The organism is Lutibacter citreus, assembly GCF_003260195.1.
GTDB classification, from domain to species: domain Bacteria; phylum Bacteroidota; class Bacteroidia; order Flavobacteriales; family Flavobacteriaceae; genus Lutibacter; species Lutibacter citreus.
The window spans coordinates 115,344-173,014 of sequence record NZ_QEIH01000007.1 but is presented as its reverse complement, the minus strand read 5'-3'; the positions used below and the strand labels follow the sequence as shown (position 1 = coordinate 173,014).

Here is a 57,671-nt window from a genome sequence, read left to right as displayed (position 1 = left end):
TTGGTAAGTTTTTAGCTAATGAAATTGCAATGCATCCGGTTCCAGTTCCAATATCTAGAATTTTAATTTCACCCAAGTTTTTAGAATCTTCAATAATAGACTGTATTAATTCTTCCGTTTCAGGTCTTGGAATTAATACGTTTTTATTCACTTTAAATTTTAGTCCAAAAAATTCAGTTTCACCTATTATATATTGTATTGGTGTAAATTTGCTTAATTCTGATAAGGCATTTTTAAGAAAATTTAAATCAACTGATTTAATTTCAAAATCAGGTTGTAATGCAACATCAATCCTAGTTAAATTTAGTTTGTATTCAATAATTATATTAAAAAATGATTGTATTTCGGTTTGAGGATATAACTCACTAAGTTCAGTAAAAAACTGAGTTTTAAATTCTTTTATTAGCATTATAAATCTTTAAGCATATATAAATTACATGAAAAATGACCAGTATTTCCCATAGGAGCGTCCAAATCTTTAAAACCAACTTTTCGGTATAGTTTTCTGGCTTCTTCCATATATGGTAAGGTTTCTAAATAACATTTTTCAAAGCCAAAATCTTTGGCTTTCTGTAGGCAAATATCCATCATTTTACTGCCTAAACCAATTCCGCGAGCTTCATTTTTAAAATACATTTTTTGAAGCTCACAAATATTACCGTCAAAATTGTCTAATTGCTTAATTCCTGCACCTCCATAAATTTCTCCATTTTTTTCAATTACATAATAAATTGTTTTGTTGAAATTATAAGCTTCAAATAATGTGTCTAAAATTTTATCGGCATAGGCAGTTCCTACTTTTGGAACATCATATTCAATTAAAATTTCACGAATAGCTGTTGCGATTTTCGGATTATCTTTTTGCTGAATTTCTCTAATGTTAAAATCTGAAAGAGTCATTTTAAAGTATTATTTTTGCGTGGTGAATATACACGAAAAATACATAAAACGTTGCATTGAACTTGCCGAAAATGGTTTAGGAACTACATATCCAAATCCTATGGTAGGTAGTGTAATTGTTGTGAATAATGCAATAATTGGAGAGGGTTGGCATAAAAAAGCAGGAGAGCCACACGCAGAAGTAAATGCAATAAATTCAGTTAAAGATAAATCACTTTTAAAACTGGCTACAATTTATGTTAGTCTAGAGCCTTGTTCTCATTTTGGAAAAACTCCCCCTTGTGCAAACTTAATTGTTAATAGCGGAATTAAAAATGTGGTCATTGGAATTGTAGATTCTAATAGTAAAGTTAGTGGGAAAGGAGTAAAGTATTTAAAAGATAATGGCTGTAAGGTTGAAGTTGGTGTTTTAGAGGATGAATGTTATAGCTTAAATAAACGTTTTTTTACGTTTCATAATAAAAAACGACCGTTTGTAATTTTAAAATGGGCTGAAACTAAAGATGGTTTTATTGATAAGTTTAGAGATGATATTGCGGAAAATACACCAAATTGGATTTCAAATGAATATTCTCAGCAGTTTGTGCATAAAATGAGAGCTGAAGAGCAGGCTATTTTAGTTGGTACAAAAACGGCTTTAAATGATAATCCTAGTTTAACTGTTAGAAGTTGGAGTGGTGAAAATCCTATTCGAGTTGTTTTAGATAGAAGTTTAAAAATACCAAGAGATTATAATTTATTAAGTGATGGAATTAAAACCATTGTTTTTTCTGAAGTAAAACATATTATAGATTCTAATGGTAACGTAATTTTTGAAAGAATTGATTTTAAAAATAATGTACCACAACAAATTTGTAAAGTATTGTTTAAATATGAAATTCAGTCGGTAATTATTGAAGGAGGAAAGCAGACTTTACAAAGCTTTATTGATACCAATTTATGGGATGAAGCTTTTGTTTTTACTGGAGATGTTTTGTTTAATAAAGGATTGAATGCACCTATAATTAAAAAATCTTCTTCAGAAATAAATAAAATAGGAAATGATCTATTAACATACTTTACAAATATTTAGTTCGGTTAAAACTATGAATTCAGAAAAAGACACTTATAATACTATTGAAATTGGCAAAGGAGATGTGCTTTTTAAAGAGAAGGGGAGTAAGTTTTTTAGTTATGTGTTTCCTGTTTTTAATGAAGATGAAGTAAAACTGCATTTAGAAGAATTAAAGAAAAAACATCATGCTGCTAGGCATTGGTGTTATGCGTATCAAATAGGAATTGATACAATAAGATATCGTGTAAATGATGATGGAGAGCCTAGTAATACAGCAGGACAGCCAATTTACGGACAGATATTATCAAAAGATATTACCAATATTTTAGTAGTTGTTGTTCGTTATTTTGGAGGAACAAAGCTTGGAGTAGGAGGTTTAATTAGTGCTTACAGAACTTCTGCAAAAATGGTTTTGGATGAAGCGAAAATTGTAGAAAAAACAATTGATGTTCATTTTGAATTAATTTTTGAATATGCGCATATGAATAAAGTGATGCGAATTGTGAAGGAAAATAACCTTCAAATTTCGCCTCAAAAAATGGAATTGAATTGTGAGTTTACAATTCCTGTTAGAAAGAAAAATTCAATAAGAATTAAAAAACTCTTTACAGATTTACGATGTTTAAAAATTAAAGAAATTTAATTTCGTTTTCATCCAATTTATCTAATAAATATTGAGGCGCTCTAGTTGGCTTCCTTGTTTCTGAATTTACAAAAACCAAAGTTGTTGAGGCTGTGGTAATTAATTCTTTTTTTTCGTTATAAACTTCATATTCAAATTGTATTCGAACTGATGGTTTTTTTGTTATAGAAGTCTTTACGGTAAGTAAATCATCATATATGGCTGGCTTTATGTAATTTATATTAAGATTAATTACAGGTAACATAATACCATCCTCTTCCATTTTTTTATAAGAGACCCCCATGGCCCTTAACCATTCAATTCTTCCCATTTCAAAGTATTGCGCATAATTGCCATGATGGACGTAACTCATTTGATCAGTTTCATTATATCTGACTCTAAATTCTATTTTATTCGAAATCATTTTGTATATTTAAAAACTGTTATTTACATAAAAAATAATTAATAATCAATAGATGTTTGATTTTTTTATAACGAAAAATATTCACATTTTTGTACACCGAAAAAGCATTAGGTATTTCTATATTTTAGAGGGTAAAATTAAATTAAAAAAAGCTATAAATCCGCAATGAATAAAACTGCATCATCAGTTTGGACTGAATGTCTCTCCTTTATACAGGACAACATTAAACAACAAGCATTTAAAACATGGTTTGAACCTATTAAACCTATTAAATTGTCGGGTGAGGCATTAACTATTCAAGTACCTAGTAAGTTTTTTTATGAGTGGCTTGAGGAGCACTATATTAAATTATTAAGAGTTGCTTTAGTAAAACAATTAGGTGAGGATGCAAAACTGATTTATGATGTTAGAATGGAAAATAATTACAGTAGTAATAATCCACATACTGTTAAATTTCCAAGTTCAAATAGAAATCCTATAAAAGCACAGGGAGTAACTGTACCAATTGATTTTGATAAGCGAGAATTAAAAAATCCTTTTATTATTCCTGGAATTCAGAAAGTTAAGATTGAATCTCAACTGAATCCAAATTATAATTTCAAAAGTTTTGTAGAAGGTGATTCTAACAGGTTGGCTCGTTCTGCAGGAATGGCAGTTGCAAATAAACCAGGAGGAACTTCTTTTAATCCATTATTAATTTATGGAGGTGTTGGTTTAGGTAAAACTCATATTGCGCATGCAATAGGTGTTGAAATAAAAGATAAATATCCAGATAAAACAGTATTGTATATTTCTTCTGAGAAATTTACACAACAATATATAGATTCCGTAAAAGGAAATACTAGAAATGATTTTATTCATTTCTATCAAATGATTGATGTTTTAATTATTGATGATGTACAATTCTTATCTGGTAAAACAGGAACTCAAGATGTGTTCTTTCATATATTTAATCATTTACATCAAAATGGAAAACAAGTAATTTTAACTTCAGATAAAGCTCCTGTTGATATGCAGGATATTGAACAACGATTACTATCTAGGTTTAAATGGGGATTGTCTGCAGAGTTGCAAGCACCAGATTATGAAACTAGAGTCTCAATTTTAGAAAATAAACTATATCGTGATGGTGTTGAAATGCCAAAAGAAATAGTTGAATATATAGCGAAACATATTAAATCTAACGTTCGTGAATTAGAAGGTGTTTTAATTTCAATGATTGCACAAGCATCCTTTAATAGAAAAGAATTTACACTTTCATTAACAAAACAAATTGTTGACAAATTTGTAAAGAATACCAAACGAGAAGTGTCTATAGAGTATATTCAAAAAATTGTTTCAAGTTATTTTGAATTAGATGTTGCCACTTTGCAATCTAAAACTCGTAAACGTCATATTGTACAGGCACGTCAACTAGCAATGTATTTTGCAAAACGTATGACTAAAGCATCACTTGCAAGTATTGGCTCTCAAATTGGGAAAAGAGATCACGCAACTGTTCTGCACGCTTGTAAAACTGTTGATAATTTAACAGAGACAGATAAGCAGTTTAGAAGATACGTTGATGATATTACTAAGAAACTTACTTTTTAATAAATAAGATGACTAAAATATTAATGGTTTGTCTCGGCAATATATGTCGTTCACCATTAGCAGAGGGGATTTTGAAATCAAAAGTAGAAGGTTTAAAAGCTTTTGTTGATTCTGCTGGTACTGGAGCATACCATATTGGAAATAAGCCAGATAAACGATCTATTGCCATTGCAAAATTAAACGGAATTGATCTTACTGATCAAAAAGCTCGAAAATTTTCTATACAAGATTTTGAATTGTTTGATTTTATCTATGTTATGGATAATTCAAATTATAAAAATATTGTCTCTTTAGCTAAAAATGAAGAAGATAAATCAAAAGTTCGATTTATTTTAAATGAAGTATTTCCTGGGGAGAATTTAGATGTACCTGACCCATATTATGGTGGAGATTCTGGATTTAAAAATGTTTATGATATGTTAGACGAGGCATGTGATATTATTGCTAAAAGAATAAATAATAATGGATAATCAAAAAGGAAAATTATATTTAATTCCAACAACTTTAGGAGACAATGAACCTTTGGAGGTTTTGCCTATTTCGGTAAAAAAAATAATTGAAGAAATTGATTGTTTTATTGTTGAGAATGAAAAAACTGCAAGAAGATTTATTAAGAGAATTACTCCAAGAAAGTCTCAACCATCTTTAACTATTTTAATGCTTGATAAATATGCAGATCAATTAGAGGTTAGAACATATTTGGATACTTGTGAAACAGGTGTTTCTGTTGGTTTGCTTTCTGAAGCTGGTGTTCCAGCTATTGCAGATCCAGGAGCGGAGATTGTTAAATTAGCCCATGAAAAAAATATTAGAGTAATACCATTAGTTGGCCCATCTTCAATTATTTTAGCAATGATGGCTTCAGGATTTAATGGTCAAAATTTCTCATTTAATGGTTATTTACCAATTGATACAGCTGAAAGAAAAAAGGCAATTAAAAGTTTAGAAAGGTTGTCAAAAGAAAAAAATCAATCTCAAATATTTATTGAAACTCCTTATAGAAACGATAAAATGTTTACGGATTTAAAGAGTACTTTAACTCCTACAGCTAAACTGTGTATTGCTTGTAATATAACTTTGGCAGATGAATATATTAGAACTTTGGAAATAAAAGATTGGAAAAATGAAAAACCAGATTTAGTTAAGAAACCAACTATATTTATTATACATAAAGAATAAAAAAAAGGCTTAAACAATTTGTTTAAGCCTTTTTTTTAGATTGTTAGCCTTTCTTTTTTATTGAGCCAGACCCAATGGAATTAGATTTTACTATTTTTGGATTTCCATAGTAGAAAACATTTCCTGATCCAGCAATTTTAGCTTGTATTTCTTTATTGGTTTTTATTTTAATATTTCCAGAGCCTGCAATTTTAGCAATTGCAATATCCGTTTTTAAACTTTCTCCATTTAAATTACCTGAACCAGCAATATTGCAACTAAATTCATTGGAATCACCTTTTAAATTAATATTACCTGAACCTGCAATATGTGTATCAATTTTTCTTGTTGAAACTTCCATATTCATATTTCCAGAACCGGCTAGATTTATTTTTAGATTGTTAGTCTCTATAGAGTCTTCAGTTTTTATATTACCTGAACCCGCAAGAGAAACTGAGTTTATATCTTTAAAAGGAATTATAATTTCAATAGTTTTACTACTTTTTAAAGAATATCCTTTTTTTGTTTTTATGCTAAGTAGATCTTTTTTTACTTCACAAGATATATATTCCATTAAATTTTCATCTGCTTTAATTGAAATTTCTCCTTCACTTCCTTTAACAAGTAAAACATCAAAATTTCCACTAATACTAATTTTATCATAATCTGATACAGATCGTATTTCCGTTGTAATAGATCCGTTTCCTTTAACTTTTTTATTCCATTGTGCGTTCAGTGAAACAAAAAATAATAGTGCTAAAAATGTTGTTGTAAATTTCATAGTTGATTTAGTTTATTAGTGAAATATTTCCGTAACTTGTTTTTAACTCAATACGGTTTCCTGAGTTTTCGGTTCCAAAATAACCTTCATAATATTTAGATGAGCTTTTTTTAATTTCTTTATAAAAAGTAAAACCATCTCCAAAATTTAGGTTTCCATAGCTTGTTGAAGCGGTTATGTTAAAAGATGTTTCATTGTTAATTCCAATTTTTACACCTGCGTATTCTGCATTTACTTTTAAGAATTTAAAATTAGATCCTAAATTACCAATACTTAATCCGCCATAATCAGCAACAAATACTCCAGATTCATTTAATTTATTTATTTTAACTGAAATATAATCAGTGTTTCCATTTGCATTTCCAACTTGGTTTATTTTTAAGCTTCCGTAGTCGCAATTAAAATCTAAATTAGATACTTTGCCAAAGGATAAATGAGAATAGTCTGCATTTAAATTTAATTTTTCAGAACGTTCAATGTGAAGAGTTGAATAATCGGCATTAATATGTCCATCTTTCATATATTCAATATTTGAATTATTAGTATAATCAATATTTATATTGTTATCTGAATTTAATAATTCACCAATGGAAATTTCTCCATAGTCTACATTAAATTTTGTAGAGCCCTCAATTTTATCAAGACGAACTCCTCCATAATCATTTGAAATTTCTAAATTATTTGTAACGGGCATATAAATTGTATAATCAATCTGCATATTTACATTGTTGCTTTTACCAAATAAACTCCAGGAATTTGATGTTTTTTCAATTTTAGTTTTGGCTGAAACAAAGTTCAAATTTGAATCGAAAATTACATTAATATGTTTCAGTTTTTCTGCAACTTTTTCTTCATCATTTCCATTGGTTGTAATACTTACATTAATTATAATTTTATTAGTGTTTGAAGTTACAATATCAATGTTTCCGTATTTATTTGAAACATTTAATGTTGCGTTTTTATTTACTGTAAATTCCTTTTTTATTACTTTGTTTTTATTGTATTTGCCTCTTTCTGTTGCATACGTAGCAAGCGGAATAAACATTGTAAGGATGATAATTTTATAAAAATATTTCATTGTTTTGTAGGTTTAATTGTTTAACATATTCAATTTGTTGCAATAGGGATTGCAATAATTCAATACGTTGTTGAAAATTTGAAATCATAGCAAAAATTATTCGTCTATCTTCTGTACTTTCTTTTAGTTCTAAAGTAAGTAGTTTGTATTCATTTTCAAGTTTATTAATTTGCTTTAAAGCATCAGAAATAAGTACCTCTGTATTATTATTTCGTGCAAGTTCAATTGTTTCTAATTCTTTTTCAATAAGAGAAACAAAATAACTTTGGGTTTCTTGCATTTCTGGAGAAATTTCGGCTAATTCCATTCCAGAGTTGTTAAAGTTAGCTCCAATCCAAATACCAAAAAACAATACAAATGATGCAGCTATAGCCATAAAAGTATATATTTTTTTTCTTCTTTTTAAAGGTTTAGTTGTTACTTTATTTAGTTTAGCTTCAAACCTATTAAAATGACCTATAGTTGGTTCTTCAATGTCAAAAGTTCCTTCTATATTTTTAAATATGTTATCTAAGTTGTCTTTCATATTGTTGAGATAAAAGTTGTCTTAATTTGTTTTTAGCTCTAGAAATTGTTGTTCTGCTATTTTCATAAGAAATATCCATAATACTAGCAATTTCTTCAGAATCGTAACCTTCTACTAAATTTAGTGTTAAAGCGACTTTATAATTATTTTTTAGTTTATTCATGTTAATTAATATTTCCTTAGAGTTAAATTTAGAATAATCAACACTTTCAATTTCTTCTTGAATTTCTCTTGTTTTTTCAAGAGATATTGTTTTTATTCTATTATTTTTCTTTAGCGCTGTTAAACTATTATTAATTACAATTCTCTTTAACCAAGCTCCAAAAGTTACATTACCACTATAAGAATCTAATTTTGTAAATGCAGATAAAAATGAGTCTTGCATTATATCTTCAGCTTCAAAACTATTATTAACTATTCTTAAAGAAGTATTATACATAGCTTTATAATATTGCTTGTATAATGCAAATTGAGCGGTTTTATCGCCTTTTTTACATTTCTCAATTAGCTGGTTACTATGTTGATTGTTCTCTTTCAAAAAATAGTTTCTACTTAAAAGACAATAGATTTTTACTACTGTTACACTTTTGTTTAAAATTACGAAAAATAAATTGCTGCAGTTAAATTCAATTTGGCATAACAATTGAAATTTAATAATTGTAAAATGTAGAAACAACGCTATAAAGTGTTGTAAATCAATAAGGTGTTTCCTTTTGTGTTTTTTAATTGAAAAAGGAAATAGTTTTTAAATGACAAAATGACCATATACATACTATGAGTGATTCAAATTTTTTAAATATAGACAATATGTCATTACAGAACATATTGGATGAAGATGCGGATTTAATACCGTTAATGACTCCTGAAGATGAAGAGGAAATAAATAATGAACAAGTTCCAGATGTTTTACCAATATTACCTTTGCGTAATACGGTACTTTTTCCAGGGGTTGTGATTCCTATTACAGCAGGGAGAGATAAATCTATTCAGCTAATAAAAGAAGCTAATAAAGGAAATAAAACTATTGGAGTTGTAGCTCAAAAAAATGAAGCTATTGAAGATCCAACAGCAAAAGATGTTTACAAGGTAGGAACTGTGGCCCGTATTTTAAGAATGCTTAAAATGCCTGATGGTAATATAACTGTTATTATTCAAGGAAAAAAACCTTTTGAGATTGATACGATGGTTCAAGAGGATCCTTATATGCAGGCAATTACTAAACCGCGTTTAGAAGATAGAAAAGAGGAGAAAGAGCCTGAATTTGAAGCTATAATTGATTCAATTAAGGAAATGGCAACTAAAATTATTAAAGCCAACCCAAGTTTACCAACTGAAGCTTCTTTTGCAATAAAAAATATTGAAAGTAAACCTTTTTTAATAAATTTTGTTTCTTCAAATATGAATTTGAAAGTTGAAGAGAAACAAGAATTATTAGAAACAGAAAATTTAAAGGAAAGAGCGCTTCTTACTTTAAAAAAGATGGATGAAGAATTTCAACGTTTAGAATTGAGAAATGTAATTCAATCTAAAACACGTTCTGATATGGATCAGCAACAACGTGAATATTATTTACATCAACAATTAAAAACAATTCAAGAAGAATTGGGAGGTGTTTCTTACGATGAAGAATTGGAAGAAATGCGTGAAAAATCTCACAAAAAGAAGTGGAGTAAAGAGGTTAAAGAAACGTTTGAAAAGGAATTAGGACGTTTACAACGTATGAACCCGCAGGTTGCTGAATATTCCGTTCAGAGAAACTATTTGGATTTATTGTTGGATTTGCCTTGGAATGAATATACAAATGATCAATTTGATTTAAAAAGAGCTCAAAAAATATTAGATCGTGATCATTTTGGCTTGGAAAAAGTTAAAGATCGTATTATAGAACATTTGGCTGTTTTAAAGCTTAAAGGTGATATGAAGTCTCCAATTATCTGTTTATATGGACCTCCAGGTGTTGGTAAAACTTCTTTAGGTAAATCTATTGCAGAATCTTTAGGTAGAAAATATATACGTATGTCTCTTGGTGGAGTTCGTGATGAAGCAGAAATACGTGGACATAGAAAAACCTATATTGGAGCAATGCCAGGTAGAATTATAAAAGACTTAAAAAAGGTTGGAACCTCTAATCCTGTTTTTGTTTTAGATGAGATTGATAAATTAGCTACATCTAGTCATAATGGTGACCCTTCTTCAGCAATGTTAGAAGTGTTAGATCCTGAGCAAAATTCAACATTTTATGATAATTACTTAGAACTAGATTACGATTTATCTAAAATATTATTTGTTGCAACAGCAAATAGTTTATCAACTATTCCTTGGGCATTAAGAGATAGAATGGAAATTATTAACGTTTCAGGATATACTGTTGAAGAGAAAGTTGAAATTGCGAAAAGACACTTGTTGCCTAAACAATTAAAAGAGCACGGGATTACAACTTCACAACTTAAAATAGGTAAAAAACAATTAGAAAAAATTGTTGTTGCTTACACAAGAGAATCTGGAGTTAGAGGTTTGGAGAAACAAATTGCTAAAATGGTTCGTTATGCGGCTAAATCTATTGCAATGGAGGAGGAGTATGATATTGATATTTCCATTGAAACAATAGAAAAAGTTTTAGGACCTTCTCATTTAGAACGTGATAAATATGAAAGTAATGATGTTGCTGGTGTAGTTACAGGTTTAGCTTGGACAAGCGTTGGAGGAGATATATTGTTTATTGAATCTATTATTTCTAAAGGTAAAGGATTAACCATTACAGGTAATTTAGGGACGGTAATGAAAGAGTCTGCAACAATTGCAATGGAATATATTAAAGCAAATGCAAGTGACTTTGGTATTCCAGCTAAAGTATTGACAGATTATAAAGTTCATATACATGTTCCCGAAGGTGCAACACCAAAAGATGGACCAAGCGCAGGGATTACAATGTTAACATCGTTAGTTTCAGTATTTACACAGCGTAAAGTAAAATCTAGGTTGGCTATGACAGGTGAAATTACTTTAAGAGGTAAAGTGTTACCAGTAGGAGGAATTAAAGAAAAAATATTAGCGGCTAAGCGTGCAAATATTAAAGAATTAATTTTATGTAAGGAAAATGAAAAGGACATTTTAGAAATTAAGGAATCTTATTTAAAAGGCTTAAAATTTCATTATGTTACTGAAATGACTGAGGTTATTGATATAGCGCTAACAAAGCAGAAAGTGAAAAATGCTAAAAAATTATAAATAAAAAAGGCAGCCATTTGGCTGCCTTTTTTATTCTACATTTCTAATATCTAGAATTTTACCGTTTTTTAATTTGCCTTTAGTTTGCAATCTATATATTTTTTCAGCTACTTGTTTAGGAGTAAATAATTCTCCATGTTCATAGAAATCTATAAAACGTTGTACTGATTTAAATTTTTCTTTAGGAGTGTTTCTAGCTTTGGCTTGCATATCAGTATCCACAACTCCAGGATAAATAGAAACTACCTTAACACCATTTTTAATTTCTTTTTGTTCTTTTGATAGAACTTTTGTCATCATATCTATTCCTGCTTTTGCGGAACAGTATAAAGTCCAACTTTCATAAGGGTTAATTGCAGCACCAGATGAAATGTTAATTATTTTCTTTTTACATTCCCATCCCTTAGATAATTTTATAAATAGAGAATTTAAAATTAACGGTGCAGTTAAATTAAGTTTAATGAGGTATTCAATAGTTTTTGGATCAATATTATCCAATGTATCTACTGGGCCTAAATCTCCGGCGTTATTAATAAGCATTAATCGTTTTGTAGAACTTCTGTCTAGATGAGAAAATATTTCATCAATAACATTTTCAATTGATTCAGTTATACTTAAATCACATTGATATTGTTCAACTGTATATAGTTTTTCAATTTTATTTCTAGCTATTGAAATAACTCTATATCCATTTTTATGAAACTCTTTGGCAAGTCCAAATCCAATACCTTTATTGCCTCCAGTAATAATTACAACTTTTTCCATTTATCTTTTAATATTCTTTTCGTATAATTTAATCCAATCATTAACGGTTATTTTATGCATAAGTTCGGCAATTAATTCAAATGGAATTTCTTCAGCTTTTTTAAAACGAATACAACTTTTTCCGATATCTAATTTTCGCTTACAATGTTTTGGATATTGGGTAATAAACCAATCTAAAATTTCTTCATTTGCATAAATCCCCATATGATACAGCGCTATAAAATTCTTTTGAGATGCTATATTAACAAAAGGTAAAGGTAAGCTAGTATCACAATGATAACCTGCAGGGTAAATACTTTTTGGAACAACATAACCAATCATTCCATAACTCATTTGTTCTTCAAATCCTTCAGGAATATTATTTAAAATAGTTTGTCTTAGTTTTTTAAAAAAGGAAATCCGATCTTCCGGAATTTGAGTAATATATGCTTTTGGGTTATTTGCTTTAATTTGCATAGTGGTTGTTTTACTATGCTAATTTAAAATTATTTATAGAACTTTTTAGATTCATTCCAAAAAACATCCATTTCTTCAAGAGACATTTCGTGAAGAGATTTATTTATTTTTTTAGATTCTTGTTCTAAATATTGAAATCGATTGATAAATTTTTTATTGGTGCGTTCAAGGGCATTTTCGGGATTTACCTTTATAAACCGAGCATAATTAATCATTGAAAATAAAACATCTCCAAACTCAGCTTCAATTTTATCTGTGTTTCCTTTTTTTATTTCTTCGTTTAATTCAGATAATTCTTCTTGTACTTTTTCCCAAACTTGTTCTGGTTTTTCCCAATCAAAGCCAACTCCAGCAACTTTATCTTGAATTCTGTTCGCTTTTACCAAAGCTGGAAGCGATTTTGGAACTCCTTCTAAAACTGATTTTCGGCCTTCTTTTAATTTTAATTTTTCCCAGTTTTGCTTAACTTCTTCTTCGTCTTTAACTTTTATATCTCCATAAATATGTGGATGACGATAAATAAGTTTTTCTGAAATTTCATTTGCAACATCAGCAATGTCAAATGAGTCTGTTTCCGAACCTATTTTTGCATAAAAAACAATATGAAGTAAAACATCACCAAGTTCTTTTTTGATTTCTTCTAAATCGTTATTAAGAATGGCGTCTCCTAATTCATAAGTTTCTTCAATTGTTAAATGACGAAGAGATTGAAAAGTTTGTTTTTTATCCCACGGACATTTTAAACGCAATTCGTCCATAATGTCTAATAACCTGCCAAAGGCTTTAAGTTGTTGTTCGCGGGAATTCATAATTTATGCTTCTTCTGTTTCTTCTTCCACTTCTTGTATAGCTGTGAAATCGAAATTTTTTGATGCTAATAAATTATACCATTGTAATATTTTTTTAATGTTTGAAGTGTAAACACGTTCTTCATCAAAATTTGGTAAAATTTCTCTAAAAAAAGAAGTTAATACTTTTCCGCTTTCTTTATGGCTAATTGATTCTTTACCATTTTCTTTTTCAGCAATAGCTTTAAATATTATACGAAGTGGAACTTCTTCCTCATAAGTATAAATAGCTATTTCATTTAAAGCACTCATATTATGTGTAACAGTAACAGGAAATTTTTTACCATCAATTAATGATTTTACAATAATTCCACCTTTGGATTGAGCTTTTATTTCAAATAACCCTGGTTTACCGTTTACAGATACAATATCTTTTAATTCCATAAATTTATCTTCGTTTTAATAAAGGGAACTTCATTCTATAATCACATTTTATTTTCCCCTTTGAAATATTTTCTAATTTCTTTTTAATTAATCTTTTCTTTAATGATGATATTTTATCGGTAAATAATATACCTTCAATATGATCATATTCGTGTTGAACAATTCGGGCTGCAATGCCATTTATTTCTTCAACATGTTTTTCAAAATTTTCATCTAAATATTCAATTGTTATTTTTTCTTCTCTAAAAACATCTTCTCTAATGTCTGGAATACTTAAACAACCTTCATTAAATGCCCATTCATCACCTTCTTCTTTAATTATTTTAGCGTTTATAAAAACTCTATCAAACTTAGATAAAAATTCTCTTTCCGCTTTTTCTAACTCTTCATCTTCACTAAAAGGTGTTGCATTTATTATAAACAATCTAATTGCTTTTCCAATTTGAGGAGCAGCCAATCCCACACCACTAGCATTAACCATTGTTTCTTTCATGTTTTCAATAAGTTCATCCAAATTAGGATAATCTTTATCAATGTCAACTCCTACTTTTCTTAAAACAGGATCACCATAGGCAATAATAGGTAAAATCATTATATTATTATTTTAGAGGGTGCAAAAGTACAAATAATATGTTGAAAGCAAAAAAAAGTATCTAAATTGAATAATTTAGGAAAGGCTATTTTTCATCCACTTATATAAATCCATATAAATAAACATTATTTTAAAAAGTTTTACCCCGTTAGGAACTCTGTCTTTAAAGTTTTTATCAACTTCTAAAACTTGATAATGGTTTTTTAAATTTAAATGTTCAAATTTATGATTTGAAAATGACAGCTTATTTTTATAAGGTAGTTTTCCAAAATCTTCAAAATTTTTCTCTTTGGCGTACCAAGCATCAGACATCATAAAAATGTAGTTGTCTTTATTGGTTTCTTCTAACATTCTGGCTGTTCTTCTTGTCCATTTTGTTTGGGCTTCTTCAACAGTTTTATAATGTGTAAAGTGAAGTTCTATATCTCCCAATAAGGCTAAGGGATATGTAATTTCTCTATTTTTATATTTACTTTCAGTAATAAATTTTATAGGGAGACTCATATAATGATCAAAATTGGATAATAATTTTATATAACAATCTCCATAAAAACCAATACTTATAAAAGGTGAATTATAAGGGCGTTTTAACCATTGATATACAGATCCTGCCCAACAATTATCACAAACAATAACAAAATTCTTATCTTTTAATAATTCAATGTCACGTTCACTATATTTTTTTTTATTGAAGACGCGGTATTTTCTTCTAATAAATACAATTAACTTTCTAAATATGTTGTTTTTCATTTCTGTTCTAAATAGGTTTGTAAAATAATGGTTGCGCTAATTTCATCGATTAAGGCTTTATTTTGTCGTTGTTTTTTCTTTAAACCACCATCAATCATGCTTTGAAAAGCCATTTTAGACGTAAAACGTTCATCAACCCTTACAATTGGAATTTTAGGAAAAGTACTTTTTAATTTTTCAATAAAAACAACAATGTATTGTTCACTTTCACTAACCGTATTATTCATTTGTTTAGGTTCACCAATAACAAATAATTCAACATTTTCATTTTTTAAATACTTTGTTAAAAATGAAAATATTTCTTTGGTGTTAACAGTTGTTAATCCAGATGCTATAATTTGAAGTTCATCTGTAACAGCTAAACCAATTCTTTTTATACCGTAATCAAAAGCTAAAATGCGTGCCAAAATTTTACATAAATTTTAAAATTGTGCAAATTTAATCAATTTCAACTACATATCGATATAAGTAATATATTTGTGAAAAAATTAGAAAAATCAGAACATGGAACAAATAAAACAACTTATTGAGAACGCTTGGGAAAATAGAGAATTACTAAAAGATGAAGTAGTTCAAAAAACTATTAGAGAGGTAGTAGGATTGCTAGATGCTGGAACTTTACGTGTTGCTGAACCAATTGATGGTGGATGGCAAGTAAACGAGTGGGTTAAAAAAGCAGTAGTTATGTATTTTCCAATACAAAAAATGGAAACTCAAGAAGTAGGGATTTTTGAATATCATGATAAAATTCCATTAAAAACAGGATATAAAGAAAAAGGAATAAGAGTTGTACCACATGCAGTTGCACGTTATGGTGCTTATATTTCTGCAGGTGTAATTTTAATGCCTAGTTATGTGAACATAGGAGCTTATATAGATGCTGGAACAATGATTGATACTTGGGCTACAGTTGGTAGTTGTGCTCAAATAGGTAAAAACGTACATTTAAGTGGAGGAGTTGGTATTGGTGGAGTTTTAGAACCGTTACAAGCAGCTCCAGTTATTATTGAAGATGATGTTTTTGTTGGGTCTAGATGTATTGTTGTTGAAGGTGTTCGTGTTGAGAAAGAAGCAGTTTTAGGTGCAGGTGTTGTATTAACAATGAGTACAAAAATTATTGATGTAACAGGAGCAGAACCAGTTATTATGAAAGGTAGAGTTCCGGCTCGTTCAGTAGTAATTCCTGGAAGTTATAAAAAACAATTTCCAGCAGGTGAATTTAACGTTCCTTGTGCTATGATTATTGGTCAGCGTAAAGAAAGTACTAATAAAAAGACTTCTTTAAATAATGCGTTAAGAGATAACGAGGTTGCTGTTTAGAAGTAATTAATTAGAAAATATTAAAAAAATCCTACTTTGTTTTTAACGAAGTAGGATTTTTTATTCAAATAAATTATACTAAAACAATATATTTGCATTTTAAAAATTTACAGTAAAATGAATGTTGAAATTAGAAATAGTTTAAACACCCTTAATAACCAGGAAGTTCTGTTATATCCAACAGACACGGTTTGGGGATTGGGTTGTGATGCAACTAATAAAAATACGGTAAATAAAATATTTGATTTAAAACAACGTGCAGAAAGTAAAAGTTTAATTATTTTGGTTTCTTCTGTAGAAATGTTACAAACTTATATTCCAACAATTCCAAAACCAGTTATTAACTTACTTAATACTGTTAAAAAACCAACAACTATTATTTATTCAAATCCTATAGGATTGGCTAAAAATGTTATTGCAGATGATAATACTGTTGCAATTAGAATACCTGAAAATGAGTTTTGTAAACAATTGATTTCTAAATTTGGAAAACCTATTGTTTCAACTTCGGCAAATATAAGTGGAGAAGAAACTCCTAAAAATTTTTCTGAAATTAGTAAAACTCTTTTGGATAGCGTAGACTATATTGTAAGTTTGCAGCGAGAACAACAAAATGTAAAATCTTCAACAATATTAAAAGTTGAAGAAAATGGAGAAATAACCATTCTTCGACCTTAATCTATGACAAATAATACTATTTATTTAGATGCCTTAAAGCATCCAGTTTTCAATTATATTAAACAAGCAGCAGCTGAATTAAACATAGATTCATATGTTATTGGAGGTTTTGTGCGTGATTTTATTTTAAAAAGAGGTAAAGCAAAAGACGTTGATGTTGTTGCTATAGGAAGCGGTATAGAATTGGCTAAAAAAGTGGCTCAATTATTACCTAACAAGCCTAAAGTTCAGGTTTTTAAAACCTATGGAACTGCTATGTTGAGATTCAATGATTTAGAAGTTGAATTTGTTGGTGCAAGAAAGGAATCTTATAATGAAGATAGCAGAAATCCAATTGTTGAAGATGGTACTTTAGAAGATGATCAAAATAGACGTGATTTTACTATTAATGCATTAGCGTTAAGTTTAAATGATAGAAATTATGGAGAATTATTAGATCCATTTGATGGTATTGGAGATTTAGAACGTAAAATTATTAAAACACCTCTAAATCCAGATATTACATATTCAGACGATCCTTTACGTATGTTACGTGCCATTCGTTTTGCAACGCAATTAGATTTTAAAATTGAAGAGAAATCTTTGAATTCAATTACAAGAAATGCAGTAAGAATTGATATTATTACAAGAGAAAGAATTGTTGTTGAAATTAATAAAATTTTAGAATCATCTAAACCTTCTGTTGGTTTTTTATTATTAAACAAAACTAATTTGTTAGAGCGTTTTTTACCGGAATTAACTGCTTTAAAAGGAGTAGAGGAGGTAGAAGGACAAAAACATAAAGATAATTTTTATCATTCGTTAGAAGTTGTGGATAATATTGCCGAAAACACTGATAATTTATGGTTACGTTGGGCGGCATTATTACATGATATTGGAAAAGCACCAACAAAAAAATTCGATAAAGTTGTGGGCTGGACATTTCACGCGCATGAATTTGTTGGTTCTAAAATGGTGTTCAAATTATTTAAAAGGTTAAAAATGCCTTTAAATGAAAAAATGAAATTTGTACAAAAAATAGTGATGTTAAGTTCTCGTCCAATTGTTTTAGCAACGGATGTTACAGATTCAGCTGTTAGAAGATTGGTTTTTGATAGTGGTGATGATATTGATAGTTTAATGACATTGTGTGAAGCTGATATCACAACAAAAAACCCTATTAAGTTTAAAAAATATCATAACAATTTTAAAGTTGTTCGTGATAAAATTAAAGAAGTTGAAGAACGCGATCACGTACGAAATTTTCAACCACCAATTTCAGGTGAGTTAATTATGGAAACTTTCAATTTAAAACCTTGCAGAGAAATTGGTCAGATTAAAGATGCAATTAAAGATGCAATTTTAGATGGTAAAATTGAAAATGATTTTGACCAAGCTTTTAATGTTATGCTAAAAAAAGCAGAAATTTTGGGATTAAAAAAAGCCTAAAGAAATTATCTTTAGGCTTTTTAAATGTTTTTTATTTCAGATGAAATTATAAAGACTGCATTGTCACTAATTTGAAGTAATCACCTTTGTTTGCTAATAATTCATCGTGTTTACCTTGCTCAACAATTTTACCTTTTCTTAAAACTACAATCTTATCTGCATTTTGAATAGTAGATAAACGGTGAGCAATTACTAAAGAAGTTCTGTTTTTAGTCATTTCTTCCAACGCTTTTTGCACCAATTGTTCACTTTCGGTATCTAATGCAGATGTGGCTTCATCTAATACCATAATTGGTGGATTTTTAAGAACGGCTCTAGCAATACTTAAACGTTGTTTTTGGCCTCCAGAAAGTGTATTCCCACTATCACCAATATTGGTTTCAAATTGTTCCGGTAAATTTTTTATAAACTCATAAGCATTTGCAACTTCACTGGCTTTTAAAATAGCTTCATCACTTGCATGATCAACTCCTAAGCAAATATTATTTTTTACTGTATCATTAAATAAAATAGAATCTTGAGTTACAATCCCCATTAAATTACGAAGAGACTTTTGTTTTAAATCTCTAATATCAATACCGTCAATTTTTACAGCACCTTTGTTAACATCATAAAAACGAGTTATTAAATTAGCTAGGGTAGATTTACCACTACCAGATTGACCAACTAAAGCAACGGTTTCTCCTTTTTTAATAGTTAATGAAAAGTCTTTAAGTACATATTCATCTTTATATTTAAATGAAATGTTTTCAAAAGAAATATTATTCTCAAAAGATGTTTTTTCTAAAGCATCAGGTTTGTCTACAATAGTATTTTCAGTTTCAATAACACTAAAAATACGTTCTGCAGATGCTGTTCCTTTTTGAATTTCATAAGAAGCAGTTGAGATTGCTTTTGCTGGATTTAAAACCAAATAAAACAAACCAATATAGCCAAAAAATTCTTCTGGTTTTATAGGGCTGTTATCGGTTAAAACCAATCTTCCTCCAAAATATAAAATAGCAATAATTGTGGCAGAACCTAAAAACTCACTCATAGGAGAAGCTAATGTTTTACGGTGTAAAACGCTGTTCATTAGGAGTTTGAATTTAGTGGTAGATTGTGTGAACTTACCTTCAATCTTATCTTCAGCATTAAAACCTTTAATAACTCTTAATCCTGTTAAGGTTTCTTCAATAAAAGAAATAAAATTACCAGTTTCTTGTTGAGCTAATATTGAATTTGCTTTTAATTTTTTACCAATTAAAGCAATAATCCCTCCTGAAACAGGTAATAATATAAATACAAATAATGTTAATTTAACACTTATAGCAAACATTGAAATTAATGTTAAAACCACTGTTAAGGGTTCTCTAACAACAACTTCTAATTGTTTTAAAAATGAAAATTCAATCTCTTGTATGTCAGAAGTCATACGAGCAATAATATCTCCTTTTTTCTTCTCAGAAAAGTAAGATAGAGGTAACACTAAAATTTTGTGATAAATACCATCACGCAAATCTTTTATAACTCCATTTCTTAAAAAGTTTAAAAAGAAAGAGGCTAAATAACGTGAGACATTTTTTAGAAAAAATAAACTAAATGAAAGAATACATATAAAAAGTAAAGCTTTTTCAATTCCTCCAGACTCTATTAGCTCAGTTACTTTATAATTTAAAGACCCTTGAACATACTTAAATAAAGACGAAATGCCTGAATAAACAGGCTTTTCGTATACTTTTTCTTCTTGACCAAATAATATTCCTAAAACAGGAATAAATCCTAGTACAGATAAAACATTAAATATGGCATATAATATATTAAATATGATATTTAAAATGGCGTACCTCCTATAGGGTTTGGTATAAGATATAACTTTTTTAAAACTGCTCATTAAGATAATTTCATTTCAGAAATAATTCTTTGAACTTTTGCGTCTAATTTAGATTCTACATTTTTAGCTTCTTCAATACAACATAAATCTGCTCTTACACTAAAATAAAATTTAATTTTAGGTTCAGTACCACTTGGTCTAGCAGCGACTTTAGTACCATCAAGAGTTTCGTAAATTAAAACATTAGATTTAGGGATTTCAATGGTTTCAACAGTATTAGTTATTAAATCTGTTTTAGTAGAAGCTTCATAATCAAAAACATACTTTACTTTAGAACCATCTAATTCAGAAACTGGATTTTTACGTAGGTCAACCATCATTTGTGCTATTTTTTCGGCACCATCCATTCCTTTTCTAACTAAAGAAATTAAATGTTCTTTATAGTAATTATTATCAACATAAATTTGTAATAATTCTTGGTACATAGAGCTTCCTTTTGCTTTAGCTTCAGTTGCAATTTCACAAGCTAATAAAGTTGCTGTTACCGCATCTTTATCTCTAACAAAACCTCCAACCATATAACCAAAACTTTCTTCTCCACCGCCAATAAAGTCTTGTTTTCCTTCAGCTTCACGAACCATTTTAGCAATCCATTTAAAACCAGTTAAACCAACTTTAGTTTCAACACCATAACTTGCTGCAATTTCGTTTACTAAATTTGTAGAAACAATTGTAGAACCTACAAACTGTTTTCCGTTTAGTTTACCTGCTTCTTTCCATTTTTTTATTAAGAAGCTAGTCATTAAACACATAGTTTGATTACCGTTTAACAACTTCATATTACCTTCTAAATCTCTTACTGCAATACCTAATCTATCACAATCAGGGTCTGTTCCAATTAAAATATCAGCTCCAATTTTATTTGCTAAATCAGTTGCCATTTTAAGAGCTGCAGGTTCTTCAGGATTTGGAGAAGCTACCGTAGGAAAATCTCCATTAGGTACTCTTTGTTCTTCAACAATATTAACATCAGAATATCCTGCTTTTTCAAAAGCATGGGGAATTGCAGTAATAGATGTTCCGTGCAAAGAAGTGAATACAATTTTCAAATCATCTCTTCCTGTTGTACTTGGAAACGTTCCATTTTTTACAGAAGCATCAATAAATGCGTTATCTACTTTTTCTCCAATTACTTCAATAAGTTCTTCATTAGCGCTAAATTTTACATCAGCAAAAGCTAAGCTATTTACTTCATCAATAATTTCACCATCTTGTGGAGGAACAATTTGTCCGCCATCAGCCCAATAAACTTTGTAACCATTATATTCAGGTGGATTGTGTGAAGCTGTTAATACAATACCTGCATCACAATTTAAATGTTTTACAGCAAATGAAAGTTCTGGAGTTGGACGTAAATCTTCAAATAAGAAAACTTTAATTCCGTTAGCAGAAAGTACATCAGCTACAATTTTAGCAAATGGTTTACTATTGTGACGACAATCAAAGGCTATAGCAACTTTTAATTGTTTGTTTTCAACTGTTTTTATTAAATAATTAGATAAACCTTGTGTTGCTTTACCTAAAGTATATTTGTTAATTCTGTTAATTCCGGCACCCATAATTCCTCTCATTCCACCAGTACCAAATTCCATATTTTTATAGAATCTTTCTGCTAATTGATCTTGATCTGTATCAATTAAATGTTGAATTTCTTTCTGAGTTTCAGAATCAAAAGTATCAGTTAACCAAAGTTTTGCTTTTTCTACTATAGTGCTCATAATTGTAATTTTAATCAAATTTTATACAAAAATAATGTTATTAGTATTAACTTCAATAAGTTTTTACTAAAACGTTATAAATTGATTTTATTAGAAATGGAATATCGTTTTGTGTCTGATTTTGAACGTAAAATAATTTCACCCAAAAATCCAGCTAGGAAAAATTGAGTTCCTATCATCATAGTTACAAGGGATATATAAAATTGTGGTCTTTGAGTTATTAATCTGCCTTCAGGGTTTAAAAATAATTTATCTATTCCAAGATAAAAAGCGAATAAGAACCCGATAAACATCATTATAGTTCCTAAAAGGCCAAATAAATGCATTGGACGCTTTCCAAATTTAGATAAGAACCAAATTGTAATTAAATCTAAAAATCCGTTTATAAAACGTTCAATTCCAAATTTTGTAACTCCGTATTTTCTAGCTTGATGAATTACTACTTTTTCACCTATATTATTAAAACCGGCATTTTTTGCTAAAACAGGAATATAACGATGCATTTCTCCGTTAACATCTACGTTTTTAACAACTTCATTTTTATAAGCTTTTAAACCACAGTTAAAATCGTGTAATTTTAAACCTGAAGTCTTTCTGGCGGCGGCATTGAATAATTTTGAGGGAATATTTTTACGAATTTTAGAGTCGTAACGTTTTTTCTTCCACCCAGAAATTAAATCGAAACCATCTTTTATAATTAAATCATAAAGTTCAGGGATTTCATCGGGGCTGTCTTGTAAATCGGCATCCATTGTGATTACAACATTACCCTTAACTTCTTTAAAACCGGCGTTTAACGCTTGCGATTTTCCGTAATTTTTTTGAAAACGAATTCCTTTAACAGATTCGTTTTTTTCTGAAAGGTTTTCAATTACTTTCCAAGAATTATCTGTACTACCATCGTCAATAAAAAGTATTTCATAAGAATAACGATTGGATTGCATAACTTTTGCAATCCAATCGTGTAATTCATTTAAAGACTCGTCTTCATTAAGTAGTGGGATAACTACTGATATATCCATATTAATATTGTTGTTTTAATCTTCTTCAGTTCTTTTCATAATTAAACCAGCAATTAAAGAAATAATAAATCCAAAGAAAAGACTCATAATAAGTGCAATTGCCGAAATCATACCAAAACCTGAAAATTTTTGAGACATTTCCATAGCACTTTCCATTTGTTCATCTGTGAAATTTGGATAAGTATCTATCAAAGTTGCTTCTTGAACTTTAGCTAAGTTTGTAAAATAGCTTGGCTCAATAAAGTTTGTAAATATATAAAAGTAAATAATATAAAGAATAGCAGAAATTAGAGCAATTCCTAATCCTGTTTTTAAGGCTTCCCCTAAACTTAATAGGTTTCCATTACTTTCTTTAATTTTTTTAAATCCTAAAACAATAATAACAATTGTTGCAACTAATGAAACAATAGTAATACTCCAGTGTGGCTTATAAATATCTCCAATAGCAAAATTTGTAAGAGCAATTAAAATTGATACAAACCCTAATATTAGGCCGTAGTTTAACATTACTTGTTTAGATGATGTTGTTTTTTGGTCTTCCATGATTTTAAGTTGTGATTTTTGAAAAACAAATATACTAAATAGTCATTTAGTACACTGTTTTTTTGTTTAACATTAATTATTTTTCGTTAATAATATATTAGTAAACAGTTAATTAAAAATGTTACAAAAAATTATAGAAAAATGGTTGTTTATACTAAAAATTGATTGTATTTTTGCAGCCGGCAAGTCCTACACAACTAGCTCCCTTTGAATCCTCCAGGGCGGGAACGCAGCAAAGGTATTAGGTTGTAGCAGTGTGATGTAGGTAGCTTGCCTTTTTTTATGCACTTTACTTTTGTTCTGAAAGTAAATTTTCTCTCAAATAAAATAAAGGTTAAATTGTTTTCATAAAGTTTGAAAACGTACTTTTGACCAAATTTTTCAAATTAATTATCTATTTATGTCTAAAGTTGTATTAATAACAGGAGGTTCATCCGGAATAGGGAAATCTGTTGGTGAGTTTTTAACTAAAAAAGGATTTGTTGTTTATGGAACAAGTAGGAATCCTATAAATATTAAAAACCATCCCTTTAAATTAGTAGCCTTAGATGTTAGAAATATTGAAACAATTAATGCTGCTGTTTTAGAAGTTATTAAAAATGAAGGCAGATTGGATGTATTGGTTAATAATGCAGGAATGGGAATAACAGGTCCTATTGAAGAAACACCTACAGATGAAATGCGTAAAGTTTTTGATACAAATTTATTTGGAGCTGTTGATGTTATGAAAGCTGTTTTACCGCAAATGAGAAAACAAGAAAGTGGTTTAATTATTAATGTAACTTCTATTGCCGGTTATATGGGATTACCTTTTAGAGGTATATATTCTGCAACTAAAGGAGCTCTTGAAATTGTTACTGAAGCAATTAGAATGGAAGTTAAAAACTTTGGAATTGAAGTGACTAATGTTGCGCCGGGCGATTTTGCTACAAATATTGCATCTGGTAGATATCATACTCCTGTTATTGAAGATTCTCCTTACAAACAAAAGTATCAGGAAAATTTAAATTTAATGGATGCCCATGTAAACGGAGGAAGTGATCCAATTGAAATGGCCGAAGCAATTTTTAAAATAATAAATACAGGTAAGCCTAAAGTGCATTATAAGGTTGGTGACTTTATGCAAAAATTCTCAATAGTTCTAAAGAAAATATTACCAAGCAAGATGTACGAAAAATTGATAATGAATCATTATAAAATGTAATTAATTTGTAATTGAAAATAAACTTTCAGCTGTGTGGCTTTAGTAAAGACGCAATTATATTTTCTCTTTCAATAATTTTATTTCATCTCTCAGACTTGCTGCAACTATAAAATCTAAGGCTTTTGCAGCAGCTTCCATTTGCTTACGTTTTTCCTTTATTCTAGTTTCTAATTGTGGTTTAGTTAAATAATCTAATTGACCTTCAGCGGCCAAATTTGTGGCGTTATCATAGTTATAAGACGCAACTGTATTTTTAGCTAATGTATTTTCTATACTTTTTTTAATTTGAGTAGGAGTGATGTTATTTAAAGTGTTGTACTCAATTTGTTTTATTCTTCTTCTTGAAGTTTCATCCATTGTTTGCTGCATACTTCTTGTAATTTTGTCTGCATACAAAATGGCTTTTCCTTCTACATTTCTTGCAGCTCTACCAATTGTTTGGGTTAATGATCTATGTGAACGTAAAAAACCTTCTTTATCAGCATCTAAAATTGCAACTAGAGAAACTTCAGGTAAATCTAAACCTTCTCTTAATAGGTTTACTCCAATTAAAACATCAAACAACCCTTTTCTTAAATCTTGCATTATTTCAACGCGCTCTAAAGTATCAACATCAGAATGTATATAACGACATCTAATTTGAATTCTAGTTAAATATTTAGCTAATTCTTCAGCCATTCTTTTGGTTAAAGTTGTTACCAATGTTCGTTCATCTTTTTCTACACGAATTTGAATTTCTTCAATTAAATCATCTATTTGATTGATACTTGGTCTAACTTCAATCTCGGGGTCTAATAATCCTGTAGGGCGAATTACTTGTTCAACAAAAATCCCTTCAGTTTTTTCAAGTTCGTAATCTGCAGGAGTGGCGCTAACATATATTATTTGATTTTGAATATCTTCAAATTCTTCAAATTTAAGTGGTCGGTTATCCATTGCTGCAGGTAATCTAAAACCATACTCAACCAAGTTCTCTTTTCTAGATCTGTCTCCACCATACATAGCATGTACTTGAGGTACAGTTACATGGCTTTCATCAATAACCATTAAATAATCATCAGGAAAATAATCTAATAAACAGAACGGTCTGGTTCCTGGATTTCTACCATCTAAGTATCTTGAATAATTTTCAATACCACTACAATAACCTAATTCTCTAATCATTTCAAGATCAAATTCTGTTCTTTCTTTAAGTCGTTTAGCTTCTAAGTGTTTGCCTATTTCTTTAAAATAGTCTACTTGTTTCACTAAATCTTCTTGAATAGCGTGGATGGCGTTTTGAAGTACATCAGGAGATGTAACAAACAAATTTGCTGGATATATTTTTAACTGTTCAAATTTTTCAACAACCATATTATTGGTTACATCAAAACTTTCAATTTCTTCAATTTCATCACCAAAAAAATGTATTCTATATGCGTGTTCACCGTATGAAGGATATACAGTAATGGTATCTCCTTTAACTTTAAAGGTTCCACTACTAATTTCAGTTTCAGTTCTAGAATATAAACTATTCACTAAAAGTTTTAAAAATCTGGTTCTTGCAATTTCTTGATTAACTTCTATTGAAATGATATTTTTCTTAAATTCAACAGGGTTTCCAATACCATAAATACAAGAAACAGAAGCCACAATAATAACATCTCTTCTCCCCGAAAGAAGTGCAGAAGATGCACTTATACGTAGTTTTTCAATATCTTCATTTATAGATAAATCTTTTTCAATATATGTCCCTGTGGTTGGGAGGAATGCTTCTGGTTGGTAATAATCATAATAAGATACAAAATATTCAACCGAATTATTTGGAAAAAACTGTTTAAACTCAGAGTATAATTGAGCTGCTAAAGTTTTATTATGAGCCAATACCAATGTTGGTTTTTGAACTTTTTCAATTAAGTTGGCTACCGTAAAAGTCTTTCCAGATCCGGTTACACCTAAAAGTGTTTGGTATTTTTCATTGGAGTTTATTCCCTCAACCAACTGTCTTATAGCTTCTGGTTGATCTCCTGTAGGTTTAAATTTAGATTCTAATTTGAAAAGCATTTTACAAAAATAAACTTATTTATAGTATCTTGTTATTAGAGCCTAATAAATTATCTTCTAATTAAACTAAAATGCCCTTTATAATTTTTTGTTATTGAATTGTTTTTATCAGTAATATTTATTGAAAACCAATAATCTGTTGAAGGTAAATAAGCATTGTTATAAAAACCATTCCAGCTTGAGTTTGGATTTATAGTAGCTAAATATTTACCGAAACGATCAAATATATGAATCTTGGAATATCTAAATTCTTTAAAATTTAAACCCTTTACTTCCCATACATCATTAATGCCATCATTGTTTGGAGTGAAAAATTTTGGAAATCCTAAAACAAAAATTTTCTTAGTTGAAACTTCACAGTTGTACTTGTTTTTCACATAAACGGTGTGTGTACCAGCTCTAACATTACTAAAAATATTTTCAGTTTGATAAATTCCATTAATATCATTAAGAATGTATAAATTATCATGATTCTCTTCAGTCAAAACTTTTACTTCATTTTTGGTTTGATTGATTTCAATATCAATAATTTTTGGCGCGGTTACTTTTATAATTTTAAATGTTTTTATTTTTTTACATAATAAAATTTTATCTGTAATAGTAACTGAAATTTGTTGTTCATTAGATACTGAAATTTCGTGTGATTTTTCGCCATTACTCCAGTTATAATCATAATTCCCTTGTTGGTCTATAGGAATATTTGGACTTATTTTTATTGGAAAATTATTTTCACAAATAAATAAGCTTTCATTTAATTCTACTGGAGGAAAATAGTTTACTTTTAAATTAAACAAACCAGAACCATAGCAAATACCATTATTTTCTACTTTAAAATACACTGTTTTTTCACTTGATATGTAAATTTCATTTAGAGGAAGTGTATTGTTTATAGCATTTTCTTCATTATCAAAAAATAAAAAGGAAACCGTATTAGGAAGGTTTAATGTCTGTATTATTTCATTCTTTTTAGTTGTTAAATTAAATTCGGCAATTCCTTCTCCTAAATCGCAACTAATTATATCATTTGTATGAAGTGAAATACTCGAATTTGCGGAAAGTTGTACTTTTCCTAAACTAAAGCAATTAGAATCTTTGTAAATTACTTTTGCAGTTATTATTTGGTTAGGTACTGTATTTTTATAAGATGTTGGCAATGGGTTTTGATTATAAATATCATTTTCAGCATCATTATTATTTAAATAAAAATAGACCTCAAAATCTTCTGATTTGTTTAAGGTTAATGATTCAATACTATGTTTAAGATTAAATATAGCCAGTCCATCATTAGGGTCACTATCATAAGAATCACATTGTGCTAATTGATAAATTGAAGTTAAAATTAATGGTTTTTCTTTAATAATAATTTCCTTAATACTAGGCTCTTTTATTTCGCCATTAACTGTTTTTGTTAATGTAACAGTATATTTTCCTGGATTTTTATATGTATGATAAGCTTCAATATTTGTTGATGTTGAACCATCGCCAAAGTCCCATAAAACGGAATCTATAGTTTCTAAAGTAGTTATATAAAAATGTGTTGAATCTCCGTAACAAGTATTTTCAAATTTAAAATTGAATAGAAAAAGAGATTGGATAAAAGGAGGTAAACCAAGTAAAGCAATATTACCATTTAAATTAATTGTATTAGATTTATAATCACATTCACTTCCGTTTTTTTCTGGATAATTAATAACAGAAAGAGTTTTACTACCACTAGAGAAAGGAACATATCCCGCTCTGTAAATTTTTTCATCAATAGCCATTTGTAATGCTCCTGCAGAATATTCATTTTTAACTATTAAAACTTTATTAATTGCAATTTCATTTTTTTCTAAATCAAATTGAAAAAGAGAACTGCCTTCAGTAATTCCTGCATCATCAAAATGATTAACAGTTACATATAATTTTTTAGATTTTGGAGAGAATTCAAGACCGTAAGGATTGGTTGAACTTAATAAAGATGTTGGGTTTGAGACAATACCAGTTACATTGTCAAAGTCATACAATAGTACTTTTCCAGTTTTTCTTTCTATTTGATTTTTTGGACCTGTTTGAGTTGAAGATTTTGTACCAGCATGTGCAATGGCCAGTTTTTTACCATTTGGAGATGATTTTAAATAGCCAATTGCATTGTTTTTGTAACCTACAGTAGAAACCTCTGTTGCAGTTGTAGAAACAACAGGAGTTGGTTGTACTCCAGAATTTAATACTTTAAAAGCATAAAACTTGTTAATAAAATGAGTTATTACCCAGTAAGAGTCTCCATCAAAATGTTGAACTGCGGTTATTTTTTCTGAACATTTATAAGCTACCTCTTTAGGGTTATTTGGATTGTAAGTTACTAAATGGATGTTTTTTTTTGAAGAATTTATAGCACCATATCCACCATTTAAACTCATATTAACTTCACTATAATTTAAGCCATCATTAATACCATCATCTATATCATTTGTTAGGATATCATCAGCATTTTTTTCATCAGGTTGATCAACAGTAAATATGTAATATATATCAGGATTACTCGGGTTTGGGATTATTATAGCGGATTGTGTACTAGATTTATGCCCTAACAAACCATTTCCATTTGGCATTATCTGGTGTTTTGCATTCCAAACAGTTGATCCGTTAGTATAGAATAAAAGATTTCCATTTCTATCAGATATTGTTGAACAACCTTCGGTAGTCTGTAATTGACCGCCATTTAGAGCTACTGGTGATCCGCTATTAAAGTCCAGACCAGCGTTTTTTCCAAAGAACCATATCCCAGCTTCTCTTTGAGCAAAAATCAAAGAGGAGTTTATAAATAAAAATAATATGATTAAACCTAAACGTTTCAATTGGTATTTATTAATAATTTTTGTGAAAAATAATCAAAATCATCTTCTAATTAAGCTGAAATGCCCTTTTTTATACCTTTTGTTTCCTAGTTTATCAGTTAATTCTACAGAATACCAGTAATCCGAAGAGGGGAGTTGTTTACCGTTAAAAGTACCATTCCATCCATAAGAATCTGGATTTAAAATTGTTATTATTTTTCCGTATCTATTAAAAATATGAATGTTTGAAGATGGGTAAAAATTGCTATTCACTCCTGAAATTCTCCAATAATCATTTATACCATCATTGTTAGGTGTAAAAAAATTAGGGAATCCAACTATTGAAACTGTAGATTGATCAAAACCACAACCATATTTATCTTCAATGTAAATGGTATGAAAACCTGTTGAAACATTTTCAAAAACAGGTTCATCTTGGTATTCGCCATAAAGATCATCTAAAGAGAAATGATAATTACCAATACCCAATTTATCCTTATCAATTGTAATACTATTGTTTGAAGAATCATCAATTATTGTAATAAATTTAGGATACAAAACAGGATTGTTAGATTCAATTACGTTAAAAATACTAAACCCTTCACATTGTGTAGTATCGTGATTATTAGTAATATCATTTTTAAATGTTCTAGTAACTTCAACTCTGTAATTCCCTTCTTTATTTGCATAATAAATAGGTTTTGTAGCTTCAAAAATTGGTTCTTCATTAAAATACCATTTATATGTATCAGTATTTACATGAGAATCTCCATCTAAAGCGATAAAATATTCTTGAGATGGATTATCATCAATACTTCCAACACATAAAATAACATCCTCTTCAATAAAATTTGGTGTAGGTATTTTGTTAACTACAAGATTAAATTTACCTATTGAAATACAGCTGTTTTTATTAGAGAAATTAACGAATATTTCACGATTTGCATATTCTTTAGTACCTGAAATAGGATGCTGCTGAAGTTGTGCGTCTTTAGAAGTTTCATAAAACTCTACACTAATATCAGATGTGTTAAATAAGTCTTTTATTTCATTTCTTTTTAATTCAAAATTAAAACTTCCAACACCGCTAGATTGACTATGTTTAGTTGCTAGTCCATTATCATTTTCACAAACATATATAGTATTATAGTTTTCTAAACTAGTGGGAGACACGTTTAATTCCATTTTACCAATAGACGAACATTCAGATTGTAAGTTGCTAACTTTAAAGAGTAAATTATTTGTTGTTGAAGATATATAATTTGAAGGGGTTTCTATAGGCTTTTCATTTTCATAATCACTTTCAGACTTATAAAAAGTTACTTCTAAATTAGGATTGTTATTTATAATATCTGGAATTTTGTTTTCAAGATTAAATTGAGTAATTCCATCAAAACTATCAGTATCAATATCACATTGGTTATAAATAATTTTAGTAGGAATAATTGGAGGATCAAAAACAGCTACATTAAATTTACCTTTGTAAATAATTTTCTTGCCACAATCATTTACAATATGAGCTTCTAGTTGGTAAAATCCTTCACTAGATTTTTGAATGTTTTTTATGGATAAATTACTTTTATGGCTAATTATAGAATCGTTTAATTTCCATTCATAGGTAGGAGTTCCAGAAAGACTTTCAGTATTAAAAGTATAATTACTTCCAACACATAGTTTTATTTTTTTATTGGTGACAATTTCATCATTTTTGGATGCATTTAATATTTCAATTTGATAAAATATTGAAGCAATAAACGGTGGTAGTCCTTGAGTTGATTTTTTTAAACCCAAATTAATTTCATTATGTTTATATGAACATTCTAAGCCATTATTTTCAGGGTATTCAATAACACCCAAATAGTTAGTACCATTATTGTAAGAAGAAGAAAGTGCTCTATAAATTTTCTGATCTGGTCCTAATTGAAGCGCGCCTCTATATAGGTTTTGAGAATCTATTTGTACCCTAGAATTTGAAATTTGAAAAGCGTTGGTAAATGTTAAATCAAATTGATATAATGCAGATTTATGGTTTTCTGGATTGTTCCAAATATGCTCCTCTTGACTGAAAAAATCATTACTGGTATGTACATATAATTTATCTCCACTTCCTGAAAATTCAATACCGTAAGGGCTATCAGCAGGTTGGGGGAATTCAAAATATTGAGGGTTGCTAACTACTCCAGTACTGTTATTGAAATCATATAAAACCAACGTTTTATCATTCATATGAGCAATTGCAATTTTTTTTCCATTAGGAGATATTTTTAAATAACCTCTTCTATCATTAGCTATAAAATCTACCATTGTTGATATTGAGTTAACAGCAACACCATCTTTTGTAATTTTAAAAGCTTTAAATTCATTAGAAACATAAGAAATTACCCAGAAGGTTTCACACTCTTTACCATTAATTGCGGCTATTTTTTCCGACCATTCAAATTCTCTACCTTCATTTAAATCAATAGGGCCTTGCACAATATCACCATTACCACTGTCTTTGGTCATATCAATTGTATAATAGTTAAAACCAGGGTTTTCATTTGCTAAAGATCCCACAGTAAAAAGATAGTACAAAGTTGAACTTTTTGGTTTTGGAATAATCATAGCAGATTGAGAGCTTGAAGAACCACCTTTTAAATTTCTTCCATTTGGCATTGGAATGTGATTTTTATTCCATACCGTAGTTCCATCTGAATAAAATAGTAGATTTCCTTTAGAATCAGAAAAAGATGAACAACCTTCACGTGTACTTAATTCACTATTGGTTATTGAAACGGGTTTGCCAGAATTAAAGTTTAATCCAGCTTTTTCTCCAAAATACCAAATGTTAGCTTCTCCTTGTGAAAAAGAATTTAGGAAAGTAAACAAAGTGATTAAAAGGAGTCCTTTTTTCATTTATACTAAAGTTGTATTTAGTAAATATAAAAAATTAAAGTAAGAGAATAAAAGAGTTACCTTCTAACAAGGCTAAAATGACTCTTTTTAATTCTAATATTCCCTTTAATATCAATTAATTCTGCAGTAAACCAATAATCCGAAGAAGGTAAAGGTCTGCCATTTAATGTTCCATCCCAACCATTTTCGTTTGGTTTTACTTGATGAACTAATTTTCCAAATCTATCAAAAATGTAAATTTTTGCATTTCCATAAAATTGGTCATTTACTCCAATTACTTTCCAAGTATCGTTGTGACCATCATTATTTGGAGTGAAAAATTTTGGATATCCTATTATTGGAACATCAACAGATTTAATTCCACATTCATTTTTATCTCTGATATAAATAGTGTGTATTCCTGGTTTAATTTTCTCAAAAAATGGTTTATCTTGGTATAGGAAATTTTCATTGTCTAGAGAGAATTCATAATCTCCAATACCTAAATTATCTGTTTTAATGGTGATAGTATTATTCTCAGAATCATCAACTATATCTATATCAAAAATACCAAAATTGGCAACTGCAGAAGGATTTACTTGTATTTCTTTAGTTCTTGAACAAAAAGACCCGTCATTTTTAGTAAGTGTTATATAGTAAAGGCCTGCTTTAAAAACGTTGAATTCAAATTCATTTGAAAGTAATTTTCCATTTTCATTATGCCAAGAATATTCAAAGGAATTTTGATCTAAATTTCCAATATTGGGAGTTAAAACAAGAGGTGACTGAGGTGCTGTAATACAAATTATTTGAGGTGTAGTTACTTCAAATTCTGGTAATTCATTAACAATTAAATCAAATGAACTATTTGCTTTGCAGGTTCTATTAATTGGATTTATTACTTCAACTGAAATAGTTTGTGAGAAAGTTGTAAATGGATTTGGTAGCGGACTTGATAATTCATTTCCTTTTTGATCATAATAATGAATTTCTACATCCTTTTGATTTCTTAATAATGTAGTTTGAATACTAGATGTATCAAAATCATAAATACCGTCGTTGTTATCTTCTTCATCACATACTGGAACAACATTTAAAGGATAAATTTGAGGTAAATCATCTACAATAAATATCAATTCTGTTTCATCAGAACAAGGACCATTTGTTGTGTTGGTATTGTTATTTGTAACTTTAATTTTGATAGTTTGATTTTTAGTTAAAAAGGGATTAGGTAAAGGGCTAGGTAATTCAATTCCTTTTTCATTAAAGTATCTAATTGTAACATCTTTTTGTCCATTTCTAATTTTATAATCAATAGTTGAAACATCAAAAGGATAAAAACCATCGTGATTATCATCACATTGTCTTTTAATAGTTATTGGAGTTGCAATAGGTAATGGTTCAACATTTAATGTTACAACATGATTTAATCCTAAACAGGCATTTACTTCATCACTATCTATGCGTACGTATATTTTTTGAAACCACTTTGTTGTATTTTGGTAATTTGAAATGTCTTCTATTTTATTTATTTCTGAAAGTGCATCTTCTAAATTTCCATAAAATGAAATTGTTACAGATTGTAATGAAAATAGGGGGTTACTATTCTTAATTATTTGTTCTGCGTCACTAAAATTAAAAAAGGTTTTACCGTCTTGGTTATTAGATGGAAGGTTTTCACATTTATAATAATTTAATACTTCAAAATCTGGAGGGATTTGAGTTACACCAACTTTTAAAAGAATTTTAGCAAATCTTTCACATCCGTTTGTTGTAATTATTTTCACAAAAACAACGCTATTAATTGCTGATGGATTTTTATAAGCGATAGGATCTTCAATTTTAGTTGAATATCCATTGTCTAAATAAAATTCAAATGTTTCATTTAAATAATCTTTAGAAATGAGTTGATTTGCTTCGTTTAAATTAAAAATACTAAAACCATCTGTAATTTCATCATCATCACATTGTTCTAAAATAACAGTTTTATTTTTTAAAATTGGTAATGGATTAACTATTATATTAAAGCTTAAATGAGGATTTACACATCCAGTTATTTTATTTAAAATTCTAACATAAATTTTTTGAGTATGGGCACTATTTTTATTTTCAAACGGACTTGATATTGGATTATTTCCGGAGATAGCTTGGTCAGCTTTTAAGTGATAAGTTACTTTAAAGTCTGCATTATTTTGAGTTCCTAAAATAACACTTGTTAAACTTTCTAAATTAAAATTTTGAATAATTCCATTAGTATCGTTTCCGTCATTTAAATTATCACATTCTTCTAAATCATTAACAAGATTTGCTATAGGAAGCTTATTTACAATTACATTAAAAGTTGAATGAGGATTTACACAGCCCGTTGTTTTATTTAAAACTCGTACATAAATTGTTTGTAAATCTGGACTTAATTTATTTGAATGCGGACTAGATAATGGGTTGTTTCCTGTAATAGCTTCTTCTTTTGATAAATGATATGATACCGAAAATTTTTCTTTTGGTTGAGTTCCTAAGATAACATTGGTGTTACTTTCTAAATTAAAACTTTGAACAATACCATTAAAATCATCTCCGTCTTCTAAATTATCACATTCTTTAATATCTGTTGCTGCATTGGCTTTTGGGAGTGAATTAACTATTAGATTAAACGTAAGGTTATAATTTCGGCATAGTGTTTTGTTATTTAAAACACTAACAAATATAGTTTGAGAGTGTGGACTTGATATGTTTTCAAAAGGACTGATAATATGATTTTCTCCAGAAGCTGCATCTTCTTTATTTAAATGATAAGTTACTGTATAATTTGCTTCTGATTGAGTTCCTAAAATTAATTTTGTTTGAGTTTCTAGATTGAAATTTTGAACTATCCCATTTGTATCGTCTTCATCGTTTAGATTGTCACAAAGTTCTATATTTGAAACCGAATTAGCTATTGGCACTGGGTTTACAGTTATTTTTGCTTCTTCAGAAATAGCACCGCAAAAATTTCCATCTTTTTTTAATTGTACTCTAAATTTGTAATTATTAAATTCAAAAGGAGTGTTTTTTATAATCAATTGTTCAGTTTCAGCACCAGCATAAAATTCATCATTAACAATATTGTTCCAGGTTGTGCCATTATCTTTACTTATTTGCCATTGATATGAATTTACCGAATTTGTGGTTATTTCAAAAACTGAATCATAAAATATACAAGAAGCGAGATCTTTTGGTTGCTCTATTATAATAATTTCTGAAAAAGTGCCATAATTAGAATTTGGAAGAGTATAACCATCCGTTGCATTTGAAACAATTCCATTCTCATCAATAACAACTGTTGAATTACCCAAATAAGTATCATTATTTGAATCAGAAAAACCAGCTTCTAAAACATCGGAGCATTCATCCCCATCTGAATCCGAATCTATGTAGCTAAAAATTAAATCATTGTCTTTATCATTTAATGTGTAACCAATAATGTTACTGTCAGGAGAGCTTTCAGCATTGTTATCCCATCCATTTAAACCAATGGTTTTATTTATATTATCAATAATTCCATCAAAATTTGTATCGGGTAAGTTACTTCCTGATTCAAATAAGTCATAGATTCCATCATTATCGCTATCTAAATCGTAAAAATCTACTATTTTATCATTGTCTGTATCAATAGGAATTGATATGATATCAAAAACATCGTCTAATCCGTTTTCATCAATATCAACTCCTCTTAAAATCACTTTTTTACCAGAATTTTCTATAATATCCGGAATTCCATCATTGTCACTATCTAAATCTAAAGAATCTTCAATTCCGTCATTATCATTGTCTTTAAAATAGCAAGTGAGTGAAAACACACCATTAAATGTAGATGCTTTATTCGTATTTTTTAATTCATGAATAAATGAAAAACCAGAAACGCTGTTTGCAAAGAATTGAAAGGGAGTCTTTCCAGTAGGTGATGGGTTTACTTTAAAATGAATTTCAGACCCAGATATTTTTGAGACTCCTTTTTCAAATATTTCATCAAAATTTGTGTCTACTAAGAGTCTATTGTCAGGGTCAATTAAAGTTATATTTTTATCTGTTGGAGCAATTCTAACTATAAATTTTTCACCTTCAATAATTGAATGTGAAATTGTAGTATTCTCACTAAATTTAAAATTAATATTTTTTGTAAACGAAATTTTATAATTATTACTTCCATCTGAGGTTGCAGAAATTACACTTTTAAAATTTCCATTAGAATTCCCTGTAAAACTATTTAGTGTACTGGAATTATTTGAAGAATTTAAAGAGCCTGTTGCTAAATTTGAAAGGGTGGATCCATCATTAAAAATAGCTATTGGATTAGCAGTATTAGTTAAATTTAATACTACATCTCCTTTAGATTCAGTACAATTTAAAATTCCATCATTGTCATTATCTATATCTAAATTATCAATAATTCCATCATCATCAATATCATCGGGACAATAACCTAAAGGAACTTCAAAAGATTGTAAAATTAATTTGGTACAATTTATATATCCATCTAATCTATATCTTCCAGGTTTAAGAGGAATTAATTCATTGGTTTTATTTCCGGTAGTTTTAAAACCAGAACCATCATCATAAAACCATTCTAATGTGTCAAAGTTTTCAGAATTTAAGGCTTCTAATGTGATGTTTGGAATACAAATACCTTTTGTTTTAAAAACAGCATCAAAATTTATTTCTGGAGCTGTTGGAAAACCAGAATAAAAACTTCCAGAAGTTGCTGAGCCATTATAATTAAAATAGGAACAATATAATTCATCATCACATTCAACAGAAACATTGCCAAAAAGACCAGTAACTTTATAAGTTACATAATCGGCTTTCCCATTAACATTACTTGGCCCAATAGATGAATAATTACTAATTGGATTACCATTAATTGTTACTGTTGCATTTTTTTTAGTAACTATAGTAATTCCTCCTGTAAAATAAGTTGTTCCAATACTTTCAATAGCAGCTATATTATCTACATTTCCTCTTGTTTCACAACTTAAAGGAGGAACAAAAAACATTCCTTGATTTGCTTCAGAAGTTGTAGCACCTACACCTTGATATGCAAAAACAGGCGCAGAAGTTTCAACATACATGTTTCCTGCAGAGTTGTAAATATTTCCTTCAATTAAATAGTATTCACCTGCATTTAATGTTGGTCCAGATGTTGTTCCGTTTATTTTTATTGAAGTACCATTAGTATGAGCTACAATTAAAATATTCTCCCATTCATCGCGTCCATCTCCTTTTACAAAAATGTATTCAGTTCCAACTTTTTCAATTCCTACAATTTGATCTATACCATAATCTCTTCCATTTCCGTTATGAAAACTACCATTTGCAGAACCACAGTTAACAACTATATCTTTATCTGAAGAAACAAGACAGCCAATTAAACCATCACGATTAATAACACTTGAAAAGCTATTTGTTGCAAGAATATAACTTTCTCCTTTGTCTAAATTTATTGATACGGGAGTAGTACCAGAATAATTTTTTATAATTAATCCCGAAGGAAGATTACTGAAATCAACTTTAGTGCGATCTTCAGTAGCCATTACTGATACAAAATTTAGATAATTGTCTTGTGGGTTTTCGTTAGTAAAACTTCCAACTCTAAATTCTTTACCAAGTGCTGAAAGTCCTTTACTCACAAGTGCGCCTGCTTGAGCTCCGCCACCTGCATTCATTCTTATAGATACGTAAATTACCCCTTCTGCTTCAACTATATATCCTTTATTGTTAGTTATGCTACTTGTTTTGCTTGATTGTACAAATAGTTGAGAATAACCAGTACCAATATAAATTTCCTTAGGTGTAGATTTTGAAACAAATCCAGAAATATTACCACCTATTCCACCTACAGGAATTACAGTATATGGCACCTCATTTTCACTTGGTGTTGAAATGTAGATATACTGACTTTCGGGATTTGCATTTCCAAATTCAGAACATGTAAGTGGCGGTATATAATGCGTTTTACTTAATTGAGCAAAACTAATTTGACTTATAACCAAACACAAAAAAGTGAAAAGTAGATGATTAAAAGAAAAATTATTCACAGATGGTCTTTTTGGTTAAACCAAATTTACATGTAAAAGTTTAATATTTAGGATAAATAATATACTAAAAATAGAAACATATGGTTAAAGGTCTCGTTTTTTTAGTAAAGCATATGAGAAATAAATAAATAATGCTGTCCACCCCATAACTATTAACAAATCTAAAGGTTGAACGGAAAAATCTTTAGATAAATTTTCACCTACCTGTTTAGCAACTGTCTTTACGGCACTTAAACGAGTAAAAGGTTCTTTTATTAAATTTGAAATAGATTCTAAAGGAAGGAATTGCATAATACTATTTACACGCTCACTAGTGTTTTCTAAATCTTTAAATTGCCAAAATAAATAACCTTTTAGCATACTTTCACCAAAAAACCAAATTAATATACCTCCAACTGCAAAAGCTGATCGTTTTACCAAAATGCCCATAAATAACCCAAAAGAAAAGAATGCGGTTAGTTTGATGAAGAAGGCAAATAAATACTCTAAATCTGTAGTTACAATTGAAAATTCGGTAAAGTCAGAATAGCTATAACCTAAAATTATAGATACTAAAAAAACAAAAATAGTTGAAACAAGTGCAAATGCAATTACCGTATAAAACTTAGATAATATAAATTCTTTTTTGCTAAGTCCATCAATTAAATTTTGTTTTAAAGTTTTGTTACTGTATTCATTAGCCATCATTGAAACAATAACTAATAATAAGAAAAACTTAAAAATTGATGCTATAAAGGTATTAAAGTGCCATATATATGGAAAATTAAAAATTCCTTGTTCAGCTAGGTGAAATTTAACGGGGCCAACATCAAATTTAATGGCGGCAATTAAGGCTATTGAGGTTAATAGTAGAAAGTATATTAAAATTAAAATTTTACTTGCTCTATTGTATTTTAATTTATGTATTTCGATGTTAAGAAGTCGTAACATTATGATATTTTGTTAGTTAGTGTTAAAAATTGTTGTTCTAAACTTGGTTTGCGTTTTACTAAATGTGATAAAACAACGCCATTTTTAAATAAGTAGTTATTTATCTCTACTGCAGAAACTGGTTTGTTTAGTGTGGCAATAACAGTTTCGTTTTCAATTTTTGTAGATAAAATTCCTTCAAATTTTGATAGTAGACTAATTAATTTATCTTGATTAGATTCAACTTTTAATTCAAATAAACCGTGTGAAGCTGTCATTTCATCCACGCTTCCTGAATATAATTTTACACCTTCTCTAATTACAACAACATGGGTACAAACTTTTTCTACTTCATCCAATAAATGTGATGCCAACAAAATTGTAGTTCCGTTAGCAGCAATATCTTTAATTATTTGTCGGATTTCGTGAATTCCTTGAGGATCTAAACCATTGGTTGGTTCATCAAGTATTAAAATTTCAGGATCATTTAAAAGGGCAGAAGCTATAGCTAATCGCTGTTTCATTCCTAAAGAATAGGTTCTAAACTTACTATCTCTTCGTTTAAATAAATTAACTGTCTTTAATTTTTCTTCAATTTTAGAACTTTTAATTCCTTTTATTTTACAAACTAATTCAAGGTTTTGAACAGCTGTCATATATGGATAAAAATTTGGCCTCTCAATAATAGCACCCACTTTTTTTAATGCTTCGTGAGTTGATAATTTGCCATTAAACCAACTAAAATTACCGGATGATTTGTTCACCACATTTAAAATAATTCCTAAAGTTGTTGATTTTCCGCTTCCGTTTGGACCAAGAATACCATAAACATTTCCTTTTTGAATATCAAAGGATAAATTGTTTACAGCGTGGATAGTACCAAATCGTTTGTCGAGATTTTTTAATGAGAGTATAGTTTCCAATATAAGTTTGTTTAGTTAAAATTAAGACGACAATTATTGAAATTTGTTACAGCAATATACTATTTTTGGCAAAACAGAAGTAATTATAATGGAAGAACAGAAATTAATTTCACAAAAAAAACCAGCATTCCCTATTAATCAGAAGTTATATGATTATTTAACGGAGTATAATAGAAATATTAAAATTCCGGTTTTTTATGATGATTTATTACGTTTTGCAGGTGCAATTAATGTGTATGATAAAAATGGTGATGATACTTTATGGATTAGAGTATATTATGCAGAACACGAACGTGATGAAATTGATTTAAGTTTAAAACGTATGTACTTAATTCTTCATGGTGATGGTAGTGAAGATTCAATTTCCTTTTTAACTGTTGATGCTATTGATTATTGTACGTTTGGTAATTCTAAACCTTTTAGAATTAAAGTTAGAAATGTATTGAATGATAATCATACTTATTTGTATATTAAAAAAGCTGATGCTTCTAGGGTTTATGGTTTAGAGTTAGAACATATTTTATCTCCTAATAACATTAATTTTTTAGTGTATAAGGATACGCTTATTGAAGAACATGTATTAGGAATTCCAGGAGATCAGTTTATAGCAGAAAATTTAGGTACTGTATCTGAAAGTGGATTAAAAAGACTTTCCAAAGAGTTTGTGAAATTTAATGAACGTTGTATGATTCGTTTATTGGGAGATATGCGTGCTTATAATTATGTAATTGTAGCTTCTTATGATTTTGATCAGGTTGAATATAGAATAAGAGCTATGGATTTTGACCAGCAGAGTTTTGAAGGAAATTTAAGAGTTTATTTTCCTCAATATTTTAAAGAAAATTTTCCGTTTGTAAAAATGGTTTCGGATAATTTAAGAAATGAATCTGTTGAGCAGTATAAAAAAGAAGAGCGTTCAGCAATTGCTCGTAGACTTAAAGGTGCAAATGAAAGAGTTAATGATTTATTAGATTGTATGGAGAAAGATGAGATTTCAACTCCAGAAAAAATTAAGCAACTTAAACAAGATTTACAGAAGTATACAAAAGATAAAAAGTTTAAATCATGTAAAACTATGGGTGATATTTTAAAAGTTGCTTTTGATTTTGTTACAAGAAACTATGAAAATGTGAATACTTATATTATTAGGTAAACGTTCTTAGTTTTTTGTTAAGGATAAAAAAAGTTACTAAAAGTATTTGTGTTTTAGCTTGTTTTCACAAGTTCTAAACTAATAATTATCTAAATCAAGATCGTCTAAGTTTTCAAAATTACTTTCATCATCAAAGGCGTCAAAATTATCTTCGTCTGTATTTTCTCCAATAAACTCTTTTTCAGGAGCTTCATCAGGAACATTTCCAATTGAAATTGCAATAAAAGGAAGTTCTTTTTCTGGATTTTCAATTATTTCTGAAAGTTCAATAAAAAAGGTCCACATTGAAAAGAAATCATAAACATAAATTAATTTGTCTCCAACTTTTCTAAGCACTGTAGAGGTAATACAAGTAGACATTGAAAAGGAATTAGCATCTTCAGACATGTCAAATAAAGGAATTTCTTCACCTTGCTCCCAATCTTCATCGGTTAAATAAAATGAAGCCATTTCTTGCCCCTTAAATCCAAATGATTTGGCAATTGTAAAATGTAATTCTTCTAAATTAATAGCCTCATTTACAATAATATCCCTAAATACATCCTGTTCAACATCTAATATTGCTCTTACTTTGTAGGCCATTTTACTTTTTAGTTTTAAAATGCAAAGGTAGTATTTATAGTTTTAATTCTTATTTTTACCAACTAACTTTTAATTATGGATTCAAAAGAGGCAATTTTAAATAAATTGAACAAAATGTGTGAAAACACATTAAACGAAACTTTAAACATAAAATATACAGATTGTGGAGAGGATTATCTAGTAGCCACAATGCCTGTAGATTCTAGAGTGCATCAGCCAGAAGGTATTTTAAATGGAGGGGCAACAATGGCTTTAGCTGAAAGTGTTGGAAGTCCAACTTCAATGCTAGCAATAGATTTAAGTAAATATAGTGCGAGAGGAATTGAGTTTTCGGCCAATCATTTAAGAAGTGTTAGAAAAGGAGTGGTTACGGCAACAGCAAAAATAATTCATAAAGGGAAAACCATTCATTTAGTTGAAATAATAGTAACCGATGATAGAGATAGAGTTATATCTATTTGTAAAATAACTAATTATATTTTAGCGAATAGATAATATATGAATAGCGTTGTAAAAAAGATATTTAAAATAATTGGAATTCTGATTTTAGTATTATTAGTAGGCTTTTTTATAGTGCTATATCGCTTTTCAACTCCAAAAAGTGATACATCAATTAAAAAAGAATTTTCGGAAAACAATACGGAAGTTTATATTAATAGATTAAAATTTAAAAATTTTAAATTTCGTGTTTTACAAACTCAAAAAAAAATTGATTCATTAAAACCAACAATCATTTTTGTTCACGGATCAATAGGTTCTTCTTTAGATTTTAAAAAATACATGTTTGATGTTGAGTTAAAATCAAAGGCAAACTTAATTTCATATGATAGAGTAGGTTATGGTGTAGATCAAACAGGTGAAGTACAAGAATCTATAAAATTTGAAACTGCTTTATTAGAAGATTTAATTTTACAATTGGGCGTTTTAAATCCTATTTTAGTAGGTTATTCTTATGGCGGTCCAATAGCGCTTGCTTCAAAAAAACAATATAAAAAAATAGTGTTATTAGCTCCTGCAGTTATTGCAAGGGTTGAACCAATGCCTTGGGCAATTAATTTTTATAAATGGAAAGCAACAAGATGGATTTTACCAAAAGCCTGGCAAGCAGCTTCAAAAGAAAAATTATCTCATAAAAAAGATTTATTAAATTATGATGATAAATGGAACGAAAATCAGACACCTATTATTTGCGTGCAAGGAAATGGAGATTGGATAGTGCCGTATGAAAATTCCACTATTTTAAAAGGAGAATTCCCTTCAAAACAGTTTAAATTAATAACACTTGAAAATGTTGGTCATGAATTGATTTGGAGTAATTTTGAAGATATTAAACAAGTTTTAAAACAACAATTAAATTAGAAATGTTGCATTTACAGTTAGAAAATTTTTTTAGCGAAATTGAACAATCTTTAACTGCAAAAGTTCCTTTTGTAGCTTTTAGAAAACCAAATGAAACGAAATTAACATTATACATTCAGCAGTCTAAAGAATTATTTCAGCTTAAAGATTATGATCAAAAAGGGTTTGTTTTTGCCCCATTTACTAATAAAGAAGTAAACGTAATTTTTCCTTTAGAAAAGTGTGATATAAAAGTTTCAAATTCTGAATTAAATCAAACAAAAGAAGGTGAAAATTTATTTAATGTTATTTCATCCTCAAAAAATGAAAGTGAATATATAGATTTAGTGAATACTACAATTAGTTTTTTACAAACTACTGAAGCTGAAAAAGTAGTAGTTTCAAGAAAAGAAACAATAGAGAAACAAAGTTTTGATGTTCTTAAAACCTATAAAAAAATACTTAACAATTATAAAAATGCCTTTGCCTATTGTTGGTTTCATCCATTAGTTGGTTTATGGATGGGAGCCTCACCTGAGCGGTTTTTAAATATTGAAAATAACGAGTTTAAAACTATTTCTTTAGCAGGTACTCAAGTTTACAAAAACACTACAAATGTAGTTTGGAAATCCAAAGAAAAAGAAGAACAACAATTTGTGACTAATTTTATTATTGATTCTATAAAAAATGTTTTTAAAGAAATAAAAGTTCAAGGTCCTTATACTGTACAAGCTGGAAGTTTATTGCATTTAAGAACTGATATTTTAGCGCCCGTAACATCAAATAATTTAATTGAAAAGTTAGTATTAAAATTACATCCTACACCAGCGGTTTGTGGATTGCCAAAGCAATTAGCTAAAGATTTTATTGTAGCTAACGAAGGGTATAATAGAAGTTATTATACAGGTTTTTTAGGCGAATTAAATATAAATAATTCTACTAATTTTTATGTGAATTTACGTTGTATGGAGGTTGAAAAATCTCAAATTTCAATTTATATTGGTGGTGGTATTACCAAAAGTAGTATTGCACAAAATGAATGGAATGAAACGGTGGATAAAGCTGAGGTTATGAAAAAAGTTTTATAACAAATTATAAGCTTATACTTAATGGTAAGAATATTTATTTGTTTTAGAATGGTAGTTGGAATAATTTCTAAAGATCTAATCGCATAACAGGTTCTAAAAAGCAGTTTTTTAGTTAACTTTTACTACAATTACGTTTTTTAATTAGTTGGTTTTATTTGGTTAAAATAACTAATTAAAAACCATTAAAAAACAAGGATAAGTTTATGTAACTTTGCAGTCATTAAAAATGAATATTTAAGTAATGTCTCAGTTTCCAAAAAATGAACTTGCTCAACTAACAATAGCTTCTTGTGTAGCTAATAATATTGAACATGTTGTAATTTCTCCAGGCTCAAGAAATGCTCCATTAACAATTGGTTTTAAAAACCATAATAGCATAAAAGCTTATAGTGTTGTTGATGAAAGATGCTCAGCTTTTTTTGCCTTAGGAATGGCGCAACAACTTCAAAAACCTGTTGCAATTGTGTGTACTTCTGGTTCTGCATTGTTAAATTATTATCCCGCAATTGCAGAAGCCTTTTATAGTAATATACCATTGGTGGTAATATCGGCAGATAGACCTAGACATTTAATAGATATTGGTGACGGACAAACAATAAGACAAGAAAATGTTTTTGAAAATCACATTTTAGAGTCTATTAGTTTAGATGATCGTTTAAATATTAATGGGAATATACAGGAAATGCTTTTTGAAACAATTAAAATAGCAATTCTAAAAAAAGGTCCTGTGCATATTAATATTCCTTTTGATGAACCGTTATATGAAACAACTAAAGATATATTAACTCTAGAAACTGTTGATAATAGCTTTGAAGAAGAACCTTTAGATGTTGACTATTTAGATAGTTTTGCTAAAATTTGGAATACTTCAGAAAAGAAAATTGTACTGGTTGGTGAACATTTTCCTAGTGAATTGTTGCAAATTCAACTAGAGCATTTAACAAAAGATCCTTCAGTTTTAGTATTAATTGAAAATACAGGAAATGTTTCTCATTCAAAATTTATTAATAGTATTGATAAGTTAATTTTCCCGTTAGAAGATGATTTATTAACCCAATTTCAACCAGATATTTTATTAAGTTTAGGAGGGTTAATAGTTTCAAAAAAAATAAAACAACATTTAAGAAAATACAAACCAAAACATCATTGGCATGTAGATGGCAAAAGAGCATTTGATACCTACCAATGTTTAAGTAAACATTTTAAGATATCGCCAGAACTATTTTTTAGTCAGTTTTTCTTTTTAACAAAGCCAAAGCAAAGTAATTTTAGCAGTTTTTGGTTGCAAAAGAAAGAACTAAGGTTAAAAAAGCATCATGAGTTTTTAAAAAACTGTGATTATTCAGATTTAAAAACAATAGATGTTGTTTTAAAATCAATACCAGATAATTCGCAAGTGCAAATTGCAAATAGTTCGGTTATCAGATATACTCAATTGTTTAATATAAATAAATCGCTTCGTATATTTTGCAATAGAGGAACCAGTGGAATAGATGGAAGTACAAGTACAGCCATAGGAGCTTCTGTAATTGTAAAAAGTAATACGGTATTTTTAACTGGTGATATTAGTTTCTTTTACGATAGTAATGCTCTTTGGAATAATTACATTCCAAAAACATTTAGAATTGTGTTGGTAAATAATAGTGGAGGTGGTATTTTTAGGTTTCTTCCTGGCCCTCAAAAAACTAATGCGTTAGATTATTTTGAAACACCACATAATTTAACTGCTCAACATTTGTGTAAAATGTATAATTTTGAGTATTTTTCTGTACAAAATGAAGAAGAATTAAAAAACGAGTTAAATGATTTTTATTCAACTTCAGAAAGACCTAAATTATTGGAGGTATTTACGCCTCAACAAGAAAACGATAAAATATTAAAAGCATATTTCAACAATTTAAAATAAATAGAATGGATTTAAAAGTAGGAGATAAAGTAGATTTAATAGTTGTAAGAAATTCAGCAATAGGATTTACAGTTTTAGTAAATGAAGAATTTGAAGGGATGCTTTATAAAAATGAGCTTTACCAAAAAATAGCAGAAGGAGAAAAATTAGTTGGTTTTGTAAAGAAAATTAGAGAAGATGAAAAGCTAGACGTTACTTTACAAGCTTTAGGTTTTAAACATACCATTGTAAAAAATGAAATTATTATTTTAAATGCTTTAAGAAATAATGATGGTGAAATTGCTTTACACGATAAAAGTGATCCGAATGATATAAAACATCAATTAGGTATGAGCAAAAAGGCTTTTAAAAACGCAATTGGAGGTTTATTTCGTCAAAAACTGATTACTATTTCTGAAGAAGGAATAAAATTAGGACAGTAAAATACACTTCGTTTTGTTGTTATTTTTAATAACGGAAAATCCACATTAATCAATGTCTATAGAACAGCAAATAATAAATTTAAGAGAAGAACTTCGTACGCATAATTACAATTATTATGTGTTAGATAATGCAACAATCTCTGATTATGATTTTGATTTAAAATTAAAAGATTTAGCTAAATTAGAAGCAGAAAATCCACAATTTTTTGATGCTAACTCTCCAACGCAAAGAGTTGGTGGTGAGATTACTAAAAATTTTAATACGGTAGTTCATAAAAATAGAATGTATTCATTAGCGAACTCCTATTCAAAAGAAGATTTATTGGATTGGGAAAAGCGCATTCAAAAAATTATTGGTTCAGAAGATATTACTTATACCTGTGAATTAAAGTATGATGGAGCTTCTATTAATTTAACCTACGAAAATGGCATGTTAAAAAATGCAGTTACACGTGGTGATGGTTTTGAAGGCGATGAGGTAACAGCAAATATTAGAACTATTAAGTCAATTCCGTTGGTTTTAAATGATGAATTTATTCCAAACTTTGAAATTAGAGGTGAAATAATTTTACCGTTTGAAGGTTTCAATAAAATGAATGAAGAGCGGATTGATATTGGTGAAGAGCCTTATAGAAACCCAAGAAATACAGCTAGTGGAAGTTTAAAATTACAAGATAGCTCGGAGGTTGCAAAGCGTCCGTTAGATTGTTTGTTGTATCAAGTAATAGCCAATGACAATCCGAAAAAAACACATTTTGAAACTTTAGAAACAGTTCGTAATTTAGGTTTTAAAGTACCTCAAACTATAGAAATTTGTTCATCAATAGACGAAATTTTTCAGTTTATTGAAAAATGGAATACAAGACGTTTTGATTTGCCTTATGAAACCGATGGAATTGTAGTTAAAGTAAATTCTTTACATTTTCAGGATGAATTGGGTTATACAGCAAAATCCCCCCGTTGGGCAATTGCCTATAAGTTTAAAGCAGAGCAGGAGAGTACCGTTTTAAATGAAATTACCTATCAAGTTGGTAGAACTGGTGCCATTACACCAGTAGCAAATTTAGAGCCTGTACAACTAGCTGGAACTACAGTTAAAAGAGCCTCGTTGCATAATGCTGATCAAATTGAAAAATTAGATATTAGAGTAGGAGATACTGTTTTTGTAGAAAAAGGAGGGGAGATTATTCCAAAAGTTGTGGGTGTTGATTTATCGAAAAGACCGATAAATTCCGAACCTACTATTTATGCAACCCATTGCCCAGATTGTAATACAGAGCTAATAAGAACAGAGGGAGATGCTAAGCATTATTGTCCTAATGAATATGGTTGTCCAACACAAATAACTAGTAGAATTCAGCATTTTATTAGCCGAAAAGCAATGAATATTGATGGTTTGGGAGCTGAGACAGTTGAATTGTTGTTTAAGGAAGGTTTGATTCAAAATTATGCAGATTTGTATGAATTAAAAATAGAACAAATAATTCCGCTTGAACGAATGGCAGAAAAATCTGCTAAAAATATGATAGAAGGAATTAAAAAGTCGATTGATATTCCTTTTGAAAAAGTGTTATTTGCCCTTGGAATTCGATTTGTAGGTGAAACTGTCGCAAAGAAATTAGCAAAGTATTTTAAAAGTATAGATTCATTGATGAATGCTTCACAAGAAGAATTAATTAAAGTAGATGAGATTGGAGATAGAATAGCGGAAAGCGTTGTTGAGTTTTCTCAAAATTTACTAAATATTCAATTAGTTGATCGCTTAAAATCTTATGGGGTTCAATTAGAAATTTCAGAAGAGGTATTAGAGAATCAATCTAACATTTTAGAAGGTAAAGCATTTGTGGTTTCAGGTGTTTTTACCATATTTAATAGAAATGATTTAAAAAAGTCTATTGAAGATAATGGAGGTAAAGTAGTAAGCTCAATTTCTAAGAAAACTAGTTTTGTTATTGCAGGTGAAAATATGGGACCAAGCAAACTTCAAAAAGCAGAAAGTTTAGGTATTCCAATAATTACAGAGGAAAAATATTTGGAATTAATAAACGGAGATTCCCATTAAAAATATAATAGAAATAGAGTAATTATTCCATATGATCTATAATTATTCTATTTCTTTTAATTCTTATTTTACCTTGTTTTTCTAAGATTTTTAATAAACGAGACACAACAACTCTTGACGTATTAATATCATCAGCAATTTCTTGATGAGTGATATGTATAATATTGTCATGTAGCACTTTAACTTTTTCAGTTAAGTATTTATGAAGTCTATCATCTAGTTTCATAAAGGCTAAACTATCAATAGAATCTACCATTTCAATCAATCTTAAATGATAGCTATCTATAATAAAATGTCTCCAAGTTTCATATTTTACCAGCCATTCATCAATCTTATCAACAGGAATAAAGATACCCTCAGTTTTTACCTCAGTAATACCTCTAAACATACTTTCTGTTTTGTTTATACAATTTATAAATGAAATAGCGCAGGTATCACCTTTTTCTAAAAAATATAAAGAAATCTCATCACCGTTTTTATCTTCACGAATAATTTTTACAGCCCCACTTATAATTAATGGAACATGTGTCATTTTATCTCCAATGTCTAGTAATAATTCATGACTTTCAATAGTTCTGAATATACCATTATCAATAATTTCATCTATTAGTTTAGGTTCAAAAATTGAAGTGAAATAATCATCTAATTTTTCTCTAAGTAAAACTTTATCATTAGTCATCTTTTTCTTTTTTATTTTAAATCAAATTTACAAAAAAAATAAGGATTAAAAACTCCTTATATTACAAAGGAGTTTTTAAGTTCATAGAATCTTATATTTTTAAAATTTAACTTGTAGTTGCATTAATAGAGCATCATTATCAATTGTTAATCCTGTTTCAATTTTATTTTGATAATTTACTTGTATTCTAGTGTTTTTACTTACAAAATAATTTACACCAATTGTCATCATTTCTTGATATCCTATTTTCTTAATACCTAAATCCTGATCGAAGTATTCATATTTAAAAACAGGTTGAATTTTTTCGTCTATATCATAAGTTACCATAACATAAGCTCCCGCTCTTTCATCTCCTAATTCTAAAGGAACAGATCCGCATCCTCCTTCAGCAGCGCGGTTGTAATCACCTTCATCATAAATGTATTCTCCCTGAACTTTTAAAGCGTTATAGGTAATTAAAACTTCTCCGCCATAAGTAGTTCTATCTTTATCTTTTGTATTTGGATGTCCATATCTAAAACTTCCTCCTAAAGTCATAAAATCAAATAATTTATAAGAAGCTCGTCCTATAATATCTTTTTTAGTGTTGTTATCTTTTAAACCTAACCCTGTTCCATTCATTAAAGCTATAGAATAACGGAATTTTGTTTTACTAGTACCACCTAACATCATTAAACCTAAATCTCTTTGAGGTGCAACAATTTGATCTGAAACTATTGCTCTATCAATTGTTGATAAAGAATGACAAGCTGTGCTAACCTCTAATCCAAATGGTTGTTTGAAAGATCCTAAAGAGAATTTAGTCCATTCATGTTTATCATATGTAACAAAGGCATCCATTAAATAAACATTTCCATCAGAAGCAATAAAATCGCTAGTTTCAATCATTGCATAGTAAGAAAAGGATCTGTTTATTCTTCCGCGAACACCAAATCGAGCTCTTTTAAATTTAAAAGTATTTTCACTGGGGTCTGTGAAGTGTGAATCATATTCTGGTTGAATATATCCAAAAAAAGTATTACTACTTGTTGATGGTACTCCAGTAGTTCCTGTTGGTGTAACATCATCTTCACACCCCTGTGCAAAAGTTGTGTTGAATTGTAACACAAAAATAAAAGCGAGTATAATAGTTATTTTTGTTCTCATAATTATAGATCTTTAAAAGCCTTAAAATTCTTTAATTTTTGGGCTAATTAATTTAAAATATTAGTTTGTTAAGGGTAAATTTTTTGGATTGCTGTCAACACCCCATTGGTTTGATTTCCAAGCTGTATTTGTATTAAACATACCATTCATTCCAAATGTTAAACTATAAGCATCATAACCAAGTACATTTAAACAAGCTGTTACTACAGCTGAAGTTTGCCCAGTATAGCAATATGTAACTATTTTTGCTCCTGGAGTTGGATCTATTCCTTTATAACTATTATCAGCTAATGTTAATGGAAGTATTCTATGAGCACCATCAATATGACCAAATGCACCGTAATCAGCTTCAGAGAAGTAATTGTTTATAAAATAATTGTTTGGGTTATTAAGAACATCTGTTCCTTTAACAGTTTTAAAACCAGTTTCAACAGCTGCTTCTATACGGTTTTTAAGAATTGTTAAACCATTTGTAGCTAAGGTAGTAATTACTGGGTCTCCAAAAACATTGTGAGAAGGAGTACTTCCATAAGTCCAATTTGCATGACCGTAAGCTTCTTGAGCATTAATTTTACTATTCCATGGACCGGCGTTATTTGGGTTCCACCCAGACATTCCCCATTTTAGAGCTTTAGTATGTGTATAACCATAAAGGCGTAATAGAGCTGTTGCATAACACGCGGTTTGTCCGGTATAACATACCATTAAAATTGGTTTAGAGGCAACTGCGGCTTCAGATAAAATAGTTTTGAAAGCAATGTTTTTAGCGCTTTCAATATGTCCAGCCTTAAAATCTTCAGAACTTCTAATATCAAGTATCGTATATTTTGCAATATATGCAGGAACATCAGTTGCAGTAGCTGGTGGCCCAACCACAAATTTTTCTCCATCAGCATTGGTTATTATTTTATTAATATCCATACCGTTGTTAATTAAATAATCTTTCATTAAAGTAAAAGCAGGTGTGCTATCAACTAAAGTGTCATCTCCTTTATCACAAGAAGTAAGAAGGAGTGTGGGAACAATAAAAAGAGCGATTAATAAATAAGATATTTTTTTCATGATTTGCTTGTTTTTGGATGTTAACCTTGTAATTATGTTGAGTTTATTCTACCACAGGAAAGTTTTTAATTTCATTTTTACTCCAACCATTCCAGTTTTTTTCAACCATTATTGAATTCATATAACTATTTGAACCATACGGCATGTTGTAAGCGTCATACCCAAGTATTTTTAAATAAGCTACTGCATACGCTGCATGTAAACCTGTATCACAGTTAATAACAATTTTTTTATCTGAAGGAAGCGTAAATAAGTTAGTTTTAGAACTTAAACATTTGTTAGGTTCGTAATGAATTGCACCTTTTATATGGCCTGCACTATATACTTCGTTACGAGTGTAATTAACAATAAAATAATCTTGAGGATTTTCAATTGCAATTGCAGATTTCACTAAAGATTCTTTGTAAGGCTTTGTGAAGGCTTCTTTAATACGAGTTTTTAAAATTTCTTGAGCATCCATTTTACCAGTAGATAATATTGGAGTTACTCCTTTTTCAGGTTTTGCATTTGTAGTTTTTTCTAATTGGTCAGAAAACTCATCTTTAGCATTTTTAACCCAACTGTTTGTTGCAAATTCTTGGTCCCAAGAACTCATTCCCCATTTTAAGCTATACACATTATTAAATCCATAAAAACGGAGTAAACTTGTATAATATGCTGCGGATTGGCCTGAATAGCAAGCAATAGTTATTTTATCATAAGATGCGGCATTAATTTTATTATCTAAGTATGTTAATAATTCTTCTGCTTTAAGGTTTTGAGATTTTTTAATATGACCATAATCAAACCAGTCAGCACTTCTAATATCTAATACTAGATATTTTTCATTTTTTAAATTTTCTTTAATTTCTTGAGCATCAACTAAAGCAGGTGAAACTGTATTTATAAAATTTCCATTATTTTCTAAATATTGAACTAAAAGTTCAAATTCAGAAAGAGGTAGGTCGGGTTGTTTTTCAGAATTTTTGAAGCTGCTAAATATAGATGTAACTGCAAAAAATAGCACAAAATAAAATGTTGATTTTTTCATAAGATGTTGTTTTAAATTGTTTTACTTGTCTTATGTAAATATAGTTACGAAAACGTTTTCGCTCTATGATTTTTATCATATAAAACCTTATATATATTCATTCTCTTTTGGAACTAAAGTTACATAAGGAGTTAGCAATAAATAATCTATAGGTTGTTGTTTTGAGTAGGGGATAACAAATTGGTTAATTAGACCGAAGTTTTTTATACTTGGATAAAAACAAAAAAAAGATAAAAAAAATGGTACTTATTTGATATAAAAAAAAGAGTGGTTATACATAACCACTCTTTTTTTTTTAACTAACAACCTCCTTCGGTAGGCATTTTCTTTTTCTTCTTTATAGGAATAACTTTTTTGGGTATAACCTTTATAGGTTTGGGTTTTATCTGAACATCACTTAATTCATTTACTTTTTTAATAGAAGCTTTTATAAACTGATTTATGTTTTCTCCTTTTTTTTCAATTTCAACAGGAGTTGTAATTAACTTATCTTGATTTAATGAATTATTTACTGCTAATATTTTAACATTACTATATCCTAATTGGTGTAAAATCATTGAAGCGCTTATTGCCTCGGAAGGTTCATTACCGTATAAAACTATGGATTTATTATCTTCTTTAAGTTTTTTAAAAAATATGGAGTTAGCATCATCTAAAATATCTGAAGAATGAATGTTTATAGCATTTTCTATATGACCTTTTTCATATTCATATTGATTTCTAATGTCTATTAAAATAGCAGTTTTAGGATTGTAATTATTTAACTGAATAGGAGGGTTTTCAACTATTTGTTTTAAAGCTTGTTTCGTATTAATTGCATATAAATGTTTCGGTTTTTTATAAGCAAGTAAAGCAATTATTACAAGTAAAATAGTAATTACAGCAGCTATTGATATATTTTTTGTTTTTTCAAGTTCTTTCATGTGTCTACATTTTTATTTTAATAGGTAACACAGGGTGGCGCTATTAGTAATTCCCTGATGTATGAAAATTGTACATACTTGTTTTATTATAAATTAGCGTTAAAATTAACAACCTCCTTCAGTTGGTATTTTCTTCTTTTTCTTTATAGGAATAACAAGTTTTGGAGTTGTTTTAGTTTTTTTAGGAACCGCTATTTTTAGTTGATCTTCGTACATTACACCAAAATACATACTTGCTGCTTTTCTGAATGAATACAATTCAAATGCTGTTTTTGGCATGTTTTCAGTTGGTTCTTTTGGGTTAATTATAGTACTAAACCATTCGTTTATTCCTCCTTTTAATACGTGTAAATTTTTGTAGCCTAATCTGTTACATAAAATCCAAGCTTGATTTGCTTTAAAGCTGTCATTAGAAAATAAAATAACATCGTATGCTGTTTGGTTTAAATAAGCATCAAAATTTTCATCTAATAATTTATTTAAAGGAATATTTACGGAATTTGGTAACGTATTTTCATTAAAACTACTTTCATCTCTTACATCTATTAATAAAATTGTAGGATCTCTGCTAATGTATCTATCGGCTAATTCATCAGTAGAAATATAACGTTCTGGACTAATGGCATTACTTAATAATAATTCAGGAGAAATTCCTTCATGTTTTTCAAATTTTGGTATTAAAACCAAACCTCCCGCAAGTATTATAAGAATTGCTGAAAGAAAAAGGTATCTTGGAGCTATTAATTTTTTTGTTTTCATAATTCAATAGGTTGTATTAATAAAAAACTTTTTTAACTTTTTTTCTTATCATATCAGTAAAGAAGAAGGCTAGTAAAGCCACAATAGTTAAGCAGAAAATAAATATATATGGATTTACTCCAAAGTAGTCAACTACTGTAATATTTCCTAAATAAGATCCTTCATATAAAGGTTGGAAAAGTGTATAGAATTCAGAAAAAATGAAAACTCCAATCATTATTCCAACTATGTATACCATTGCATCAATTTTGCCTATTGCTACAGATGTTATTGCCGTTCCGGGACAAAATCCTGCAGCTACAAATCCAACTCCCATAACTGCTCCTCCAATTATTGCTCCCCATAAATAAGTAGGTTGAACATATAATTCTCCTACACTAATATACCCAAGGTAATCCATATAGTATAAGCCAATTGAGGCTACAACAGCTGCTGTAAAAAAGACTTTAAGCACTGCAAAATCATAACCGTAGAATACTCCAGCAAGTTTTCTTGACGAAGAAAATCCTGAAGATTCTAAAACAAACCCGAAGGCAATACCAATTAAAATGGCTAAAATGTTATTCCATTCATAAGGAATTACACCGTTTGGAATTAAAGGTCCCATAAATATTATTTTTTAATTAATTAAATCCAGTTTTTTCTAAAGAAATAAGCTGCTAAATAACCAGTACCAAAAATGGTAATAGTAATTAGAAAACCACCTACAGATAATACAGACATACCACTTAAAGCAGCACCGCTTGTACAACCTCTACCAATTTGGGCACCAATCCCAAATAGCATTCCGCCACCTAATGCAAAGTACAATCTTCTTCTTTTTGTAATTTTAGGTGAATGTTGAACTCTCCAGCCTATTCTTCCAGATAATCCACCTGAAATCATTCCTCCAATTAACATTCCAATAACTTCAAATATTAACCAGGTATTTAATGGCGATTTATCTTCACTTATAAATTTGCTGTAATACGCATTGTTTTCAGCATGTGATGGCGCAACTTGTTCAACCACTGCAACAACACTACTTTTCATGGCGCCACTAGCACCAAGACCTCTTCCTGTTGTATAGAAGGTGAAAAGGACAATTAAACCTAATAGAAAACCTCCAAAATATGGGTTCCAATAAATATGTCTATTTTTTTCTGTAACTTTCATAGTTATATGTTTTTTAATAAAGATAACGTGTAATTTGACCAGCTTCAACCATAACAAAACGGAAGATTAAACCTCCTAATAATATTAATAGGGCAGGAACTGCTACGGGAATTTTAAAACCTCTTAACTCTAAAAATTCTAAAATTGCAGGAACTATTAAACCTAGAATTACAACAAATCCAAAAAACATCATTGTAAATTCTCCGCCTATTAATAATTGCATAGCTTCTAATTGTACTTGAGAACCTGCGTACATTCCCATCATCATATGTACAATTAATCCTAATTCTAAAATTACCAAGCCTAAATCTATTTTACTAAATAAATGACGTTCTTTTGTTGATTTTGATAATAATATAATTGTTGCAGCTCCGGTAGATAATCCCGAGATTAAAAACAACGGGCCTAAAATAGCATTGTTCCATAGTGGCCTTGCATTGAATGCTGATAGTAAAATACCAGTGTAAACACCTAAAACAACAGATAATGGTAATAAAATATAAGCCATTAAGAGTCTGTTTTTTTGAAGAAATGATTCAAATTTCTTTAAAAATTTAAAATTCAATTTAAATTTAGGGAACAATTCAGAATAATAACTTAATACCCATAAAAAAGATACAGGAGTTATAATTAAAAGTACCCAAGCTCCCCAGCTCATTGGAGATTCTATTCTTACAGTAGTATATAATCTCCAGAAATATATTTTATGAGTTAAATCGTAAAATAAAGCCAATAATCCTAAGGTTAAAGCTATTGGAGATACTATGGATGCAAATTTAACTGCAGCAGGATATTCTTTATCCTTTTTTAATATTGTAATTAAAGCTGCAAAAAATAATAGTCCAGCAGCTAAACCTCCTAAAAATAAATAGACTGAAATAGGCCAATGCCAAATATCTAAAAAAGGATCTATATTGGGAATATTTCTTCCGCTTGTAATTAATTCTTCTTGCATAATTGAACGATTAAATTAGATAATAAACTTTAGGTTTTGTTCCAGCTTCAGGGGCTAAAGTTTTCCATTTTCTGTTTTTTAACAATTTAGAAACTTCGCTATTTTGATTGTCTAGATCTCCAAAATACATACATTTTGTAGGGCAAACAGCTACACAAGCAGGAAGTTGACCTTTTTCCAATCTATGATGACAAAAAGTACATTTATCAACATAACCATCTGGGTGTTGGTAACGAGCATCATAAGGACAAGATTCAATACAAGCCCCACAACCAATGCATTCATCGGCTGTAACTAATACAATTCCATTGTTTAATTGATGACTTGCTCCTGTTGGACAACAACGTACACATGGTGCATTTTCACAATGATTGCATCGTTCAGATTTTAGTTCTAATTCAATAGATGGATAAGAGCCACTTACGTTTTCTGTTACCCAATCTCTACAATATCCAATAGGGACATCATTTTCTGTTTGACAAGCAACTACGCAGTCACTACACCCAACACATTTTAGCGTGTCTATAACCATTGCATATCTCATATCTCAGTGTTTTTATGTGGGTTTTCAGTTAAAATTGAAACAAAGTTTCCTCTCATACCTGTTCCACCCATTATTGGATCTACAAATATTTTTGAAATCATTTTAGTATCATCTATTCCTTTCCCATAAGCCCGTGTTAATTTTTTATTATCATGACCAAAACCATGCACCATATAAACAGAATCCCATCGTATTCTTTCTGTGACTCTAACCTTTATTGAAAAGTTTGAAATAATATCGTCTTGATTTTTTAACCAAACTTTTTGATTGGTTTTTAGACCTAAAA

Annotated in this window: 53 protein-coding genes and 1 other RNA gene (2 of these 54 cut by a window edge); 18 read left to right on the top strand and 36 right to left on the bottom strand. The window is 29.0% G+C overall.

Annotation, left to right across the window (positions count from 1 at the left end; translation table 11 throughout):
* Together prmC and DAD81_RS15615 are read right to left on the bottom strand one after the other, a co-directional pair.
* A protein-coding gene (prmC, locus tag DAD81_RS15620) for a peptide chain release factor N(5)-glutamine methyltransferase (RefSeq protein WP_111709237.1) crosses the window boundary here: on the bottom strand, nucleotides 1–409 show its beginning. 437 nt of this gene lie to the left of the window's left edge; the window shows 409 of its 846 coding nt (coding positions 1–409); the start codon lies at nucleotides 407–409; its stop codon lies beyond the left edge, outside the window.
* On the bottom strand, nucleotides 409–900 hold the full coding sequence (locus DAD81_RS15615) for a GNAT family N-acetyltransferase (RefSeq protein ID WP_111709236.1): 492 nt from the start codon (nucleotides 898–900) through the stop codon (nucleotides 409–411). The genes prmC and DAD81_RS15615 overlap by 1 nt, the downstream gene beginning before the upstream one ends.
* A 22-nt stretch (nucleotides 901–922) precedes the next feature.
* Between DAD81_RS15615 and ribD the strand changes: the two genes are divergently transcribed.
* Nucleotides 923–1,972, top strand: a complete 1,050-nt coding sequence (gene ribD / locus DAD81_RS15610; RefSeq protein ID WP_111709371.1) for a bifunctional diaminohydroxyphosphoribosylaminopyrimidine deaminase/5-amino-6-(5-phosphoribosylamino)uracil reductase RibD — start codon at nucleotides 923–925, stop codon at nucleotides 1,970–1,972.
* 13 nt (nucleotides 1,973–1,985) lie between these two features.
* A complete protein-coding gene (locus DAD81_RS15605; RefSeq protein ID WP_111709235.1) occupies nucleotides 1,986–2,597 on the top strand; it encodes an IMPACT family protein in 612 nt (203 codons plus the stop codon).
* Here DAD81_RS15605 and DAD81_RS15600 read toward each other — a convergent pair.
* Entirely contained in the window at nucleotides 2,584–3,000 is a 417-nt protein-coding gene (locus tag DAD81_RS15600) for an acyl-CoA thioesterase (protein WP_111709234.1), read from the bottom strand. The two genes, DAD81_RS15605 and DAD81_RS15600, sit on opposite strands and share 14 nt — an antisense overlap.
* Nucleotides 3,001–3,165: 165 nt before the next feature.
* Between DAD81_RS15600 and dnaA the strand changes: the two genes are divergently transcribed.
* The 3 genes from dnaA to DAD81_RS15585 are packed head-to-tail and all read left to right on the top strand — an operon-like array spanning nucleotide 3,166 to nucleotide 5,772.
* Entirely contained in the window at nucleotides 3,166–4,593 is a 1,428-nt protein-coding gene (gene dnaA, locus DAD81_RS15595) for a chromosomal replication initiator protein DnaA (protein WP_111709233.1), read from the top strand.
* Nucleotides 4,594–4,601: 8 nt separating this feature from the next.
* Nucleotides 4,602–5,063 (top strand): low molecular weight protein-tyrosine-phosphatase, encoded by a 462-nt coding sequence (locus DAD81_RS15590; protein ID WP_111709232.1) that lies wholly within the window; start codon nucleotides 4,602–4,604, stop codon nucleotides 5,061–5,063.
* Nucleotides 5,056–5,772, top strand: coding sequence for an SAM-dependent methyltransferase (locus DAD81_RS15585; RefSeq protein ID WP_111709231.1), 717 nt, complete (start codon nucleotides 5,056–5,058; stop codon nucleotides 5,770–5,772). Before DAD81_RS15590 ends, DAD81_RS15585 begins: the two co-directional genes overlap by 8 nt.
* A gap of 43 nt (nucleotides 5,773–5,815) precedes the next feature.
* Here the strand turns inward: DAD81_RS15585 and DAD81_RS15580 are convergent, their stop codons facing one another.
* The 4 genes from DAD81_RS15580 to DAD81_RS15565 are packed head-to-tail and all read right to left on the bottom strand — an operon-like array spanning nucleotide 5,816 to nucleotide 8,674.
* The gene (locus tag DAD81_RS15580; RefSeq protein ID WP_111709230.1) at nucleotides 5,816–6,532 is read right to left on the bottom strand and encodes a head GIN domain-containing protein; all 717 of its coding nucleotides are present in this window, start codon (nucleotides 6,530–6,532) and stop codon (nucleotides 5,816–5,818) included.
* A 7-nt stretch (nucleotides 6,533–6,539) separates the two neighbouring features.
* Nucleotides 6,540–7,610, bottom strand: a complete 1,071-nt coding sequence (locus tag DAD81_RS15575; protein WP_111709229.1) for a hypothetical protein — start codon at nucleotides 7,608–7,610, stop codon at nucleotides 6,540–6,542.
* Nucleotides 7,594–8,136, bottom strand: coding sequence for a hypothetical protein (locus DAD81_RS15570; RefSeq protein WP_111709228.1), 543 nt, complete (start codon nucleotides 8,134–8,136; stop codon nucleotides 7,594–7,596). Before DAD81_RS15570 ends, DAD81_RS15575 begins: the two co-directional genes overlap by 17 nt.
* Entirely contained in the window at nucleotides 8,117–8,674 is a 558-nt protein-coding gene (locus DAD81_RS15565) for an RNA polymerase sigma factor (protein ID WP_111709227.1), read from the bottom strand. Before DAD81_RS15565 ends, DAD81_RS15570 begins: the two co-directional genes overlap by 20 nt.
* A 236-nt stretch (nucleotides 8,675–8,910) precedes the next feature.
* Between DAD81_RS15565 and lon the strand changes: the two genes are divergently transcribed.
* Nucleotides 8,911–11,364: an endopeptidase La gene (gene lon / locus DAD81_RS15560; protein WP_111709226.1), complete on the top strand. Its 2,454-nt coding sequence runs from the start codon at nucleotides 8,911–8,913 to the stop codon at nucleotides 11,362–11,364.
* Nucleotides 11,365–11,394: 30 nt separating this feature from the next.
* Here the strand turns inward: lon and DAD81_RS15555 are convergent, their stop codons facing one another.
* The 7 genes from DAD81_RS15555 to ruvX form a co-directional block, all read right to left on the bottom strand.
* Entirely contained in the window at nucleotides 11,395–12,129 is a 735-nt protein-coding gene (locus DAD81_RS15555) for an SDR family NAD(P)-dependent oxidoreductase (protein ID WP_111709225.1), read from the bottom strand.
* Nucleotides 12,130–12,585, bottom strand: coding sequence for a DUF1801 domain-containing protein (locus DAD81_RS15550; RefSeq protein ID WP_111709224.1), 456 nt, complete (start codon nucleotides 12,583–12,585; stop codon nucleotides 12,130–12,132).
* Nucleotides 12,586–12,614: 29 nt separating this feature from the next.
* The gene (gene mazG, locus DAD81_RS15545; protein ID WP_111709223.1) at nucleotides 12,615–13,394 is read right to left on the bottom strand and encodes a nucleoside triphosphate pyrophosphohydrolase; all 780 of its coding nucleotides are present in this window, start codon (nucleotides 13,392–13,394) and stop codon (nucleotides 12,615–12,617) included.
* 3 nt (nucleotides 13,395–13,397) lie between these two features.
* Nucleotides 13,398–13,817, bottom strand: coding sequence for a DUF5606 family protein (locus DAD81_RS15540; protein WP_111709222.1), 420 nt, complete (start codon nucleotides 13,815–13,817; stop codon nucleotides 13,398–13,400).
* Between the two features lie 4 nt (nucleotides 13,818–13,821).
* Nucleotides 13,822–14,409 carry a peptide deformylase gene (gene def, locus DAD81_RS15535; RefSeq protein ID WP_111709221.1) on the bottom strand — a complete coding sequence of 196 codons (588 nt, stop codon included), beginning with the start codon at nucleotides 14,407–14,409 and terminating at the stop codon, nucleotides 13,822–13,824.
* Between the two features lie 75 nt (nucleotides 14,410–14,484).
* Nucleotides 14,485–15,159 carry a DUF1919 domain-containing protein gene (locus tag DAD81_RS15530; protein WP_111709220.1) on the bottom strand — a complete coding sequence of 225 codons (675 nt, stop codon included), beginning with the start codon at nucleotides 15,157–15,159 and terminating at the stop codon, nucleotides 14,485–14,487.
* Nucleotides 15,156–15,566, bottom strand: a complete 411-nt coding sequence (ruvX, locus tag DAD81_RS15525; protein ID WP_111709219.1) for a Holliday junction resolvase RuvX — start codon at nucleotides 15,564–15,566, stop codon at nucleotides 15,156–15,158. Before ruvX ends, DAD81_RS15530 begins: the two co-directional genes overlap by 4 nt.
* 97 nt (nucleotides 15,567–15,663) lie before the next feature.
* On the opposite strand from ruvX, the gene DAD81_RS15520 reads away from it, so the two are divergent.
* The 3 genes from DAD81_RS15520 to DAD81_RS15510 all read left to right on the top strand — a co-directional run bounded on the left by DAD81_RS15520 (nucleotide 15,664) and on the right by DAD81_RS15510 (nucleotide 18,585).
* Entirely contained in the window at nucleotides 15,664–16,479 is an 816-nt protein-coding gene (locus DAD81_RS15520) for a 2,3,4,5-tetrahydropyridine-2,6-dicarboxylate N-succinyltransferase (RefSeq protein ID WP_111709218.1), read from the top strand.
* 117 nt (nucleotides 16,480–16,596) lie between these two features.
* On the top strand, nucleotides 16,597–17,157 hold the full coding sequence (locus tag DAD81_RS15515; RefSeq protein WP_111709217.1) for an L-threonylcarbamoyladenylate synthase: 561 nt from the start codon (nucleotides 16,597–16,599) through the stop codon (nucleotides 17,155–17,157).
* Between the two features lie 3 nt (nucleotides 17,158–17,160).
* Nucleotides 17,161–18,585 carry a CCA tRNA nucleotidyltransferase gene (locus tag DAD81_RS15510; RefSeq protein ID WP_111709216.1) on the top strand — a complete coding sequence of 475 codons (1,425 nt, stop codon included), beginning with the start codon at nucleotides 17,161–17,163 and terminating at the stop codon, nucleotides 18,583–18,585.
* 46 nt (nucleotides 18,586–18,631) lie between these two features.
* On the opposite strand, the gene DAD81_RS15505 is transcribed toward DAD81_RS15510, so the two are convergent.
* The 4 genes from DAD81_RS15505 to DAD81_RS15490 form a co-directional block, all read right to left on the bottom strand.
* Nucleotides 18,632–20,458: an ABC transporter ATP-binding protein gene (locus tag DAD81_RS15505; RefSeq protein ID WP_111709215.1), complete on the bottom strand. Its 1,827-nt coding sequence runs from the start codon at nucleotides 20,456–20,458 to the stop codon at nucleotides 18,632–18,634.
* Complete coding sequence (locus DAD81_RS15500; RefSeq protein WP_111709214.1) at nucleotides 20,458–22,176, bottom strand: phospho-sugar mutase; 1,719 nt, start codon at nucleotides 22,174–22,176, stop codon at nucleotides 20,458–20,460. Before DAD81_RS15500 ends, DAD81_RS15505 begins: the two co-directional genes overlap by 1 nt.
* A 74-nt stretch (nucleotides 22,177–22,250) precedes the next feature.
* On the bottom strand, nucleotides 22,251–23,198 hold the full coding sequence (locus tag DAD81_RS15495) for a glycosyltransferase family 2 protein (RefSeq protein ID WP_111709213.1): 948 nt from the start codon (nucleotides 23,196–23,198) through the stop codon (nucleotides 22,251–22,253).
* Nucleotides 23,199–23,213: 15 nt separating this feature from the next.
* A complete protein-coding gene (locus tag DAD81_RS15490; protein ID WP_111709212.1) occupies nucleotides 23,214–23,741 on the bottom strand; it encodes a DUF4199 domain-containing protein in 528 nt (175 codons plus the stop codon).
* A 180-nt stretch (nucleotides 23,742–23,921) separates the two neighbouring features.
* Between DAD81_RS15490 and ffs the strand changes: the two genes are divergently transcribed.
* Both ffs and DAD81_RS15480 read left to right on the top strand, forming a co-directional pair.
* Nucleotides 23,922–24,020: signal recognition particle sRNA small type (gene ffs, locus DAD81_RS15485), an RNA gene on the top strand.
* 121 nt (nucleotides 24,021–24,141) lie between these two features.
* On the top strand, nucleotides 24,142–24,945 hold the full coding sequence (locus DAD81_RS15480) for an SDR family oxidoreductase (RefSeq protein ID WP_111709211.1): 804 nt from the start codon (nucleotides 24,142–24,144) through the stop codon (nucleotides 24,943–24,945).
* A 54-nt stretch (nucleotides 24,946–24,999) separates the two neighbouring features.
* Here the strand turns inward: DAD81_RS15480 and uvrB are convergent, their stop codons facing one another.
* From uvrB to DAD81_RS15450, 6 genes are all read right to left on the bottom strand, one after another.
* A complete protein-coding gene (uvrB, locus tag DAD81_RS15475) occupies nucleotides 25,000–26,988 on the bottom strand; it encodes an excinuclease ABC subunit UvrB (protein ID WP_111709210.1) in 1,989 nt (662 codons plus the stop codon).
* Between the two features lie 50 nt (nucleotides 26,989–27,038).
* Nucleotides 27,039–29,777, bottom strand: a complete 2,739-nt coding sequence (locus tag DAD81_RS15470) for a T9SS type B sorting domain-containing protein (RefSeq protein ID WP_111709209.1) — start codon at nucleotides 29,775–29,777, stop codon at nucleotides 27,039–27,041.
* 87 nt (nucleotides 29,778–29,864) lie between these two features.
* Complete coding sequence (locus tag DAD81_RS15465) at nucleotides 29,865–32,699, bottom strand: T9SS type B sorting domain-containing protein (RefSeq protein ID WP_111709208.1); 2,835 nt, start codon at nucleotides 32,697–32,699, stop codon at nucleotides 29,865–29,867.
* Nucleotides 32,700–32,755: 56 nt separating this feature from the next.
* The gene (locus tag DAD81_RS15460; RefSeq protein ID WP_157961158.1) at nucleotides 32,756–38,749 is read right to left on the bottom strand and encodes a T9SS type B sorting domain-containing protein; all 5,994 of its coding nucleotides are present in this window, start codon (nucleotides 38,747–38,749) and stop codon (nucleotides 32,756–32,758) included.
* Between the two features lie 84 nt (nucleotides 38,750–38,833).
* Nucleotides 38,834–39,679, bottom strand: coding sequence for an ABC transporter permease (locus tag DAD81_RS15455; protein WP_111709206.1), 846 nt, complete (start codon nucleotides 39,677–39,679; stop codon nucleotides 38,834–38,836).
* Nucleotides 39,679–40,581, bottom strand: coding sequence for an ABC transporter ATP-binding protein (locus tag DAD81_RS15450; RefSeq protein ID WP_111709205.1), 903 nt, complete (start codon nucleotides 40,579–40,581; stop codon nucleotides 39,679–39,681). The genes DAD81_RS15455 and DAD81_RS15450 overlap by 1 nt, the downstream gene beginning before the upstream one ends.
* 88 nt (nucleotides 40,582–40,669) lie before the next feature.
* On the opposite strand from DAD81_RS15450, the gene DAD81_RS15445 reads away from it, so the two are divergent.
* Nucleotides 40,670–41,734, top strand: coding sequence for a hypothetical protein (locus DAD81_RS15445; protein ID WP_111709370.1), 1,065 nt, complete (start codon nucleotides 40,670–40,672; stop codon nucleotides 41,732–41,734).
* Nucleotides 41,735–41,812: 78 nt separating this feature from the next.
* On the opposite strand, the gene DAD81_RS15440 is transcribed toward DAD81_RS15445, so the two are convergent.
* Nucleotides 41,813–42,316: an IS1096 element passenger TnpR family protein gene (locus DAD81_RS15440; protein WP_111709204.1), complete on the bottom strand. Its 504-nt coding sequence runs from the start codon at nucleotides 42,314–42,316 to the stop codon at nucleotides 41,813–41,815.
* 75 nt (nucleotides 42,317–42,391) lie between these two features.
* On the opposite strand from DAD81_RS15440, the gene DAD81_RS15435 reads away from it, so the two are divergent.
* From DAD81_RS15435 to ligA, 6 genes are all read left to right on the top strand, one after another.
* Nucleotides 42,392–42,811, top strand: coding sequence for a PaaI family thioesterase (locus DAD81_RS15435; RefSeq protein ID WP_111709203.1), 420 nt, complete (start codon nucleotides 42,392–42,394; stop codon nucleotides 42,809–42,811).
* Nucleotides 42,812–42,814: 3 nt separating this feature from the next.
* A complete protein-coding gene (locus DAD81_RS15430) occupies nucleotides 42,815–43,675 on the top strand; it encodes an alpha/beta fold hydrolase (RefSeq protein WP_111709202.1) in 861 nt (286 codons plus the stop codon).
* A gap of 2 nt (nucleotides 43,676–43,677) precedes the next feature.
* On the top strand, nucleotides 43,678–44,742 hold the full coding sequence (locus tag DAD81_RS15425) for an isochorismate synthase (RefSeq protein ID WP_111709201.1): 1,065 nt from the start codon (nucleotides 43,678–43,680) through the stop codon (nucleotides 44,740–44,742).
* 241 nt (nucleotides 44,743–44,983) lie between these two features.
* Complete coding sequence (gene menD / locus DAD81_RS15420) at nucleotides 44,984–46,648, top strand: 2-succinyl-5-enolpyruvyl-6-hydroxy-3-cyclohexene-1-carboxylic-acid synthase (RefSeq protein ID WP_111709200.1); 1,665 nt, start codon at nucleotides 44,984–44,986, stop codon at nucleotides 46,646–46,648.
* A gap of 5 nt (nucleotides 46,649–46,653) precedes the next feature.
* Entirely contained in the window at nucleotides 46,654–47,070 is a 417-nt protein-coding gene (locus DAD81_RS15415) for a S1 RNA-binding domain-containing protein (RefSeq protein ID WP_111709199.1), read from the top strand.
* A 52-nt stretch (nucleotides 47,071–47,122) separates the two neighbouring features.
* Nucleotides 47,123–49,132 (top strand): NAD-dependent DNA ligase LigA, encoded by a 2,010-nt coding sequence (ligA, locus tag DAD81_RS15410; protein WP_111709198.1) that lies wholly within the window; start codon nucleotides 47,123–47,125, stop codon nucleotides 49,130–49,132.
* Between the two features lie 22 nt (nucleotides 49,133–49,154).
* On the opposite strand, the gene DAD81_RS15405 is transcribed toward ligA, so the two are convergent.
* The 11 genes from DAD81_RS15405 to DAD81_RS15355 all read right to left on the bottom strand — a co-directional run.
* A complete protein-coding gene (locus tag DAD81_RS15405) occupies nucleotides 49,155–49,811 on the bottom strand; it encodes a Crp/Fnr family transcriptional regulator (protein WP_111709197.1) in 657 nt (218 codons plus the stop codon).
* A 99-nt stretch (nucleotides 49,812–49,910) separates the two neighbouring features.
* Nucleotides 49,911–50,957: a porin gene (locus tag DAD81_RS15400; protein WP_111709196.1), complete on the bottom strand. Its 1,047-nt coding sequence runs from the start codon at nucleotides 50,955–50,957 to the stop codon at nucleotides 49,911–49,913.
* A gap of 60 nt (nucleotides 50,958–51,017) precedes the next feature.
* Nucleotides 51,018–52,019 carry a rhodanese-like domain-containing protein gene (locus DAD81_RS15395; protein WP_111709195.1) on the bottom strand — a complete coding sequence of 334 codons (1,002 nt, stop codon included), beginning with the start codon at nucleotides 52,017–52,019 and terminating at the stop codon, nucleotides 51,018–51,020.
* Between the two features lie 43 nt (nucleotides 52,020–52,062).
* A complete protein-coding gene (locus tag DAD81_RS15390) occupies nucleotides 52,063–53,049 on the bottom strand; it encodes a rhodanese-like domain-containing protein (RefSeq protein ID WP_111709194.1) in 987 nt (328 codons plus the stop codon).
* Between the two features lie 299 nt (nucleotides 53,050–53,348).
* On the bottom strand, nucleotides 53,349–53,972 hold the full coding sequence (locus tag DAD81_RS15385) for a rhodanese-like domain-containing protein (protein ID WP_111709193.1): 624 nt from the start codon (nucleotides 53,970–53,972) through the stop codon (nucleotides 53,349–53,351).
* A gap of 105 nt (nucleotides 53,973–54,077) precedes the next feature.
* Nucleotides 54,078–54,731, bottom strand: a complete 654-nt coding sequence (locus DAD81_RS15380; protein ID WP_111709192.1) for a rhodanese-like domain-containing protein — start codon at nucleotides 54,729–54,731, stop codon at nucleotides 54,078–54,080.
* Nucleotides 54,732–54,747: 16 nt separating this feature from the next.
* Nucleotides 54,748–55,338, bottom strand: coding sequence for a DUF6691 family protein (locus DAD81_RS15375; RefSeq protein ID WP_111709191.1), 591 nt, complete (start codon nucleotides 55,336–55,338; stop codon nucleotides 54,748–54,750).
* A gap of 20 nt (nucleotides 55,339–55,358) precedes the next feature.
* Nucleotides 55,359–55,886 carry a YeeE/YedE thiosulfate transporter family protein gene (locus tag DAD81_RS15370; RefSeq protein WP_111709190.1) on the bottom strand — a complete coding sequence of 176 codons (528 nt, stop codon included), beginning with the start codon at nucleotides 55,884–55,886 and terminating at the stop codon, nucleotides 55,359–55,361.
* Nucleotides 55,887–55,899: 13 nt separating this feature from the next.
* Nucleotides 55,900–56,841, bottom strand: a complete 942-nt coding sequence (gene nrfD / locus DAD81_RS15365) for an NrfD/PsrC family molybdoenzyme membrane anchor subunit (RefSeq protein ID WP_111709189.1) — start codon at nucleotides 56,839–56,841, stop codon at nucleotides 55,900–55,902.
* A 10-nt stretch (nucleotides 56,842–56,851) separates the two neighbouring features.
* Nucleotides 56,852–57,385 (bottom strand): 4Fe-4S dicluster domain-containing protein, encoded by a 534-nt coding sequence (locus tag DAD81_RS15360; RefSeq protein ID WP_111709188.1) that lies wholly within the window; start codon nucleotides 57,383–57,385, stop codon nucleotides 56,852–56,854.
* Nucleotides 57,382–57,671, bottom strand: partial view of a molybdopterin-containing oxidoreductase family protein gene (locus DAD81_RS15355; protein ID WP_111709187.1) — the 3' portion only. 1,954 nt of this gene lie beyond the right edge of the window; the window shows 290 of its 2,244 coding nt (coding positions 1,955–2,244); the start codon falls outside the window, past its right edge; the stop codon is at nucleotides 57,382–57,384. The genes DAD81_RS15360 and DAD81_RS15355 overlap by 4 nt, the downstream gene beginning before the upstream one ends.

Coding starts and splice junctions, on each gene's coding strand:
- mazG (WP_111709223.1), bottom strand. CDS start 13,394: ATGAATTCCCGCGAACAACAACTTAAAGCCTTTGGCAGGTTATTAGAC.
- DAD81_RS15555 (WP_111709225.1), bottom strand. CDS start 12,129: ATGGAAAAAGTTGTAATTATTACTGGAGGCAATAAAGGTATTGGATTT.
- uvrB (WP_111709210.1), bottom strand. CDS start 26,988: ATGCTTTTCAAATTAGAATCTAAATTTAAACCTACAGGAGATCAACCA.
- def (WP_111709221.1), bottom strand. CDS start 14,409: ATGATTTTACCTATTATTGCCTATGGTGATCCTGTTTTAAGAAAAGTA.
- DAD81_RS15455 (WP_111709206.1), bottom strand. CDS start 39,679: ATGTTACGACTTCTTAACATCGAAATACATAAATTAAAATACAATAGA.
- nrfD (WP_111709189.1), bottom strand. CDS start 56,841: ATGCAAGAAGAATTAATTACAAGCGGAAGAAATATTCCCAATATAGAT.
- DAD81_RS15400 (WP_111709196.1), bottom strand. CDS start 50,957: ATGAGAACAAAAATAACTATTATACTCGCTTTTATTTTTGTGTTACAA.
- DAD81_RS15375 (WP_111709191.1), bottom strand. CDS start 55,338: ATGGGACCTTTAATTCCAAACGGTGTAATTCCTTATGAATGGAATAAC.
- DAD81_RS15425 (WP_111709201.1), top strand. CDS start 43,678: ATGTTGCATTTACAGTTAGAAAATTTTTTTAGCGAAATTGAACAATCT.
- DAD81_RS15500 (WP_111709214.1), bottom strand. CDS start 22,176: ATGAGCACTATAGTAGAAAAAGCAAAACTTTGGTTAACTGATACTTTT.
- DAD81_RS15405 (WP_111709197.1), bottom strand. CDS start 49,811: ATGACTAATGATAAAGTTTTACTTAGAGAAAAATTAGATGATTATTTC.
- menD (WP_111709200.1), top strand. CDS start 44,984: ATGTCTCAGTTTCCAAAAAATGAACTTGCTCAACTAACAATAGCTTCT.
- DAD81_RS15390 (WP_111709194.1), bottom strand. CDS start 53,049: ATGAAAAAATCAACATTTTATTTTGTGCTATTTTTTGCAGTTACATCT.
- DAD81_RS15380 (WP_111709192.1), bottom strand. CDS start 54,731: ATGAAAACAAAAAAATTAATAGCTCCAAGATACCTTTTTCTTTCAGCA.
- DAD81_RS15590 (WP_111709232.1), top strand. CDS start 4,602: ATGACTAAAATATTAATGGTTTGTCTCGGCAATATATGTCGTTCACCA.
- DAD81_RS15505 (WP_111709215.1), bottom strand. CDS start 20,458: ATGAGCAGTTTTAAAAAAGTTATATCTTATACCAAACCCTATAGGAGG.
- DAD81_RS15445 (WP_111709370.1), top strand. CDS start 40,670: ATGGAAGAACAGAAATTAATTTCACAAAAAAAACCAGCATTCCCTATT.
- DAD81_RS15615 (WP_111709236.1), bottom strand. CDS start 900: ATGACTCTTTCAGATTTTAACATTAGAGAAATTCAGCAAAAAGATAAT.
- DAD81_RS15395 (WP_111709195.1), bottom strand. CDS start 52,019: ATGAAAAAAATATCTTATTTATTAATCGCTCTTTTTATTGTTCCCACA.
- DAD81_RS15605 (WP_111709235.1), top strand. CDS start 1,986: ATGAATTCAGAAAAAGACACTTATAATACTATTGAAATTGGCAAAGGA.
- DAD81_RS15360 (WP_111709188.1), bottom strand. CDS start 57,385: ATGAGATATGCAATGGTTATAGACACGCTAAAATGTGTTGGGTGTAGT.
- DAD81_RS15570 (WP_111709228.1), bottom strand. CDS start 8,136: ATGAAAGACAACTTAGATAACATATTTAAAAATATAGAAGGAACTTTT.
- DAD81_RS15430 (WP_111709202.1), top strand. CDS start 42,815: ATGAATAGCGTTGTAAAAAAGATATTTAAAATAATTGGAATTCTGATT.
- DAD81_RS15490 (WP_111709212.1), bottom strand. CDS start 23,741: ATGGAAGACCAAAAAACAACATCATCTAAACAAGTAATGTTAAACTAC.
- DAD81_RS15480 (WP_111709211.1), top strand. CDS start 24,142: ATGTCTAAAGTTGTATTAATAACAGGAGGTTCATCCGGAATAGGGAAA.
- DAD81_RS15495 (WP_111709213.1), bottom strand. CDS start 23,198: ATGGATATATCAGTAGTTATCCCACTACTTAATGAAGACGAGTCTTTA.
- DAD81_RS15370 (WP_111709190.1), bottom strand. CDS start 55,886: ATGAAAGTTACAGAAAAAAATAGACATATTTATTGGAACCCATATTTT.
- DAD81_RS15585 (WP_111709231.1), top strand. CDS start 5,056: ATGGATAATCAAAAAGGAAAATTATATTTAATTCCAACAACTTTAGGA.
- DAD81_RS15550 (WP_111709224.1), bottom strand. CDS start 12,585: ATGCAAATTAAAGCAAATAACCCAAAAGCATATATTACTCAAATTCCG.
- DAD81_RS15520 (WP_111709218.1), top strand. CDS start 15,664: ATGGAACAAATAAAACAACTTATTGAGAACGCTTGGGAAAATAGAGAA.
- DAD81_RS15440 (WP_111709204.1), bottom strand. CDS start 42,316: ATGGCCTACAAAGTAAGAGCAATATTAGATGTTGAACAGGATGTATTT.
- DAD81_RS15465 (WP_111709208.1), bottom strand. CDS start 32,699: ATGAAAAAAGGACTCCTTTTAATCACTTTGTTTACTTTCCTAAATTCT.
- lon (WP_111709226.1), top strand. CDS start 8,911: ATGAGTGATTCAAATTTTTTAAATATAGACAATATGTCATTACAGAAC.
- dnaA (WP_111709233.1), top strand. CDS start 3,166: ATGAATAAAACTGCATCATCAGTTTGGACTGAATGTCTCTCCTTTATA.
- DAD81_RS15530 (WP_111709220.1), bottom strand. CDS start 15,159: ATGAAAAACAACATATTTAGAAAGTTAATTGTATTTATTAGAAGAAAA.
- DAD81_RS15510 (WP_111709216.1), top strand. CDS start 17,161: ATGACAAATAATACTATTTATTTAGATGCCTTAAAGCATCCAGTTTTC.
- DAD81_RS15540 (WP_111709222.1), bottom strand. CDS start 13,817: ATGGAATTAAAAGATATTGTATCTGTAAACGGTAAACCAGGGTTATTT.
- DAD81_RS15580 (WP_111709230.1), bottom strand. CDS start 6,532: ATGAAATTTACAACAACATTTTTAGCACTATTATTTTTTGTTTCACTG.
- DAD81_RS15600 (WP_111709234.1), bottom strand. CDS start 3,000: ATGATTTCGAATAAAATAGAATTTAGAGTCAGATATAATGAAACTGAT.
- DAD81_RS15415 (WP_111709199.1), top strand. CDS start 46,654: ATGGATTTAAAAGTAGGAGATAAAGTAGATTTAATAGTTGTAAGAAAT.
- DAD81_RS15435 (WP_111709203.1), top strand. CDS start 42,392: ATGGATTCAAAAGAGGCAATTTTAAATAAATTGAACAAAATGTGTGAA.
- DAD81_RS15575 (WP_111709229.1), bottom strand. CDS start 7,610: ATGAAATATTTTTATAAAATTATCATCCTTACAATGTTTATTCCGCTT.
- ligA (WP_111709198.1), top strand. CDS start 47,123: ATGTCTATAGAACAGCAAATAATAAATTTAAGAGAAGAACTTCGTACG.
- DAD81_RS15385 (WP_111709193.1), bottom strand. CDS start 53,972: ATGAAAGAACTTGAAAAAACAAAAAATATATCAATAGCTGCTGTAATT.
- DAD81_RS15515 (WP_111709217.1), top strand. CDS start 16,597: ATGAATGTTGAAATTAGAAATAGTTTAAACACCCTTAATAACCAGGAA.